The organism is Candidatus Nanopelagicales bacterium (genome assembly GCA_030700225.1).
Classification (GTDB): domain Bacteria; phylum Actinomycetota; class Actinomycetes; order S36-B12.
Genome location: JAUYJT010000052.1, coordinates 1 through 57,671 on the forward strand (window position 1 = coordinate 1; position 57,671 = coordinate 57,671).

The following is a 57,671-nucleotide window of genomic DNA, read 5'->3' on the forward strand; positions in this document are numbered from 1 at the left end:
GTCGGCATCAACGTGATCTTCTACTACTCAAACACGATCTGGTCATCCGTCGGCCTGGGTGAGAGCGAGGCGTTCCTGATCACGCTCATCACCAACACGACGAATGTGGTGGTCACCTTCGTCGCGATAGCTCTCGTTGACAAGATCGGCCGCAAGCCATTGCTGTTGATCGGCTCGGTGGGGATGGCGGTGAGTCTCGCGGCGATGGCCGTTATCTTCGCAACTGGTCCCACATGCACCCAGGCGATTCTTGGGACTGTGTCGGGGTGCGATGAAGCCTCAGAAATCGGTGAGATCTATCTGCCAGGTATCGCTGGACCGGCGGCCGTGGTCTTCGCGAACCTGTATGTGGTGTTCTTCGGCGTCGCCTGGGGCCCGGTCGTCTGGGTCCTGCTGGGCGAGATGTTCCCCAACCGGCTGAGGGCAGCGGCTCTCGGAGTGGCGGCAGCCGCCCAGTGGATTGCCAACTTCATCGTGAGCGAGACGTTCCCGACGTTGGCTGAGCGCGGGCTGGGGTTCGCGTATGGCATCTACACTGTGATGGCGGTCTTGTCCTTCTTCTTCGTGGTGAAGTTCATCAAGGAGACGAAGGGCAAGTCCCTGGAGTCGATGACAGGCTGAAGCGAGGTGCCCGCAGCCACCTCCGGGGTTCCCGGCGGTGGCTGTGGTGTTGTGTCAAACGCGGCATAGACCCCCGGCTCCACCGGGTCGCGTAGGCTCGCGCCATGAGCGTTCACCGCGTCATGGGGATTGAGACTGAGTACGGCATCTCGGTTCCAGGGCAGCCCCACGCGAACGCCATGCTTTCGTCCTCGCAGATCGTCAACGCGTACGCGGCCAGTGCCCTGGGGGATCTGCGATGCCGTCCAAGGTGGGACTACGACGAGGAGAGTCCGTTGCGGGACGCGCGCGGTTTCGACCTGACTCGGGCTGAGGCGGATCCTGGCCAACTGACCGACGAGGACATGGGCCTTGCCAACGTCATCCTGACGAATGGCGCGCGTCTGTATGTGGATCACGCGCATCCTGAGTACTCCACGCCGGAAGTGACAAATCCCCGGGACGCGGTTGTCTGGGACAAGGCGGGGGAGCGGATCATGGAACGCGCCGCCAAACTGGCCTCCGCGATTCCCCACGTGGCGCCTATCCAGTTGTACAAGAACAACACCGACAACAAGGGCGTCTCCTACGGGTGCCACGAGAACTACCTGATGTCGCGGCGGACGCCGTTCGCTGACGTCGTCACAGTCCTGATCCCATTCTTCGTCTCAAGGCAAGTCATCGCGGGAAGCGGCCGGGTTGGCTTGGGCCAGGACGGGCGCGGCGACGGGTTCCAGCTCAGCCAGCGGGCCGACTTCTTTGAGGTTGAAGTGGGCCTGGAGACGACAGTCAAGCGCCCGATAATCAATACCCGGGACGAACCGCACGCGGACCCCGAAGAGTACCGCCGCCTGCACGTGATAGTCGGCGACGCGAATCTCTCCGAAACCGTCACGTATCTGAAGCTTGGCACCACTGCCCTTGTGCTGTCGATGCTCGAAGCTGGCGAAGTCGATGCGGGACTCATGCCGGTGGATCCGGTCGCTGAGATGCACGCGGTATCGCACGACCCGGGATTGGCACATCGGATTCAGCTCAGGGACGGTCGCGGCGTGACAGCGCTGGAACTGCAGATGGAGTTCCACGATCGCGCGGCCAAGCATGTCGCTGAGAGGCTTGGCAGTTCGGTCGACCAGATGACCAGCGACGTGTTGGACAGATGGATCAGCGTCCTTGACCAGTTACGCTCTGACACGTTGGGCCTGGCCGACACGCTGGACTGGGTCGCGAAGAAGAAGCTGCTCGACGGTTACCGAGCCCGCGATGGTCTGGACTGGTCAGCTGACGTGCTTCAGCTTGTGGATCTGCAGTACTCGGACGTGCGATCCGACCGGGGCCTGGCGAACCGGCTCGCTTCCCGTGGGCGCCTGACCCGGTTGACCACCGATGAGGAAGTCACACGCGCGATCACCAGTCCGCCGGAGGACACCCGGGCGTGGTTCCGTGGGGAATGTGTACGTAGATTTGGCGCTGAAGTCTCGGCCGCGTCGTGGGATTCGGTCATCTTCGACATCGCCGGTCGGCAATCGTTGCAAAGAGTTCCCACTCTCGATCCTCTGCGGGGAACGAAGGCCCACGTGGCTTCGCTGATCGACCGCGCTCGGTCGGCGGATGAGCTCGTGGCACTGCTCGCGTCGGATCACTGAACCCGGCGGGAAATGCAGATTCAGGACCTCGCACGGTACTAGGGTCCGAACAAGAGCATGCGCGCGGTTGGAGGAGCGAGTGGCCACTCATGAACGGCCCCAGTCCGGCAAGTCATCCCGGGCAGAAGACGAGGATGTCCCCGCCGTGGCCCCCTCGCCGGATGCCGCTGAGCGCAAGGAAGCCATCGACAGCGACATCGACGCGATCCTGGACGAGATCGATGAGGTCCTAGAAGTCAACGCCGAGGAGTTCGTCAGGGGATTCGTCCAGAAGGGTGGTCAGTAGCAAGTGATCGGACCAACGCGTGGTGGGCTGCCCGCCTCCTTCATGGCCCAGGACTCGGCGTCATTCGCCGATTTCGTCACGAAGGTGAGCCAGCGGGCTGAATCGCCAGCCGTCGCTTCGGTGGCGACAGGTGAGCTCGCGCCGACTGCCACGACCATAGTCGCGTTGACGCACGATTCGGGGGCGGTGATGGCTGGCGATCGGCGCGCGACTATGGGCAACGTGATCGCGCAGCGGGACATCGAGAAGGTGTTCCCGGCCGATGACCACCTCGCGGTTGGCGTAGCTGGAAGCGCCGGAATTGCCGTGGAGCTAGTGCGGCTGTTCCAGGTCGAATTGGAGCACTACGAGAAGATCGAGGGCGCTCAGCTGTCGGTCGACGGCAAGGCCACGAGGCTGGCGACGCTGTTGCGGGGCAACCTGGGGCTGGCGATGCAGGGCCTGGCAGCGGTTCCGCTGCTCGCGGGGTTCGACAAGATCGCGGGAAGGGGCCGGATCTTCTCCTATGACGTCACAGGGGGCAGGTACGAGGAGCACGAGTACCACGCCATCGGCTCCGGGGCCTTCTTCGCTCGCGGATCACTGAAGAAGCTTCACCGGCGCGGCCTGACGGAAGACCAAGCGGTCTCCGTCGTCCTACAGGCGATGTATGACGCGGCCGACGACGACTCGGCGACGGGTGGACCGGACCTGTCAAGGCGCATCTTCCCCGCAGTGGCTGTGATCGATGAGCAGGGCTTCCGGCGGGTTGACGAATCCCGCCTATCCGATGCGGTCAATGCGATTGTGGCGGGGCGCATGGAGCGGCCTGATGGCCCGCTGGCGATGTCGGAGGGTGAATGATGTCCATTCCCTTTTATGTATCGCCCGAACAGATCATCAAGGACAAGGCGGACTTCGCGCGCAAGGGGATCGCTCGGGGCCGCAGCGTCGTTGTCATGCAGTACATCGACGGGATCGTGATGGTCGCCGAGAACCCCTCGAAGGCGCTGCACAAGATCTCGGAAATCTACGATCGAATCGGTTTCGCCGCGGTCGGCAAGTACAACGAGTTCGAGAGCCTGCGCGTGGCTGGCATCCGCCTGGCAGATCTACGCGGGTACTCGTATGACCGCAGCGACGTCACGTGCCGAAGCCTGGCGAACGCCTACGCCACGACGCTGGGAACGATCTTCACCGAGGCGCAGAAGCCGTACGAGGTCGAGATCGTTGTGGCAGAAGTTGGTGATGAGGTCTCGGGCGATGAGATGTACAGATTGACGTTTGACGGATCCGTCGCCGATGAGCACGGAGTTGTGGCGATGGGCGGTTCCGCTGAGCAAATCGGCTCCGCGCTGCATGAGGCTTGGCGCGATGGCCTGTCCCTCGCTGAGGCTGTGAAGATGTGCGTGTCGAACCTCGCCATCGGTGAGGAGAAGCTGACTCCCGCTCAGCTAGAAGTCGCGGTGCTGGATCGGAACCGCCCGCGAAGGAAGTTCCGGCGTGTTACTCCCGACGAACTGTCGCGTTTGCTGGGCGACGGCAGGAAGTGACTCGGCATGGACCGGCGAATCTTCGGTCTGGAAACCGAATTCGGGGTCACGTGCGTGTTCAATGGGCAGCGTCGCCTGAGCCCCGATGAAGTAGCGCGCTACCTGTTTCGGCGGGTCGTTTCCTGGGGCCGAAGCAGCAATGTGTTCTTGCGCAACGGTTCGAGGCTGTATCTGGACGTGGGCAGCCACCCGGAGTACGCGACTGCCGAATGCGATGACATTCGCGATGCTGTCGTGCATGACCGAGCGGGGGAGCGGATACTCGAAGGACTGGTTGTCGACGCCGAACGACGGCTGCGGGAGGAAGGCGTTGCAGGAGACATCTTCCTGTTCAAGAACAACACAGATTCCGCCGGAAACTCATACGGGTGCCACGAGAACTACCTGGTCTCCCGCGTGGGGGAGTTTGGCCGGTTGGCGGACGCGTTGCTGCCGTTCCTGATCTCCCGGCAGATCGTGGTCGGCGCCGGGAAGGTGCTTCAGACTCCTCGCGGAGCCGTGTATTGCGTCAGCCAGCGGGCCGAACACATCTGGGAAGGTGTGTCGAGCGCGACGACGAGATCCCGTCCCATCATCAACACCCGCGACGAACCGCACGCTGATGCCGAACGGTTCAGGCGCCTCCACGTGATCGTCGGAGACTCCAACATGAGCGAGACGACGACCATGCTCAAGCTCGGGGCCGTGGACTTGGTGCTTCGGATGCTGGAGTCGGGCGGATCCGTGCGCGACATGACCCTGGAGAATCCGATCCGGGCGATCCGGGAAATCAGCCACGACGTCACCGGCAAGCGCACTGTGCGACTGGCTAATGGTCACCAGATGTCCGCTGTTGACATCCAGTGGGAGTACTACGGGCGTGTTCAGTCCTTCGCGGAGCGGTCCGGACTGGACGATGACGTGGTTCATCGGCGCGTGCTGGACCTGTGGCGTCGGACCCTCACGGCGGTCGAGACGCAGGACTACCAGATGGTCGCTGGAGAGATCGACTGGATGATCAAGTGGAATCTGCTGGAGAGATACATGGCGAAACACGGATTGGGCCTGAGTAGCCCTCGTGTCGCCCAGATCGACTTGGCGTACCACGACATCTGCCGCGACCGGGGGCTGCACTACTTGCTCACACGGCGCGGTGTCGCCGCGACCATCGCGACGGACGCCCAGGTGTTCGAGGCGAAATCTATCCCTCCTCAAACCACTCGGGCGAAGCTGCGCGGTGACTTCATCCGCGCCGCGCAGGAGCGGCGGCGCGATTACACCGTCGACTGGGTTCACTTGAAGTTGAACGACCAGGCGCAGCGAACCGTCCTGTGCAAGGACCCGTTCAGGTCGGTTGACGAGCGGGTGGAACGGCTCATCGAAAGCATGTGAGTCGGCGGACTCAACCCAGCGGTTGAGGTCGCGGCTCTTCCCGGTATGTTGCGACAATGCGAATTCGAAGTCTGGTCATTCCCTTCGCGGCAGCCGCTCTGGTGCTCGCGGCCTGCTCTTCTCAGGGCGAACCCTCCGCGCCGTCGCCCAATGCGGAGCCGCCAAGCGCTCAGGGGTTCAACTGTTCATTCAATGAGACCAAGGACGGAGTCACAGCTGTTCAGGAGCCCGGACAGGCGCCGGAGCTTACCGTCAGCAGCGACGCGAAGGTCCCGAAAGACCTAGTCGTAGTGCCGCTTTGCGAGGGCGAAGGCACGGCGTCCAAACCTAGCGACATGGTCACCGTCGACTACATCGGCGTGGGGTACAAGACGCAACAGGTTTTCGACTCCTCGTTGGAGCGCGGTGAGCCAGCGACCTTCCCTCTTCAGGGCGTCATCGAGGGGTGGACCCGTGGGGTGTCGGGAGTCAAGCCCGGGGGAGCGGTGCTACTGCTCGTCCCCTCAGAGCTGGCATATCGGGAACGGGGCAACCCACCCGTGATTCTTCAGAACGAGGCTCTGGCATTCATCGTTGAGGTCCTCGCGGTAAACCCGTCTGAGTAGCCCGGCGGAAGATCACAACGCCACTACCGGGCGTGTTAGTGCGCCTACGTAGGGCAATTGTGGGCACTCTGGACACGTCAATTCATGTCCGGTTCAGGTCGCTTTGCACGGATGTGTCCGCCCCGACTAGTACGAAGCGGACTTCTCTCGCCGTGCATCAGTGCGCGATGAGCGCGATGCTTGCCATGTGCGACAAGTTGTTAGTCAGCGACGTGGTTAGCGAGGTGGCCGCTATGACAACTATCAAGGCCACGTGTCCGTCCTGTGGCGATATTGACCTGAAGCCGCGAGACATTCACGTAACAGTTGCCCAGGCGGCCGGATGGGCCACCTACAGCTTCCGCTGTCCGGCGTGCGATGACCAGATCAGCAAGAGCGCTGACGACGAGGTAGTGGCGCTCCTGAAGGGTGCCGGTGTGGTCGTCGAGAGGATCCACGTTCCCTCAGAGGCACTCGAAGCGCACTACGGGGCCCCGATCGGTCCCGATGACCTCATCGATTTCGCACTCACCATGGGAATGACGGACCAACTCGTCCAGGTGCTCCGGCAGGAAGCCTCGGCGGGTCGCTGACTCCCTGGCGAAGCCGGTCGCCTGGCCGCCGTGAGCCTGAGTCCGGTGGCCGCGACTTGTGGTCTAGGCTCTGCGGTTATGGGCCGAGCGGTAGGTGTGATCATCAATCCGGAATCGGGCAGAGGGAAGGGGGGCAGGACCGCGCCTGAGCTTGGGGCTGAACTGCATCGCAGGGGGATCGATGCCGCGCTTCTGGTGGCAGGAAGCGCAACGGAGGCTCTGGTGATGGCCAGGAAGGCCGTGGCGGATGGCGTTGACGCGATCGTGGCGGCGGGCGGCGACGGAACTGTCAACCTTGGGTTGCAGGCGGTCGCCGGTACCGACACGCCACTTGGGATCATCCCACTGGGGACTGGTAACGATAACGCGCGCCTTCTGGGGATTCCCCTAGACGATCTGAAGGCGGCCATCGACATCATCGCCGACTTCAAGGTCGCTTCCGTAGATGTGGCCCACCTGAGCACCGACTCCGGCGAGGAAAGATGGTTCTTGGGAGTCATGTCCAGCGGCTTCGACTCGTGCGTCAACGAGCGCGCCAACGAGATGACTTGGCCCAAAGGCGAGGCCCGCTACCTGCGTGGGATCTTGGCCGAGCTGAGAACCTTCAAGCCCGTGCCGTACCACGTGGTGCTGGACGGTGAGGAGCTCAACGACAAGGGAATGCTCGTGGCCGTCGGCAACGGCGAGTCGTACGGTGGCGGAATGAAGGTGTGCGCGGGGGCGCGGATCGATGACGGACTCCTCACCGTGACGTGGCTTCATCGGCTGCGCAAGCTGGAGTTCCTGACGGTCTTCCCACGTGTCTACAAGGGAACCCACATCACGCATCCGAGCGTCACTCAGCACCTGGCGCGGAAGGTGCGCCTGGAAGCGCCCAACCAGATCGCCTACGCCGACGGGGAGCGGGTGGGCCCGCTGCCGGTTGACGTCGAGGTGCATCCGAACGGGCTGCGCGTTATTACGCCGCAGGGTTTGGTTCACGCGCCCTAGACTTCGGTAGTGCCAACCCCCGCGGATCGCCACGCGGCTGCCAAACGGCGGCAGCAGCGCGCGCGGCTCGGCTGGGAATCATTCGAGCGGCTCTACGACTTCCCGCTGGATCCGTTTCAGGTGGGCGCCTGTGACGTGTTGTCGGCGGGGCGCAGTGTGCTGGTGGCGGCCCCGACGGGCTCAGGCAAGACCGTCGTCGGAGAGTACGCGGTGCATCTGGCGCTCGAGTGCGGCAGGCGGTGCTTCTACACAACTCCGATCAAGGCCTTGTCGAACCAGAAGTATGGTGATCTGACGCGTCGCTACGGCGCGGAACGCGTGGGCTTGCTGACTGGGGACAACAGCATCAACGGCGATGCCGCCGTAGTCGTCATGACGACCGAAGTACTGCGGAACATGATCTACTCAAGCCCCGAGTCGCTGGATGACTTGGCTCATGTGGTGTTGGACGAGGTTCACTACCTCGCCGATCGATCCAGGGGAGCCGTCTGGGAGGAAGTGCTCATCCATCTGCCCGAGCGCATCCTGGTGACCGCGCTGTCGGCAACCGTGAGCAACGCCGAGGAGTTTGGGCACTGGCTGGGTACGGTGCGCGGCGCAACAGACGTAATCGTCGAGGAACATCGACCGGTGCCGCTGTGGCAGCACGTTCTCGTCGGCCAACACCTCCATGACCTGTTCGTCGAAGACGCCCAGAAGGTCAACCCGGAACTTCTCGAGCGCGCGCGCGCGGACATCCGCCGACAGCCGCGTGACCGTAGGCATCGTGCGGGCTCGCGGGGGTACAGGGCTGGGGGGCGGCCGTCTCGCGCTGGTGTCGTCAGGCGGCTCGATGCCGCGAGCCTTCTGCCCGCTATCTACTTCATCTTTAGTCGCAAGGGCTGCGATGCGGCCGTGGACCAGTGCCTGGCGGCGGGCGTCGCGCTCACGAACCAGCGAGAGCGGAGCGAGATCCTGGCAGAGGCGGAAGGAAGCTGCGCGTACCTACCCGACGAGGATCGAGTCGCGCTGGACTACGACCATTGGCTGCGGGCGTTGGAACGAGGCGTGGCGGCACACCATGCGGGGCTTGTGCCGGTGTTCAAGGAAGTCGTTGAGCGGCTGTTCCAAAGAGGTCTGGTCAGGTGCGTGTTCGCGACCGAAACGTTGGCGCTCGGCATCAACATGCCAGCGCGCTCGGTCGTCCTTGAGCACCTAGTCAAGTGGAACGGTGAAGCTCACGTCGAGCTAACTCCCGGTGAATACACACAGCTGACCGGTCGTGCGGGCAGGCGTGGCATCGACGTCGAGGGGCATGCGACGGTGGTCTGGCACGACGGGCTCGACCCCGTCGGCCTTTCGGGCCTCGCGAGCACACGGACCTATCCGTTGAGGTCGAGCTTCCGTCCGTCGTACAACATGGCCGTGAACCTAGTAGCGGCCACTGGAAGGGAGCGCGCCGCAGGGCTGCTGTGCAGTTCCTTCGCCCAGTATCAGGCGGACGCTTCCGTCGTGGGCCTCAGCGCGGAGATTCGTCGCAACGAGGACGCGATGGCCGGCTTCGCCGAAGCGATGCGGTGCGACCTCGGGAGCTTCGACGAATACGCGGCGTTGCGCGAACAAGTCCGCGCCATCGAACGTGACAGCGCTCGGCGGGGCCGGGCCCGCAGACGTCTCGACGTCGTGGAAGCTCTTGGCAAGCTCAGGGTTGGGGACGTCGTCATCATCGGTAGGGGCCGCCGGTCCGGTCCAGCGGCTGTGGTCGCGCCTTCACACGACACCGCCGAGAGCCCGCAGCCGCTGGTGGTCGACCTGGGTCGCCGGGCCCGCCGAATCTCGGAGGCCGACTTTCCCGCAGGGCTAACGGTGGTCGGGCGGATCAAGGTGCCGAAGGACTTCTCGAGTCGGTCAGCGACAAGTCGCAAGCAGGTGGCCGAAGAGCTGAAGGACTTGCCTCGGGATGTTGCCCATGCGAAGCCGATCGTGGTTCACGAAGCGGAGTCGGAGGTAGCTGAGCTGCGAAGTCGCCTTCGTGCTCACGCTTGCCACAAGTGCCCTGACCGGGAGGCCCACGCGCGCTGGGGGGAGCGTTACCACCGCATGGCCAAGCGCACCGACGGGCTCAGGCGGCAGGTGGCTGGCCGAACGGGGACCATCGCGAAGCAGTTCGAACGGATCTGCGACATCCTCGGCTCGCTGGGATACCTCGCTGAAGTGAATGGGCAAACAGTCACGACTGCTAGCGGGCAGCAGTTGGGGCGGATCTACGCGGACACCGATCTGGTGATCGCTGAATGTCTGCGTAGCGGCGCTTGGGAGGATCTGGCCGCGGCTGACCTCGCGGCCGTGTGCGCGGCTCTGCTGTATGAGGGCCGGGGGCGCGAGAATCAACCGCGATTGCCCTCCGGTGCGGTCCGCGCCGCGATTGAGGATCTCCTGCGAACCTGGGACCGCGTACGGGAACTGGAGGCAGCACACGGTTTGTCGACGCTGCCGGAACCTGACCTCGGACTGTGCTGGGCGATGCGAAGCTGGGCAAGCGGAATGACCCTGGAACGGGTTCTGTGGGAGTCGGAACTGGCGGCAGGGGACTTCGTCAGATGGGCTAAGCAAGTGATCGACCTGCTACGCCAGGTCTGCCTCGCCGCGCCTGAATCCAAAGTCGGCGCCACTGCGGGAAGCGCGGCCGCGCTGGTAGACCGCGGCGTCGTGTCGTATACCGGCGTCTACGGCTGAGGCTCGCCCTCCTCGTCGACCAGCGGCACGAACCGGACGTCGAGCAGCGGCCGTTCGGAGTATCCCCGCTCCACCCGTTCGGTCAGGATCAAGGTCTGGCGCCACTGGCCGACCGGGGCGATTAGCCGACCACCCCGCCGGGGTGGATCGGGTTCGGCCAATTGCGCTACAAGTGCGGGGGGAAGGGTGGCGCAGGCCGCCGTCACGATGATGGCGTCATAGGGTGCTGACTCCGGCCAGCCGAGCGATCCATCTCCTACGCGCAAGTGAACGTTGTCCAGTCCCAGCTCAGCTAGTACACGGCCCGCGCGTTCGGACAGTTCTGGCCTGATCTCGACCGACCACACTTCTCGCGCGACGTTCGCGAGAATCGCGCACTGATACCCCGATCCGGTCCCGACTTCCAATACACGCGAGTCTGGGGTCAGTTGTAGCTCCTGAGTCATGTAGGCGACTACGTACGGCTGCGAAATTGTCTGCCCGGATCCGATTGGCAGAGGCGAGTCGGCCCAGGCGTGCCGTCGCAGATCCTCTGGCACGAATCTGTCGCGCGGAACGGCCTCGACAGCAGCGAGCACGCGCGGATCGTTGATCCCAGCGCTGCGAAGACTCTCTACGAGGGCGTTTCTATCCATACTTCATCATGACCCCGCCCGCGGCGGGTTCGCGCGGCGATACGCGGTGACGATGCTGGTCGGCACTAGCGTGATCGCGTGGACTTCGACTTCGTTGGCCGATTGGCCCGGGTGGCGGCAGAGGCGCGCGAGCAGGGCCGCGACGCGGTGCTTGTCGCGCCTGGATCGGACTTGCGCTACCTATCCGGGTACGAGCTTGAGCAGATGGAACGGCTCACTTGCCTAGCTGTCAGGGCTGTCGGTGATCCGTTCTTGGTTGTGCCCGACCTGGAGGAGTCGGCGGCAAGGGCGGCCCTGACGGGCGAACTGGACATTGACGTTATCCCGTTTGGCGAGACAGACGACCCGTACTCGATCGTCGCCAGTCACCTGGGTCAAGCCTCCGCCGTCGCGCTGGACAATCAGATGTGGGCGGAGAAGGTGCTCAGGTTCAGGGAGGCGATGCCGGGAACCCAGCAGGTGCTCGCCGGATCCATCATGGGACCTTTGCGCGCGGCCAAGAGTGAAGCGGAGATCGCAGCGCTCATGGAGGCCGGCGCGGCGATTGACTCGGTACATGCCAGGACGGCGGGATTCTTGCGTCCCGGGCGGACCGAGCGCGAAGTCGGCGCCGACATCGCGGCGGCCATCATCGACGCGGGGCACGTCCATGTGGACTTCGTCATTGTCGGCTCCGGCCCGAACGGCGCCAGCCCGCATCATGAGGTCAGCGACAGGGTTATCGGGCGCCACGAGCCAGTAGTAGTCGACATCGGCGGGATGATGCGTTCGGGATATCGCAGCGACTCGACTCGGATGTACTGCATTGGTTATCCGCCAGCCGAATTCGTGGACTACTACGACGTGCTCAAGCATGCCCAAGCGACCGCTGTCGCCGCAGTGAGACCTGGGATGACGTGCGAGTCACTCGACGCGGTTGCCCGCGACCTGATATCCGGGGCGGGATTCGGTAAGTATTTCATCCACCGCACTGGTCACGGGATCGGACTCGACACTCACGAGGACCCCTACATCGTCGCCAGCAACACGCATCGGTTGGTGCAGGGCAACGCGTTCTCCATAGAGCCCGGCATCTACCTAGCAGGCCGCCACGGCGCGCGGATAGAGGACATCGTCGTGTGCGGAACAGAGCGTGCGATCCTGGTCAACAACATTCCAAGGGACCTAGTGGTAATCGACTAGCACGCACGTCCGGAGCAACCATGAACAGTGTCCGTCGCCAATTTCCTACCGCGGAGGCAGAAGCACTGCTCGACCTGACGCGGGAGATAGCCAACTCAGAGCTTCGAACCGTCGCGGACGAATACGAAGAGGCGGGCCGGTTTCCCCGGGACGCGTTTCGCCTGCTGGGCAAGTCGGGACTGCTGTCCTTGCCCTACCCGGAAGAGCATGGCGGCGGTGGGCAGCCGTTCGAGGTCTACCTACAGGTGCTGGAGGAGTTGGCGGCGGCGTGGTTGACCATCGGAGTTGGCGTCAGCGTCCATGTCCTGTCGTGCCATCCGGTGGCCATGTTCGGCACTCACGAGCAGCGGGATCGCTGGCTTGGCGAAATGCTCGGCGGCGACCTGCTTGGCGCGTATTGCCTCAGTGAGCGCCAGTCTGGATCCGACGCGGCCGCGCTGGAGACCAGAGCAGTCCGGGAGGACGCGGGCTACCGCGTCAACGGTGCGAAGGCTTGGATCACGCATGGGGGAGTTGCCGACTACTACAACCTGATGGTCCGCACCGGTGGTCCGGGACCAGGGGGAATCTCCTGTCTCCTCGCGGATTCGGGCACGCTCGGCCTGTCGGCGGCCGCGCCGGAGCGGAAGATGGGGATGAACGGTTCCCCGACCGCCGAGATCCTGCTGGACGATGCCCTAGTGCCAGCCGATCGGCTAATCGGTGATGAGGGTGAGGGTTTCCGCATCGCCATGGCCGCCCTCGACAGTGGACGGCTTGGGATCGCGGCGTGCGCGGTCGGCCTAGCCCAGGCCGCCTTGGACTCGGCTGTGGATTACGCGAAGCAGAGGCGCCAGTTCGGCAAGTCGATCGCTGCGTTCCAGGGTCTTGCGTTCCTGATGGCGGACATGGCGGCCAAGGTCGCCAGCGGCCGCGCCCTGTACCTGGATGCGGCGCGCCGTAAGGATGCCGGACTGCCGTTCGGGTCGCAGGCCGCCATCGCGAAGCTCGTGGCCACAGACGCGGCGATGTCGGTAACAACCGATGCTGTCCAGATCCTCGGCGGGGCCGGATACTGCAGAGACTTCCCGGTGGAGCGGTACATGCGCGAGGCCAAGGTCCTGCAGATAGTCGAAGGAACGAATCAGGTCCAGCGCATCGTCATAGCGCGCGAACTGCTGGCGTGACATCGTGGATCCTCATGTGAGCCTGCGATGGCTCGCGGCCGTCGGGGCCGGGGTGGCCATGGCGTTGGCGTTCCCGCCGATCGGGCTGTGGCCCATGGCCCCGATCGGCGTGGCTGCCTTGACATGGGCGGTGGCGGGACGAAGGGGGCTGGTCGGATTCGGCCTCGGATTCGCATCTGGGTTGACGTTCTTCCTTGTGCTGATCCGCTGGATCACCGTCATAGGCGTGGACGCGTGGATACTGCTGGCCGCCTACTCCGCGCTGTGGTTGGGCCTGGTGGCGTGGGCAACCGCCATTGTTGTGCGACTGCCCGGGTGGCCTTTGTTCGTTGCGGCGATCTGGGTCGCGGAGGAGGCCCTCAGGGACCGGATTCCCCTTGGCGGCTGGCCGTGGGGGCGCCTGGCCCACAGTCAGGCCGATTCGCCGCTACTGCCCCTGGCCTGGCTCGGAGGCTCACCCTTGCTGACCGCGGCGGTGGCCGGGATCGGCGCATGCCTGGCAGGTATCTGGTTCGCCATGCGCCGCGGAGTCCCACTGCACGTACTTGGTGCGGCTGCGGTGATCGCCGTGCTGCTATTCGGTGGCCTTCTGCTTCCGGTGCCAATCAGCGGGGAGAGTGATGGGGGACCGGACGACGCCACGATCGCTGTGATTCAGGGCAACGTTCCACGAACCGGACTGAGCTCCGACGGACAACGGCGCGCGGTCCTGGAAAACCACGTACGGCAGACGCAGCGACTGGCTGACGATGTGGCAGCTGGCCTTGTGCCCGCGCCGGAGGCGGTGATCTGGCCGGAGAACGCCGCTGATTCTGATCCGCTCGCCGATGGGGAAGCCCGCGCGGCCATCGACGGTGCCGTAGACGTGATCGCAGCGCCCGTGCTGGTGGGAGCGGTGATCGCCAATCCGCGCGAGCCATCCACGGTCCTGAACGTCGGTATCGTGTGGAGCCCAAGTACCGGTCCTGGGCAAATGTATGTCAAGCAGCATCCGGTGCCGTTCGGAGAGTACATCCCGTTCCGGGCCGCTCTGGCGTCGCTGATCTCGCGGTTCGACCAGATTCCACGTGACTTCGCAGCTGGAACCGAGTCCGGGGTTCTGGACGTTGGTCCTGTCCGCCTGGGAGACGTGATCTGCTTCGAGATCGCCTACGACGATCTGGTGCGCGAAACGGTTATGGATGGGGCACGGATGATCGCGGTCCAGACCAACAACGCGACCTACACTGGCACCGGCCAAACTGAGCAGCAGTTGGCCATGGCTCGCATCCAATCGGTGTCGCACGGCCGCACAGTGGCAGTGGCGGCGACGAACGGTATCTCCGCTGTGTTTCTTCCGGACGGAACACGCGTCGGTCAGATCCCAGAGGATGTTGCCTGGCAGATCGTCGCCCGTGTGCCCTTGCGCGATAGCTTGACACCTGGTGACGTGTTGGGGCTTTGGCCCGAGGGGATCGCGCTCGTTGTGAGCGTTCTCACCGTCGCGCTGGGTCTGCGCCGACCGCGCGGAGTTTGGCCAGCGGCGGGCTCGGGCATCACGCCACAAGGTACGGGGCAGAGTCGACGTGAGGATTCCTGACGTGAGCGAGAACGCTAAGTTCGAGGATCTGGGCCGAATACTGGTTGTGATTCCGACTTACGATGAGAAAGAGAACCTCGAGCGAATCACAGGCCGGGTGCGTGTGGCGGTGCCTGAGGCGGACATCCTCGTGGCTGACGACAATTCGCCCGATGGCACTGGAGCGATCGCGGATCTACTCGCGAGTTCCGATGAGCATCTGCACGTCATGCACAGGCTCGGCAAGGAGGGGCTGGGGGCGGCCTACCTGGCTGGGTTCGAGTGGGCGCTGGATCGCGGATACGAAGTTGTCGTGGAGATGGATGCCGACGGGTCGCACAAGCCTGAGGAGTTGCCGCTGCTACTAGACCGCCTGCGCACAGCCGATCTTGTCCTGGGGTCGCGGTGGGTACGTGGGGGACAGGTCGTGAACTGGCCGAAGAGCAGGGAGATCCTGTCCCGGGGGGGCAACACATACACACGCTTGGCTCTAAAACTGCCCCTGCGCGACTCCACTGGGGGTTATCGCGCGTTCCGCGCGGGGACACTGCGCACCTTGGACCTCAGTTCCGTTGGCTCCGCGGGCTACATCTTCCAGGTCGACCTCGCCTACCGCGCGGTAGCCGCGGGCATGACTGTGGCGGAGGTCCCGATCACCTTCGAGGAACGCGAACTCGGCACGAGCAAGATGAATCAGCGCATTGTCACGGAGGCGCTGTGGCGAGTGACCGTGTGGGGATTCCGCAAGCGCACCGAGCGGTTCCGGCGTTGGCGGCAACGCCGTCGTACTGCGGCGTTGGAACGCTCGTGACATGCGTCGGCTGAGAGGGCTGGCGTTCTTCGTCATCTACCCGATCCTTGAGGTCATAGCCATCGTCTGGGTAGGCGGCGCTATCGGGTGGGGCTGGACGTTTCTGATACTGCTCGCTGGATTCGTCGCCGGGCTGCTGATCATCCGGAGCGCGGGCACGGCGGCCTTCGGCGCCTTGACTGGAACTGACCCAGTCACCTCCAAGAAGGCTGGGCTGGAGCTGAGGGGCTCCGGGATACTGTTCGCGGGCGGGGCATTGATAGCCGCGCCCGGGTTCCTCAACGACTTGGCGGGGCTCATCCTGGTCCTGCCGCCAGTCAGGGTGTTTCTCGCGCGCCGGTTCGACTGGGCTGGCCCGAGGCGTGGGACCGTGATCGTCGGTGAAGTGATCGTCATGGACGACGACGAGTTCCGGCCCACCTGGGAATCAACGCCGGATCCAGATGTCATCCAGGGACAGATTCTGCCGCCGGATAGAGGAGAGGCTGGTCCCATCGTGTGAATTCGGTCGGCCGAGTTTCGTCAGCCGAGCCGGTGATGGTTTACAGTGCGGGAACCCCGGGAACACAGTCAGCGTCCGAACTGTTGAGAAGTGTCTGGGGTGTTCGGCCTACTTGGCCGGGGAAGAGGCGTCAAATGGCTGAAGGTGCGCTGCGCGGGACGAGGCTGGGGGCGTTGAGCTACGAGTCCGACGAGGGAGTGCGTCTGGCTGATCGCCAGATGATCGTGTATGACTGCACGTGTGGCGCGACGATCGAGCTTCCGTTCTCCGTCGAGGCTGAGATCCCCAGTGTCTGGGAGTGCCGTTGCGGCGCGGAGGCGTTGCTGCGCGGGGGTGTTCTGCCAGAGGTCAAGCCGCAAAGACATCAGCGGACTCACTGGGACATGTTGCTTGAGAGGCGCTCGATCGGGGAGCTGGAAGATCTTCTCGCGGAGTCCCTCGCGACTCTCAGGTCGGGGGTCGACGACTTTCACGGGTCGCGCTGACTCTTCCCCCCGGGAGTTAGCGGCCGTTCCCGACAAACGCACCTTTTTGGGTACAGACGCGCCCGTTGCAACGGGAGTTTCTTTCGGTAACGGGTGTTTCTCGCGTTAGCGGCCGTTTCTTCCCCCGGCCGAGGGGGTTCCCGCGTGAGGAGCTTCGGGGCGCGGTCCTGGTGATTCTCCAGACATTCGGCTCGCCCGCCGCTAGGTTGCCAACATGAGCAATGCACGCAGAAAGGCGCGGGCTGTCGTCGTCGCGCTCGCGCTGATTCCCGCAGCCACTCTCGTTGGAACCGGGGCGCCGGCTGTCGCCGACGCGCCGAATTGCGTGAAGTGGACCGGAAACGTGACCCGCATCATCGCGGACGCGAACCAGCGCATCGCGAAGGTCTCCCAGAAGAAGTTCCGGCAGTGGTTCGACCTTCCAAAGCGGGGCGGGAAGTTGGAGTACTACGACGCGTGGGTTGACGCGGATCCGACTGTCAATCGCCCGCGCAGGGGGAAGCAGCTCGGCGACGTGCAAGTCGTGTATGGCGTTTCCAACAACAAGTTCTCCGTGTCGGTCGTGTACCGCTACCTCAAGGGGTGCAGGAATGGTATCCGCAAGGTCGACGACACGCCTATGGGGAGCTTCGGCTTTCCGAACAGGCCGAAAGTCGGCTTGAACCAGGCCATTCGCCTGACGAAGCAGTGGCGGAAGGAGAACCCTGACCTCGACGGCTACCGACTCGGCGGCGCCCAGCTCCAGAAGGCGGACGCGGCGCCGCCCTGGACCGGGAGGAAGAGGTGGGTCGTCACCTTTGAGAATCCGGGGTTCTTCGACGAGCAACTTCTGGTCTACATGAACGGGAAAGTCAAGAAAGCTCAACCATAAGGTTTGGCGTCCCAGCGATCCTAGAGCTGTCCCTAGCGCAGGCAGGGCCGAAGTGGCGGCCCTGCGCTTCAGCGGCGAGCGCTCTTACCTCGGTTGAGACGGGCCATCGCCTCGGTCAATCCGTCAACTGTCATCGGGAACATGTCGAACACCTCCGCGACGTCCTGGATCGTGGTCCCGGTCCAGCGTGACAGCGGTTCTGGATTGAGCCAGACGCTTTGTCGAAAGTGATCTCTGAGCGTGCTCAGCCATTCCAGCCCGGAAACCGAGACGTCATCGTCCACCGAGAGCCGCCCGCTCTGAAGGAGCTCGTAAGGAGCCATGAACGCATCACCGACCATGATCAGCTTGTAGTGACTCCCGCATTCGCGTAGCAGGTCATGCACCCACTTGGGATCGGTGAAGCGGTCTGTCTCGTAGACCTTCCCGTACACGCAGTTGTGGAAGTAGTAGGTCCGCAGTTCTTTGAAGTGCGTGGACTTCTTGGTGGCGCTGAACAGCTGTGACATCAGTTGCGAGTACGGGTACATGGAGCCGCCGACGTCGATCAGCAAGATGACGTGCGTGTTGGGACGGATCGGGGGTCGGGTAACGATCTCGATCTCTCCGGCGTTGCGAGCCGTCTCGTCTATCGTGCGCTCGATGTCCAGCTCGACATCTGCTCCTTCCCGGACGAAAGCCCGGAGCCTGCGTAGTGCCACCTGCATCTGACGGATGTCGAGGTTCACGTCCGACCTGTAGGGACGGTAGTTCCGCGCGTCAGCGACGCGGATGGCGGACCGGCCACCGCCTGAAGTGCCGGTGCTGAGGCCCGCCTGCGACGTGCCCGCCTGGCCTAATGGGGAGCTGCCGCGCGTGCCGATCCAGTAGTTGCCTCCGTCGTGGCGTTCGGTCTGTTCCCTCATGCGTTCTTCGAACATCTGTAGCAGAGCTTCGATGTCGATCGGCTCCAGACGGTCGGTTTCAGCGAAGCCTCGCTCATCCATTTCCGCCGCTGCGGCGTCGAGCCATTCGCGTAGATCCTCCGACAACCGCGGAGACGGCATGTCCACGCCCTTGAACTCGGCCAGGAAAGCCCTGTCGAAAGCGTCCAGATGCCCTTCGTGGTGAATCAGAACGGCGCGGGCCGCGTAGTAGAAACCGTCCAGAGAACTGTCGTGCAGGCCGGCCATGAGCGCCTGCGCCAGCGCCAGCGCCTCCTGGGTTCCGACGGGGACACCCAGGTCGCGCAAGCGATACAGGAAACCGATGAACACCGGCCGGTCTTGGGTCATCGCTTAGTAGCGAGCGCGAGCGCGCCCGGAGAAGTAGTCAGAGTAGACGGCCAAGTCCTGCTCCTTCTTGAGCAAAGTCCCCAGGAAGGGCAGGTTCGTCCTCGGCGCGATGTCGTCGACTCCGGTGGTCTTCAACATGGCGATCCAGTCCACAAGCTCACTCGTGCTCGGCCTCTTTCGGAGTCGTTCCATCTTGCGAATGGCGTAGAACGTTTCGAGCGCTTGGCTGAGCAGCGACTGATTCAGGTTCGGGTGGTGAACTTCCACGATTCGGCTCATCAAGTCGGCTTCCGGGAAGTCGATGAAGTGGAACACGCACCGACGCAGGAAGGCATCGGGAAGCTCCTTCTCGGCGTTGCTCGTGATCACGACGACCGGCCTGTGGGCGGCGACGACTTCGTCACCTGTCTCGGGCACCGTGAACCGCATGCGGTCCAGTTCGTGCAACAGGTCGTTCGGGAATTCCAGGTCAGCCTTGTCGATCTCGTCGATCAGGAGTACGACCCTGGCTGGCGACTGAAAGGCCCGGCCGAGTGCGCCCATGTGGATGTACTCGCGGATATCGCGCACGTCGTGATCGCCGAATCTGCTGTCATACAACCTTTGGACCGTGTCGTAGTGGTACAGGCCCTCCTGCGCACGCGTCGTGCTCTTGACATTCCACGTGATCAGATCCAGGCCCTGCGATTCCGCGACCGCCTCGGCCAGTAGCGTCTTGCCCGTTCCTGGCTCGCCGCGAACCAGCAGGGGCTTCTGCAGGACCAGGGCGCACCGGACCGCTGTCTCGAGCGCCGGATTGGTCAGGTACGAGCGTGTTCCGGTGAATTCAGGTGTTGTCGTCACAGCGTCGAGGGTACGGCCTCGCCGACTAGGCCGCTTGGGTCCACTGCCCCCTGGCGATGAGTACGTCGCGCAAGAGGGTCGGACGATCCGTCATGATCGCGTCCACGCCCATGTCCAGAAGCCGGTTCATGGTCTCGCGATCATCCACGGTCCACACGTGCACTTGCCAGCCGTGTTCGTGGGCGGCGCTAATCAGTCGCGGCTCAGCGAGAAGCCGGCCGGCCACATGCTCCGGGATTTGCACGCAACTCACCGGTGGAGGTGACCAGCGGCGCAGTCGGCCCCGCATATGCATCCGGAAGGCCAGTACTTCCTGCGGCGACATCGACGACGAAAGACGCGGGCCCGCCATCCGTCTGACTCGCCGCAACCGCTCATGAGCGAAGGCGGCCACATTGATCCGGTTCCAGGCGTTGTGCGTTCGGATCACGTCCAGGAACGGGTCTATGGCGTTGGATTCCTTGATATCGAGGTTGAACCTGGTCGCGGGGAACTCGGACAACAGTTCCGTCAACCGCAAGATGGGGGAGCGGCCGTGGATTCGGGCCTGGCTGACCTGTCCCCAAGTCAGATCTCGGATGCGGCCTTCGACGTCAGTCGCCCGATCAAGGACGGCGTCGTGAAACACCACTGCCACGCCGTCGCGAGTGGCTCGCACGTCGGTTTCCAGGAATGAGTACCCCAAGTCCACAGCACGCCGGAAGGCGAGCGAGCTGTTCTGGGGTTGCTCCCAGGCGCCGCCACGATGGGCGATAGCCAGCGGCGGCCCCGCCAGCACCGGGTAGGATTTGGTCACATGCTCATTATCTTGTTTTGCCTGTGGCGTGAACGCCTGTCACAGTGATTGGTATGCGAGCCGATCCGCTACTGCCAGACGTCACTACTGACGAGACGCAGATTATCGATCCGCTGGCGGACGACTGGTACCTGACGGAATGTCCTCCGCATCACGGCTGATGTGAACTAGCCCTGCACCGCCGCCTCCCGAGCAGCCTCACGCCAACGAGCCGCGTGCTCGCGGCCCGCGACTCCGGCGTTGCCTCCCTGGGCCCAGATCGCTTCGTAGATCTGGAATTGGTCCCGCTCACCGGTCTCGGGATTCTGGGGATCTGCGGTTCGCGCGCCGAACGTCTCCGCGCGCGCTTTGATTCCCTTGAGCTGCTGAACAGCCATGATCGAATCCACGACCTCGAACCCGAGGGTGATGAAGGCGGCACCCGCACCTTCGGCAGTGCCGGATATCCGGATGACTAGCCGAGTGCCACTTGCCTTCGGATCCAATCTGATGTCCGTCACCATCCGGACAGTGGCACCGAGCATGTCGTCGCCGGGAACCCACCAGGTAGCGCCTCGGCCGGGTTCCAGGTCGCGCAGCCATCCGATCGCCGCCGCGTCACCGACCCGAGGTTCTGGGATCCACGAAACGATGTGCCGTGCCGACGCGATCCCGCCGTTGTCCAGACGGTCGTAGCTGTACCAGCCCGCACCTCGTCCCATTTGAGCCACCCACGGCCAAACCGTCTCCGGATCCGCTGCGATTGAGATCGCGCGCGTCATCCGCGTGCTGGCCTGCGTCCCGTGTGGGAAATAGGCGTCACCGGGCAAGGCCATGGCCTGTTCGTGCTCCGTGGCGCCCCAGCGTGTTCCGCGCCTGACCAAGATGGCGGCACCAAGGCCCGCACCGGCGAGAACCCCGCCCGAGAGCATCGCGATCTTCACGAGTAGCTCACCTTCATCGAGGGATCGCCGATCGAGCCGCTTCACGGATGTCAGCGACCCAACGGTCCGACATCAGCGCCGAAGGTCGCATTGCCAGGCTGCCTATCGCGAACCGGTCAGCACCGGCAGCCGCGAACTCCTCCACATCCTGCGGGGATCTGATTCCGCCGCCTCCGATGATCATGGCTTCCAGCCCTAACTCACTGCGGAGCCATCGCACACAAGCGATCGACAGCGGGAGCAGCGGCGCTCCGCTCATGCCACCGCGGGGGACCGGCAGAGTGTTGCAGGCATGGAACCACGTGACGCCGGACGCAGCGGCGTCGCCAGCCAGCTTCTCGAACCGGATGGGTGGCAGCTTGACGATGACTGGGACCCCGGTGGCCAGAGCATCGTCGAAGAGCGTGCTTGGCCAGGACATCTCCCCGACGTTTGGGCAGCTGATGTTCAGCTCGACCGCTAGGGGAGTGATCTTGGCGATTCGCCGCAGCAAGTAGGTCCAGTCGGCAGGTTCGAAGCCGTGGATGGACACGATCGACTGCTGGATACGTGGGCCATCGCCCAGCCGGTCGATACCTGGGTTCCGCAGACCGATCCGGTTGACCCAAGCGCCGAGGCGACGGTAGTAGCGCACGGTCAGCAACGCCCGCCCGAACGCGGCTGGACGGCCACCTCGGCGCGCGGCCGTGTAGGTGCCGAGAGTCGGCGTCGTCCCCGGAGGGTGAACGTAGTTCCCGAACGGAGCCGAGATGACTAGCGGCTGCACATCCGGGCCTGGCTTCACCAAAGCACGTCCTGATGCTCCACGACACCGGGCAGCGCGTCGATCTGGAGACGCTCGCCGTCGAACTCGACGGTCCCGCTGAAATGTCCGCTTGGCTGGATGAACTGGCTGCGCAGGATGCCCAGGTTCAGAGCCTCGGCGTGCACGGTGGCTGGCTGGAACACCAGATCGACGCTGCCGTCCAGTGTTCTGACCGTCCAGGGATGATCCGGTCGCGCCGGGTCGAATTCGATCCGGGCCGCCGGGTCCAGTGCCCGTAGCTGGCCGTCAAGCCAGATCCCGTTCTCTAGCGCGTTGTCACCGATTCCGGTGAACCCGCTGACCAGATTCAGCCCGATCGTGCGACCCTCGTCGCTACGGCCCGTAGTGAAGGCCCAGCGCCAGTTTGTGTGCCGGGGGAGGTAGCCGTTCGTGTAGTCGTAGCCGCCGAGCCCTCCCGTCAAGGGCAGGGTCGTGGTTCTACCGTCCGCGCGGATGGTGAGTTGCCCGGTGGTTGGCAGGGCGGCGTTCTTCACCGTGGTCGATACCAGCGGCCTGCCGTCATTGATCTCGGACACCGCGGTCAGTCCCGGGTGAACGTCTGTGCTTAGCCGCAGATCAAGTTCAACCCACGGCTCGCTCGCCATTGGCACGAACGGGAATCTGTGGATCGTCGCCGTCACCGTTAGCTCATGCTTGTCGCCGGATATCGCCATGCTCGTTCCGGGCATCGTGTAGCGCGAGCGATGCCCGGCTATCGGCCGGTCGTTGACTGAAACCATGGGACGCATACCGCCGGGCCGACTCGTGTCGGCGAGGACCTCGCCGGTTGCCCGGTCCGTGGCCATGAGGAAAGCCGTGCCGGTGGGTCCCGCGTCGACGATCGCGGCGATCAGGACCACTTCGTCGGTCGCGGCGAATACGTACATCCACTTCTTGTGGCGCAGGAATCGACCGACCGGGTTCCTGGAATGACGACCAGTCAGCCCCGAGAAGTCGGTCGCTTCCGGAGCTCCGGTGAACATGCCGAAATTCGGCTTGCCTTCGGCGTCGAGGACCGAGTTGGGAGAGGCGGGGATGGCGTCAGGCTGCTGCTTCCCGCGAGTCTGGGTCACACGACCAAAGTAGCCCACGAGCCTTGGAACCGTCTGATCAGATCAGTTCCTTTGCGAGGTCGGGGTCCACTTCGGTCTTCCAGGAGGGCTTGCGGAAGATCCAGAACACGAACGGCATCGCTACGAAGGCGGCCGTGCCAAAGAACAGAACCGCGATGTACAGGCCAGCTGGCATCCCCTCAGCCTCCGCGCTCGGGGAGAACGAGATAAGGAGCCCAAGAACACACACCAGGATGCCTATGATGGCGACCGCCCAAAGTCCGACTTTCTTGCCGGGGATTGTGTACGGGCGCTCGACGTCCGGGTGGGTGTACCGAAGCTTGACTACCGCGGCCATCATCAAGATGTACATGATCAACGTCATGTTGGTCTGGATCAGCGCGAACATGAACCACGCGTTCTGCACAGTCCCGAGGAACGCGTATCCCAGGGACAGTACCGAACTTATCGACGCCTGCGCGATGATTATCGCTACGGGCATCTTGGATGCGTTCATCTTCTGGAGCAGTGGCGGCAGGTTCCCGCCCTGACGCCCGGCGACCATCAGGCCGCGCGATGGGCCGTTGATGATCTGGACCAGGGCCGCGATGAGACCAGTGACCACCATGAATGCGAACACCGGAGCCAGCCAGCCGAAGTTGAACTGGTTGAAGATCACGCTGGCGGATTCAACGAGACCGACAACAATGTCTATTTTGTCCGACGGGATGATAATGGCGATGGCGAGCGTCAGAGGCGCGAACAGAATGAAACACAGAGCGACGGCGATCAGGTTCGCCCTCGGTATCGTCTTGGCGGGATCGCGCACGTCGCTACCGTGAATCGCCGCGATCTCGATGCCCGAGAACATCAGCAGGGCACCGGATATGAAGGCGATGTTGCTCCACTGGATGTCTGGGATCAGAGCCGCTGGGCTTACTTCCATCGCCGGTGCGTTGCCTTGCGCTAGGAACGCTGCCGCGAACACAACCAACAGGACTGCCGGGATCACCGTCCCGGCTATGACTGAGTACCACGCGAAGGCGCTGGCGACCCTCAAGCCGCGCAGCGCCATCGCGGCGGCGAGCCAGGTGACCATGATGATGACGAGGATCAAGAGGATGGGCCGACCAGGGTGGTCCGGGTTGGTCAGCTCCGGGTTGATGGCGAACGCGGTCTGCAGCGTGATCGTGCCCATGATCCCAGGCCATGCCACCACGAAGTTGGCCCACTCCAGCCAGATGATCATGAATCCGGCGCCTTCGCCGAACGCGAGCCTGGTCCACACGTAGATACCGCCGGTTCTCGGCCAACCGGCGCCCATCTCGGCTGATGCCATGGCAGTGGGCCCAAGGAACAAGACAATGGCCGCTACGAAGAGCAGGATCGCCCCGAGGCCGAACTTGGCCAGTTGGGGCGTCGTGTTCACGTTGGCGAGGAAGGCGAACGTGAAGATTCCCAGACCTACGACACCAAATACCTTGGCGGGTTTGGGTGCGCCCGGACGAGGCTTGTCGGCTTCGGAATCGCCTAGCTCGGTCGCGTCGTCAGCCATCTCGCCTTCGCGCGTCATTGCAACACCCTAGGGCCTAGTGAGACGATCTTGACGCTTTTCATACACTGGGCGCGGACATTGGAGGTCAGCTATGAGACTCGATCGTCCTGAAGCCCCCCACCCGCACGACGCGTTGCCGGTCGTTCCATCGTTCAGTGTCGAGAGCGACTCACTGGAGCATGGCGAGCCACAGGGCCTCGCGCATGCCCATGAAGGCGCCGGTGGACAAAACGTCTCGCCGCACCTGAGATGGTGGGGATTCCCGGCCGAGACGCGCTCCTTCGCGGTAACCTGCTTCGATCCGGACGCCCCAACCGGGTCGGGTTGGTGGCACTGGCTCGTGATCGACATTCCCGCGACGGTGACCGAATTGGAGCCAGGAGCGGGGGATCCGGACAAGGATGCGCTGCCCCCGGGTGCGGTACAGATCCGAAACGACTACGGCGAGCCTAGTTACGGTGGGTCCTCTCCGCCGCCTGGAGACCGGCCGCACCGGTACGTCTACACGGTTCACGCTCTGGATGTGCCCAAGCTGGGTATTGGCCCTGACGTCACCGCTGCGATCTGTGGGTTCAATCTGACGGCGCACACGCTCGCTCGAGCCAGTGTGACTACGACGTTTCAGGTGAAGTCGATCTGAAATTGGACCACCGTGCGTTTGCCCCGGCACTCTTGCGTCCGTACCGTTGTTATTGACTGAAAGGGGTAGCAATGTCCGTTTTCCGTACGCGTCTGGTCATCTTGCTAGCTTCACTCGCCGTTCTAGGCTCCGCTCTGGTGGCGGGGACGTCCGCTGGGGCTGCCAGCCCGCCAACCACGGCTCAGCAACCTGATAGGTCCGTTTCGACCTACCGCAACAACTTTGGTGCGATCTCGCTGGCGTTCAAGGGTGGCGCGGTCGGATGGTCCTACGACTACTCGACGCGCAAGAAGGCCGTGAAGCGGGCGCATCGGCAGTGCAGGTCTCGTTCAAGTACGAAGTGCACAAAGATCGCTTGGGTCCGTAACGGATGCCTGGCGGTGGCGGTTCGCTGGAGTGGAAGCAACGTCACTTACTACGGCTGGGCCGTTCGTGGCAGCAAGAAGAAGGCCTACAGGGCGGCTAAGAGAGAGTGCGGCGGTAAGTGTGTCCGCCGCGCCTTCACGTGCACCACGCGCTAGATAGTTCCTGGGTGTCGAGCCGTCCAGACGGTGGTCGATCTCGGGATTCTGCGGATCGCCGATAAGTTACATTATGTAAAGTCGGGCGTGGATCGTTCAGCCCAACAGGTCTAGCGGTATCCCCCGGCCTTTCCGCGTTTGTTGTAACCCGGCCCGAGTCCATACTTGCCCCGCTTCTTCCAGGGCACCTTCGCCATGCGGAGAAGACCCCGCTTCTTCCCCATGAACACATTCAGATCGGAGATGCGATTCGCGCTGCCGTCCTGGGCGATGCCAACGCTGCCGCCGCCTTGGACGCGTCCGACACTGCTGAACTGCCAGAACTTCGCCTCGCGCATGCCAGGCTGAGGCGTCGGCGTCGAGTGGCCGCGCGTCCATTGCGCTTGCCAGAACGGGTACTTGCCGAGTCCGGCGTCCGGCTGTAACCGCGTGTTGATGAAGTAGTTGTAGCTGTAGATGATTGGCTTGCGGTGCGTGAGCCGATGGGCGGTTGAAAGCCAAGTGAGCGCCCAGCTCGTCAGCTGTTCCTTGCTCAGAGACCAGGGCGCGAGCTCTAGGTCCAGCACCAGCGGCAGATCTCCTCGCCGCAGCCGCCCGACCCGGGCGGCGGCAGCGGTGGCCTGTTCGATCGCGTCGGTTTCAAGGTTGGCGACCTTCTTCGTGGGAACGGCGTACTGGTACCCGCCGACCAAGATCCCTTGCGCCTTCGCGGCGGCCCTGTCCACCGACCACCAGTGGGCAAGGTCTTGATCGGCATCGACAGACGGTCGTCCGTCGGAAGCCTTCATGAAGATGAACCGCACGCCCGCGCGCTTCAGCTTCTTGATGTTGAGCGGATATGGGCCGAGATGGTTCCAGTAGGAGATGTCGACGCCGCGGATCATCTTGTATTTGCCGCGGATGACGCGCTTGAAGCCCTGCTGATTCCAGCGTGTGGCTTCTGTTGAGTCCGACGCGACGGGGCGCGTTTCCGGGGATGTGTCGGGCACGCCAGCGTACAGAGCCGAGCCGAGCAGCCCTGCCGCAGTTATCAACGCGACAGCGCTAGCAGTTGGCTTGGACATTCAAACCTCCAGATGCTTGGCTGACACGTTCGATGCTAACTCGGGGTTGCGGGGCGAGCTGACAATGCGCCCCGGCGCGGCGCACTGGGACGGGAATGCTGCTGCAGACGGGTGCTACTCCCCCGCTCGGGTTGGATCGGTCGCCCACCGAGCCCATACTGAGGCAAGACTCCAGGGCGAGGCGGAAGATGGCTGACATCAGGCGGTCCGCGGTGGCTATGTTGACGGGCGCGCTGATCCTTTCGCTCGGCGTGGCTGCTCCGGGCGTGGCGCTCGCGGACGAGGGAATCACCGTCCGATGGACCGTCGTCTCCGATTCTGGCGCGGAGTTCACGGTGTCTGGAGATGTCCGGAATGGGACATCTGCGGCAATTGTCGATCCGGCAGTGGTGATCCCGTTCGCGCATACGGTTTCCCAGGTGACAGGGATGCTGAGCGTTCAGGACGGTTCATCTCTAACGCTTCAGGCCACTCCCGGTACTGCTCTTCAGCCTGGAGAGGGCATCGGGTTCACGTTGTCGGTCGCTAGCGGCGCACCGGTGAGCCGGGTGCCGAGCACATGCTCGTCCGAGGACGTGGAATGCGAACTAGTCATCATCGAAGCGACGCCGGACGCAGAGGAGTCTGGGTCAGAGGAAGGCCCAACCGAGCCACCCAGTGAAGAGCCGCAAGAGCCGATACCTGGCACTGATGACGATGATCCCCCGGCCGACGAGCAGCCTGAACCGCTCCCAAGCGAGGACGACGCGCCGCCTGGCCCGAGCGAGGCGTCTGTGCCCGAAGGTCCTTCCACAGAATCCGGCCAGAATCACGCGGCTCACTTGCGAGTGACGGTTGAGAGATCCAGTGACTGGGGCGCCGGTCAGGTCGCTGCCGTGACTGTACGCAACGAGGGGCCATCGCCGATTCGCGAGTGGGCTGTTGAGTTCGACTGGCGGGTCCAAGTCGTGCAGATGTGGAACGCGGCCTCAACGTCAGGCGGCGGCGTCGTTCGATCCTCAAGCATGTCGTGGAACGGTTCGCTGGCGCCGGGCGAGGCCGCGCAAGTCGGGTTGATCGCGTCGCCGGGGGGCGTCGCACCAGTCGGGGATTCTTGCAGTGCAACCAGCGACGCCGGTCGCACAACTTGCACTCTGGTGTTGGACTGACAGAGCTGACTGGGCTGGAGCCCGACCCGGCCCATCGCGGAAACGGCCGCTCCGCACAAAGGCGAATGTTTGGGTACAGACGCGCCCGTTGCAACGGTCGTTTCTGTAGTTAGCGGCCGCTTCTGGCGGTAGGGGGGCGGGACGTGAAGCTCAGGCGGGGTGGGCCTTGGGTCGGATCGGTTTGAGCGTCCAGACCACAGTCATCTCGCCGGTTCGTGTGCCGTCTTCCGCCGCGATGTCGATGTCGACACGAAACTCGGGTCGCTTCCCCTCCGCGAGTTCGGCCAGGACATCCTCGGCGTCCCGGGACATTCGGGCGGTCGCCGTCACTGGGCCGAGTGCAAGCTTCAGATACCGGATTCGCGCTTCCACAGCGAGCGGAACCACCTCCCCGAGGTGCTCACCGAAGTTCGCCAGAACCAGCGCCCCCGAAGCCGACTCCCCCAGAGTGAACATCGCGCCCGCGTGTGGACCGCCGACGTGGTTGCGATAGGCCGAGTTGTCCGGCATCCGCATCACCGCTGTCGTAGGCGTCAGGTCCACGAACTCCAATCCCAGCGTCGCGACCATGGGCACTTGGGCAGGAAGGCCTGCTTTGACTGCTTCGAGATCCATGCCGAGACCCTAGTCCCGCACCGGTGGAAGCGCGCACACGAGGTTCCTGTCGCCGAAAGCCTGGTTGATACGCGCGACAGGCGGCCAGTACTTGTCGTGTGATAACCCCTCAACTGGGAAGACAGCGACTTGCCGAGAGTACGGGCGATCCCACGTGCCCACAAGCGACGCGGCAGTGTGAGGGGCTCGGCGCAACGGCGATTCCTGGGCGGTCCACTCCCCCGCTTCGATCTGGTCGATCTCACGCCTGATCGACAGCATCGCGTCGCAGAAGCGATCCAGCTCGGCCAACGACTCGCTCTCAGTCGGTTCGATCATCAACGTCCCAGAAACCGGGAACGACAACGTTGGCGCGTGGAACCCGTAGTCGATCAGCCGCTTCGCGATGTCCTCAGCGGTGATGCCAGTGGCACGAGTGATCGGCCGCACGTCCACGATGCACTCGTGGGCGACAAGGCCTGATCGTCCGGTGAACAGAACCGGGTACTCCTTCGAGATCCGGCGGGCCACGTAGTTGGCGTTCAGGATGGCCGCCTCGGTGGCTCGGCGCAGCCCGTCGGCGCCCATCATCCTTATGTACGCCCACGGGATCGGCAGAATCCCGGCGCTCCCCCACGGCGCTCCGGAAACCGGTCCGATTCCCCCATCCGTGTACCCCCTGCCGACGGGCCCTGCTTCGGGGCGCACGGGGTGCGATGGAAGATAGGGGGCCAAGTGAGCCTTCACTCCGATCGGCCCTACGCCGGGCCCCCCTCCACCGTGCGGGATCGCGAAGGTCTTGTGGAGGTTGAGGTGACCGGCGTCGGCGCCGAGTGAGCCAGGCTTGGCGATTCCGACAAGAGCGTTGAGATTAGCGCCGTCCATGTACACCTGGCCGCCAGCTTCGTGCACAAGGTCGCACAAGGTCCTGATGTCGTCTTCGAAGACTCCATGGGTCGACGGATACGTGATCATCAGCGCGGCGATCCGGTTACCCGAGTCCTTCAGGTGGCGGCGCAGGTCGTCGGCGTCCACGTCGCCGCTGTCGCCGCAGGCCACCGTCTGAACCCGCAGCCCAGCCATCGCGGCGCTGGCCGCGTTCGTGCCATGGGCGCTGCTGGGAATCAAACAGATGTCCCGATCAGCATCTCCCCGGTCCCGATGAAACGCCCGAATAGCCAAGAGCCCGGCGAACTCGCCCTGCGCACCCGCGTTCGGCTGCACCGACACCGCGTCGTATCCGCTGATTTCCGCCAGCCACGCCTCGAGCTGCGCGATCAGATCCCGGTAGCCGGTGACTTCATGCGAGGGCGCGAAGGGATGAATGTCCGCGAAACCTGGCCACGAGATCGGTTCCATCGCGGCAGCCGCGTTTAGCTTCATGGTGCACGAACCCAGCGGGATCATGCAGCGGTCAAGGGCTATGTCACGTTCAGCGAGGCGTCGCAGGTAGCGCGACATCTCAGTCTCGGAGGCGTAGTCGTGGAATACGCGTTGGGTCAGGTACGCGGACTCACGCCGCAACTCCAGCGGGATCGCCTCTGAGTCGTCAGTCTCCGGGTGTGGTACCGAGTCAGCCAAAGCTCGGCCGAACTCGGGCACAGCGGCTGCTATTCCGTGCCACACACCCATGACGTGATCCATCGTGGTGAGTTCATCGGATGTGACGCTGGCGGTGTCGCGGTCCATCACGCGAATGCCAATCCCAAGGCGCTGGATCTCGCGGGCGACTGCTTGGGCACGGCCTGGGACACCGAACGCGACGGTGTCGAAGAAGTGTTCATGCAGCAGTTCGATGCCGCCTGCCCGCAGTCCCTGAGCGAGGGCGTAGGCGTGGGAGTGGGCACGTTCGGCGATGGCTCTGAGCCCGTCGGGTCCGTGGTAGACCGCGAATGAGCCGGCCATGACGGCCAGAAGTACCTGAGATGTGCAGATGTTGCTCGTGGCATTCTCGCGCCGGATGTGCTGCTCGCGGGTTTGTAGGGCCAGGCGCAACGCGGACCGGCCTTCCTCGTCGACGCTCACCCCGACGAGTCGTCCCGGTATTAGTCGCTCAAGACCGGCGCGCACACTCATGAATCCAGCGTGAGGACCACCGAATCCCATTGGGACGCCGAATCTCTGGGCGGAGCCCACGGCTATGTCCACCCCAAGCTCCCCCGGCGGCCGCAGCAACGTCAGTGCCAGCAGGTCCGTAGCCATGCACACAGTCATCTTGGCGCTCTTGGCCGAGGCCACGACTTCGGACACGTCGTTGATCAGTCCGCTGCTCGTGGGGTAGGAGATCAGCATCCCGAAGCCGCTGCCGATCCCATCGCGGCGCAGGTCGCGCACATCAAGCTGGATGCTCATGGGCTCGGCCCGCGTGCGCAGGACCGCGATTGTTTGCGGGTGAGTGTCGGCGTCGACAACGAATGTCGCGGAATCCGGACCTGTCACGCGACGCGCCAGTGCCATCGCTTCGGCAGCGGCGGTGGGCTCGTCGAGCAGAGATGCGTTGGAGATCGGCAGAGCCGTTAGCTCGGCGATCATCGTCTGGAAGTTCAGCATGGCTTCCAGGCGCCCTTGGGAGATTTCGGGCTGGTAGGGGGTGTATGAGGTGTACCACGCGGGGTTCCTTAGGACTCCCCGGCGGATGACCGCGGGTGTCTCGGTTCGGTGATAGCCGAGCCCGATAAGTGGAACCGTGACTTTGTTGCGAGACGCGAGTCCCCGCAGTTCGGCGAGGACGTCTGGTTCGCTGCACGCATCTGGGAGCCGTAGGCGCGTGTCGAGGATTCCCGGGGGGACCGCGGAGTTGAGCAGGTCCTCTACCGACCCAAATCCCATCAGATCGAGCATCTTGCGGGCGTCAGCCGATGACGGCCCTATGTGCCGCTGCGAGAAGGCCCACCTTGTTGGACCTAAGTCATCCACCAGGCCCCCAGACTCGCGTTAGCCAGTGCGCAACGATCTTCGCGCGGCCAACTCATCTACTATTCCGTCGGGTGCTACGACGTCCCCTCCCGGTGACACCCCCGGAAGCAACGCGAGCGACCCCTCAACCTCGCGCCACACACTACCCACCGCGATTCCGAACACGCCTTGCCCCCCGTGGACAAGGTCAATCACTTCATGCTCGCTCGTGCACTCGTATACGGTCGCCCCGTCGCTCATCAGCGTGATCTGAGTGAGGTCCGCGTCGCGGTTCGCGGATAGATGTTTGACCGCCGCTCGGATGTTTGGCAGGGAGACACCCGCGTCGATCAAGCGCTTGACTATGCGCAGAACGAGGATGTCGCGAAAGGAGTAGAGGCGCTGCGAGCCCGAGCCTGATGCTGGTCTGATCGATGGCTCCAGCAAGCCCGTGCGAGCCCAGTAGTCGAGTTGACGGTAGGTGATGCTGGCCGCGCTGCAGGCGATGGGCCCTCGGTAGCCGACGTCATCGGCGAGGGGTCGCAGTTCCCGGTCGTCGAACAGGGCCGCTTGCGCGCCCTCGCCCTGCTGCTCGCCCACGTGGTTCCCCTCTGCGCTCATTCGCTCAACCATCCCACATCTTGTCTGTATTCGGGGTGTGCCGACACGGACATTGCGGACGTAAATGCGAGTTCAGCTACCCGAAGGCGCATCGGTGCCACCGCCAGTCTGAAAGTCCTCTGGCGTTATCTGGTCGAGGAACTCGCGGAACCGTTCGACTTCCTGTTCTTGCTCGGCTTCGTCTCCAGGCTCGGCCTGTTCCTCGATAGCGACCCCCGCGCTGTCCAAGAGCTCCTCGCTGGCCTCTACGGGTGTCCCGGTTCTTAGAGCGATAGCGATCGCGTCGGACGGCCGCGCGCTGACCTCGAGGCCGGACTTGAACACCATCGTCGCGAAGAAGACGCCATCCTCCAAATGCGTAATCTGGATTACCTTCAGTGGCTCCTTCAGGGCCTCCAACATGTCCCGTATCAAGTCGTGTGTCATTGGTCTTGGCGGAGTGACGCCCTCTTGGGCGAAGGCGATGGCTGTAGCCTCGACGGTCCCGATCCAGATGGGCAGGTAGCGTGAAGTGCCGGTCTCCCTCAACAGAACGACGGGCTGGTTCGACGGCATCTCCAGACGAACTCCGACGACATCAACTGGCCGCACTCCGCCACTGTAGTGCGTGAAGGGTTCGTTCACACTCCCAATGCTCCTGGTGCGGGAGCGACGCGTCACCGAAGGGATGCCAGCCCAGCCGCGAGCAAACAGCGATGCATCTCGGTGAACGCCTCTACCATCGCGGTCGCGGCATCTCGCGTGCGCGCCCGGTCGCCGGTGAAGGGGGCGACGGCGTTGACTACGAGGCCGGCCTCCCTCGCGGCCGCGGCCTTCATCGACCTGATGTGCCTATCATCGAAGCCCAGCGCGCTGAGAGTCTTCGACGCGCGACACACGTGAACTGTCGTCGGGTCGAATCGCCCCGAACGATCCGGTGCGACGATGTGCGCCTTCTCCAGGATCTCCAGATCGTTAGAGCTCAAGCCGCTCAGCCGTTGGACGTCCCACCTGTTCAGCGGGCCAGCTGGGATTGAGTCGAAAACGCGATCTGGGCCAGGATTTGACGGGTCGGCGCGTTTGGCGGTTTCCGCCGGTGGGCTCGCCTGGACGGGCGCGGGTTGATTGAGAGCTTCGGCGAGGGTTCCGTCGGAGAGCTTGTCCTTGATTACCCTCAGCGGCAAGTAGTGGTCCCGCTGCGCTGTCAGGATAAGCCGCAGGCGAGCGACGTCAGCGGACGTGAACCGTCTGTACCCGTTACGAGCGCGGTTCGGGGCCACTAGCCCCTCGGACTCCAGGAAGCGGATCTTGGAGATGGAGACGTCGGGGAAGTCCCTCATCAGCTCAGCGAGCACGGCTCCTATCGAGCCGGTCCCCGTTGAGCCAGTGGCGACCGAGATCGGACTCGCGCTCATCAAGCGGGAGCTTGGTAGAAGACGAAACGGTACTTGCCTATCTGGACCTCGTCTCCGGAGCGCAGCAACGCAGATTCTGTCCGGGTCCGGTTCACATACGATCCGTTCAGGCTCGCTACGTCACTGAGCATCCAGCCGTCCTCGGTGCGCGTGATCTCAGCGTGACGACGACTCACGGTCACGTCGTCGAGGAACACCGAGGCATCAGCTGCCCGACCCACGCTGACCTCCGACTGGTTCAACGGGAAGCGCGCCCCTTCGTCGGCTCCACGGATAACCACGAGCACGCCGTCGCCGGGAGCGATCCCGGTTAGGACTTCAGGATCGATGACAGGCACTGGATCACCGAACTGAGTCGATGACGAAGCCACGGTTTCGCCTGACCGGTCGAGTTCGGCACCGCAGGAGCTGCAGAATCGGCTGCCTGGTTCGATGACGCGGTGACAGCTTGAACAGCGGGTGATCTCGATGTTGGCGGTGCGTTCCGCCTCTGACTCTGGCTGGTTGCTCATGTGCCCCCTCGAAGGATCACGACGCCCCACCCGTCGAACCTAGAACCGACCGGGGTCGAGGTCAAGCATAAGGGTCAAGTTGAGGTTCAGACAGCGCTGGTCAGGGCCTCGTACTCACCAGGCTCCAGCAGGCCGGTGGCTGGGGTGGTCAGCTCCGCGACCAGTAGCCAGCCAGAGCCGTATGGGTCGGAGTTGACTAGCTCAGGTTTGTCCTCGAGCCGGTCGTTCCGCTCGGTGACAACTCCCTCAATGGGACTGAATACTTCGCTGACGCTCTTGGTCGACTCAACTTCGCCACAAGACTTTCCTGGCTCCAGGGCTTGACCAACGTCCGGCAGGCTGATGAACACGATGTCGCCCAACGACTCCTGGGCGAAGTCCGTGATCCCGACCCTGACGGTCTTGGAGTCTGGGTTGATACGCACCCACTCGTGGTCCGGTGTGTACAGCAAGTCTTGAGGTACCAAGGCGTCCTCCCGCGGAGATGATCGTGACACTCGCTCGATTGGAAGCCTACGTCAAAGCCTGTTTGACTACGTTCACCCATTGACCCAGCAGACCCTCGGCGTCAGCTAGAGACTCACCCTCTGCCCAAAGATGAGTCACTGCTTCGGCGGAGTCTGGTCGCACAAACACCCAGCGCCTCGCGTCGTGGTCAACAAGCACTCCGCCGACTGGTTTCTGCGGCTGGGCACCAGCGTGTTCGCGGACCGTGCCCATCACTAGCGCCTTGCGAGCCCAAGGCGTGACGACATCCGCGTGGACAACGTGGGACACCGGAATGCGCGAATCGATCGTCGACAGCGTGAGCTTCGCGCGCGCGACGAGTCCGAGCACCATCACGAAGGCCGCGAACGGATCAAGATGCGGGCCCACCCCTGGCACGATGAAGCCGCCCTTGCCGTCGGCGCCGAGAATGACCTCCGAGCTCGCTACCACTCGCGACAAGTCAGACTCGTCCGCCGGGGTCCGCAGAACGGATGAGCCATGGAACCTAGCGACCTCGTCGGCCACCCGGGTGGCGATGATCGGCAGCGCGACTTTGCCCTGTCGTTCCGCCAGCGCCAGATCTGACACGATGAGCGCCGCCCGATCGTCGTCGATGACATGGCCTAGGTCGTCGACGATGCTGAGCCTCTCCCCCGATGGATCGAAGTGAACGCCGAAGGCGGATTGGGAGCTCGACACCAGCCTGGCAAGCGACTGGAGAGCTTCCCTCCTTTCGGCGGCCGACTCCGTGGGTCTGGATTCGTCCAACCTGTTGTTGACCGTGAGCACGGAGACTCCCAAGCGACCCAGCAAGGCTGGCAGTACAAGTGCCGCTGTTCCCCCGGCTGTGTCGACGACGATCCGCAGATCAGCCTCCGTGACGCCGACGACGTTCACCGACTCGAGTAGGTCGTTCGCGTAGTCCTCCGCTACTCGGTGCGGCACCCGGACATCACCGAAATCACGCGGATACGGCCGACGGAATTCGGCGCGGGTGAACGCGCGCTCGATCGCTCGCTGTTTGCCGACATCAGCTTCTGTTCCGTCCTTGCCCAGAACGAGCAAGTCAAGGCTGTCGGGCTGGCCAGGTGTTGTCCGCAGGAGGATTCCGCCAGCCGAGTTGTTGGCGGTGTCCGCACGGACAATCGGGACGGACGCAGTTCGTAGGTCTCTGACGAACAGCCCTCCGGCCGTCAGAGCTCCGATGACCGCTCGGTTGAAGGAGCGTGCCGCGCGCGAATGATCGCGGCCGACCGTGACGACCGAACCCTTGGGCAGAGTGGAGGCGAAGGCGGCCGCCAGCCGCACGGCCTTGTCAACGGTGAGCTCGACATTGACCAGTCCCGAGACGCCGTGAGGTCCGAAGAGTTGCTTGCGGCTGGTTGATTCCCACACGACCGAGTCCTGTACTACGGCGCCGGCGTCAACAGTCTTGCCCGGGTAGATCAGAACGTCCCTTGTGACTACCGACTCCTCTTCGAGCGTGCATCCGTCCGCGATGACGGCGCCCTCGTCGACACGGCACCCGCGCATCAGCTGGGAGTCGCGGCCGATGATGGCTCCGCGCAGTTCGACCCCGATGTCGATGCGGCAACCGTCGAACAGCACGGATCGCTGCACGTGGGCCGTCCGACGCACGATGGCGTTCGACTCTACGACGGTGTCGGGGCCTGCCACCGCGTCCTTCTCTATCTTGCTGAAGGGTCCGACGAAGACAGGGGCAACGAGCTTGGCCTCCGGATCGACCTCGGCTCCTTCGGCCAGCCACACTCCTGGCCGGACCTGGAATCCAGGCGGCTCAGCGCCGACGAGGCGGCCCAGTACGTCGCTTTGGACAGTTAGGTACGAAGCCAGCGAGCCGACGTCCTCCCAGTAGCCAGAGGTCACGTGCCCGGCGACTTTGGCCCCGGACCTCAGCAGATCGGGAATGACATCGCGAGCCCAGTCGGATTCGCGATCGCTGGGGATCAGGTCGAGCACGTGAGGTTCGACTAGGTAGATGCCGGTGTTTACGGTGTCGCTGAGGACTTCCCCCCACCCAGGCTTCTCCAGCAGTCTCTCGATCCGCTCGGCGTCATCGAGCAGCGCCACGCCAAACTCGCGAGGGTCCCCGCGATGGGCCAGAAGCAGCGACATGTCCGCGCCCTGCCTGTCATGGAACTCCCTGAACGCGGTCAGATCCACTCCGGTGAGCGCGTCACCGGAGATGACCAGGAATGTGCCATCGGAGAGCGCCTGGCCCGACGCCTTGACGCTGCCAGCCGTGCCTAGCGGGCGCGTCTCGTTGCTATAGCGAATGCTGACGTCGAAATCGTGGCCGTCCTCGAAGTAGTCGCGTATCTGCGCGGCGTGGTAGTAGACCGCGACAATGAGATCCGTGATCTGGTGACGCCGCAGCAGGTCGATTGTGTGAGCCATCAGTGGCCGACCGACCACCGGGAGCATCGGCTTTGGCAAAGTGGTTGTCAGCGGCCGCATCCGGACGCCTTCCCCCCCTGCCATCAGAACGGCCTTCATCAGGACATGCCAACCGGGCGGGTCCTGATCACTCGACTTGCTTGTTCCATGTACAGAACAGCGGCGTACAGGTAGAGCCCCGTGCCCCAGAGCACGGACGCCCAGCCCACGACCTTGGCGATTTCCCCAACCGTCCCACCTATCGCGCCGAGCAGAATCAGCGGGAAGGCATACAGAAGGCAGAACGTGGCGGCCTTGCCGAGGAAGTGCACTGGCAGGCCGAGGACTCCCCGCCGCTTGAGCGCAGGCAGGAGCGCGGCCAGCACTAGGTCCCTGCCGAGAAGAACCAGGACAAGCCACCACGGCACAAGACCCCGAAGGGCCAGCGCGATGAGTGTCGCCGCGATGTAGGCGCGATCCGCTACTGGATCCAGAATCTGGCCGAGTCGAGAGATCTGCCCGGTCGCCCTGGCGATCTTGCCGTCAGCCCAGTCCGTGATCCCCGAGACCGCTAGAAGCGCGAACGCCCAACCGTCCGCCTTGGGGACCAGGATCAGCCACAGCAAGACGGGGATGCCGAGCAACCGCAGGAAGCTCAGGATGTTGGGGATCGTGAAGACGCGGTCGGTCTGGACTCGCGTTTCTTGGATCTTCACTGTCCGGGTCCGTCGGTCGGTGGCGGTGGAAGATCGGGCCATCCATCGTTCGCCCGACGTCGGCGGCTGCGGTATGCGACGGTGGCGCCGCTGGCGGCCGCCGCAGCGCCCAGAACTATCGCTGCCACAGACAGAGGAAACACAGTCGACGACGTGTATCCAACGACGAAACTGGCGGAAACTCCTGTGCGGCCGTCGGGGTTCATCACCACGACCGCGGCCGATCCGCCGGTGGGCGGCACATACTCAAATGACGGGTCGGAACCGACGGCCTGTCGCGTCCAGAATGTCTCATCCCGCGGAGGCGCTGGAGTGGATGTCCCAGGCACGGGCAGCGTCTTCCACTGCCCGTTCTCCTGGCCCACAACGTCGTACCGCGCTCCCCGCAGATACTGGTCAACAGTCGACGTCTGAGCCAGACCAAGGAACAGGCGCTCACCGGACTGGCTGCGCGCTCCGATCGTCGCCTTGCCCAGGAGGTCACCCCCGGGCAGGCCTGTGGTTACGGCGACGACATTGGCGACTAGCGCGTGCGCATCTGGACCGGAGGAGATCTCCTGTGTCGCCAGCGTCACCGTGCCTGAGGTCCCAAAGGTGTAGACCCCGACACCCCCCAGCGTCACCAGGGCGGTGCCGCAGACAATCAGAACGACCGCGATGGCTAGCTTCAACGCCCGCATTGCCCGTCCTCCACCCGCCTGGCACCGTGCCAGGAACCTGGTCAGCGTACCGTGAGCCAGCGTGGTTCCATCGGCCGTTGGCGATCCTTCACGCGCGCGGCGCGGTATACCCGAAGTGGGTCCGTGACTCCTCTACAGTCGGCATCATGGACGATCCATACGCAGACGAAGAGATCGCAGCTGGGGATCCGCGGGATTCAGACGAAACGCTGCCTCCCCCGGCGCCACGCGACGTGGCCACCGTCACGACGGAGGGCCTCGGCGTTCGCAGGTTCGATCAGTGGCTCGTGCGGAACCTGTCACTGAACGTGGCACCCGGATCCGTCGTGACCGTCGAGGGACCGGCTGGGGCCGGACACAGCAAGGTGCTGCTCGCCCTGTCCGGCAGGGTGGCGCCGGACGAAGGATCCGTCTGTGTGCTCGGCGGCGCCGGAGCCGTCGGCTGGATTCCTGAGCTGGGGATGCTCGACGAACAGCTCACGGTTGCCGAGACGATGACGGAATGCGCCGGAGCGATTGGCGCCCCTGAGGACGCGATAGCCGATGCGTTGGAGCTCACGGACCTGAGGGGCTGGGAGGACGTGCTGTGCGCGTATCTGACAACGCCCCAGCGCGTGAGGCTTGGAATGGCATGGGCGCTGCTTTCGCGTCCGGTGGCGCTGGCTGTTGACGCCACCGTTGGCGGGCCCGACGACAGTCTGTTCGCGCTCGCGTTTCACATCGCCAAGAGCGGCTGCGTCGTGCTGCTCGGGACCGCGGTTCCGGACGCACCATCTGACATGACCATCAGACTTCAGCCCAGCGAGGTGACCTCATGACCGGCCCTGTCAAGAACTCGCTTGTACGTTGGAACCGGCTGACGGCCTTGAGGCTTGCCATGATCGCCGTGCTGGTCGTTCCGCTGGTCTTCGGCGGTTTGATGGTTTGGTCCCACTGGAACCCCACCGGGAACATGAACAACGTGCCCGCCGCCATTGTGAACGAGGATGTCCCGGCGACTCTGCCGGGCAAGACGCTCAACGCAGGCAGCCAACTCGCCAACACGCTTGTGTCAGAGAACCGCCTTGCCTGGACCCAGACCACGATGGAGGAAGCGCAAAAGGGTTTGGACTCGGGCGCGTACTACATCGCCTTGCTGATTCCGTCGGACTTCTCGGCGGATCTGGCCAGCATCGACACAGCCTCCCCCACGCAATCGCAGTTGCGAGTTATCACCAACGACGCCACCAACTACGTGATCGACGAGATGGCTGATCGTGTGGTCGAACGTGTGCGCGTGGAAGCTAGCGAAGAGGTGCAGTTCGACTTCATGGATGCGGTCTACACGGCCATCGAAGAAGTGCAGGCCGAAGGCGGCAAGGCCTTCGACAATTCGACCACGCTTCTTCAAGAGGCGAAGAAGTACGCCAAGCGCGCCACGAAGCTGGCCGGGCAGGCGGCGGCGGACGTCAAGATCGATGAGCAGACGGCCGCACTCATGAAGCAGATCGAAGCCGCGTCGGCGGCGATTCCTTCATCCGCGAGCCAGATGGCAACGCAGTCAGCCTCCACCGCGAAATCTGCCAGCGCGGTTCGCAAGTCCGGACAGGACGTTGACGCGCAGCTTGTGAAGATCCAGAAGGAACTCCAAAGCCAAGGACTCGCGGCCCTGGCCAAGCAGGTCGGCGACGCGAAAACCGATCTGGACAAGAACGTGCTGTCGCAGACGGATTCCATCGCGCAGGCGACTGCGAAGGAAGCCGCCCAGGCCAAGGAGATATCAACCAAGACGTCTCAGGTAGCGACGCAGGCGAAGACGGCATCGACACAGCTGGCGCAAGAGGCGAAGAACTCCAAACAGGTGTCGAAGGCAGCAAGCCTGCTGGCTGATGAGTTGACCGGGAAGTTCGTTCCGGAGGTCGAGGAGATGGATCTCGCGTTGAAGCGTGCGGCGGCGCAGATCCCTCCAGTGACGGAGGCTGAGCGGCGTGCATTCAGCCAGGTCCTGTCCCAGCCCGTCAAAGTCGAGAACGACCGTCAGAATCCAGTCGCCGCCCCCGGTGACGGATACGCCTCCAACTTCCTGCCGGTGGCGATGTTCGTAGGCGCGATCTTGCTCCTGGTGCTCGTTCTCCCGTTGAACCCCAGGTTGCTGCATCTAGGCCGAAACCCGGTCCAGACCGTCTGGAACTCCTACGCGCCGTTGCTGATCTTCGGGTCTGCCGCCGCGTTCACGATGTTCATCGGGACCGTCGCACTCGTTGGCGTGCGGGCCGCCGCCTACATACCCCTACTCCTGGTGTGCCTGGTGACGATGGCGTGTTTCGCGGCGATCGTCCAGTTCCTGAAGGCAGCCATTGGCATGGCGGGAACATACGTAGCACTACTCCTGCTTGCTCTCCAGATGGCCGCTTCGGGCAGCGTCTTCCCGATCCAGTCGCTGAACAGTCTGTTCGGGCTCCTTCACCCGATCCTGCCCATGAGCTACAGCGTCGATGGAGTGCGCAGGACGATCGCTGGCGGGCCGCTGATGCCATACGTGGCGGTGGATCTACTGGTGCTGATCGGCATCGGCGCGCTATTCCTCGCCGGTACCGTCTGGATCGCGCATCGTCGACGGATCAGGACCGAGCCAACGTTGAAACCGGAGTTGGACATAGCCTGACGGGGCTGGTCCGCGGATCGTGCCAACACCAGCCCGGGTGAGAAGCCGTGGCCCTCTGGCCGTTGCCGCCATCGGAATCGTGTTCGGGGACATCGGCACGAGCCCGCTCTACTCGGTGCAGCAGATCTTCAGCGGGGCCCACACGATAGCTCCGGATCCGCCTCGTGTACTCGGGGCCATGTCCCTGATCTTCTGGACCGTGACCTTGATCGTCTCGGTGAAATACGTACTCGTCGTCATGCGGGCTGACAATGACGGCGAAGGCGGGATCATGGCCTTGGCATCCCTGACGGTCCTGCACCCGTTCAAGACCGCCAGGCGCAGGATGGTGCTTCTCGGGCTCGGTGTTTTCGGTGCGGCGCTCTTCTACGGCGACAGCATGATCACGCCAGCGGTCTCGGTGCTTAGCGCCGTGGAGGGCCTGGCGGTGTTCGACTCGGGCCTGCAACCGGTAGTCGTGCCGCTGGCTGTAGTCGTGCTGGTCACGCTCTTCGCGGTACAGCGATTCGGCACTGCTCGGGTTGGGGCGATCTTCGGGCCGATCATGATCGTCTGGTTCGTCGTGATCGGGGCGCTCGGGGTGGTGAGCATCATTGGGACTCCCTCTGTCCTTTCGAGCATCGCCCCGTCGAACGCTGTGTCGTTGTTCGTCAACGAGCCGCTCGTGGGGTTCTTGGCGCTCAGTTCGGTCATCCTCTGCGTCACCGGGGTTGAGGCGTTGTACGCGGACATGGGTCACTTCGGTACAGGGCCCATCAGGATCTCGTGGTTTGGCTTGGTGTCTTGGGCCCTGTATCTGAATTACATGGGGCAGGGGGCTCTTCTCCTCCGGGATCCTGGCGCCGCCGCGAACCCGTTCTACGAACTCGCTCCGGATGTGCTGCAGATTCCTCTCGTGGTTCTCGCCACGGTCGCCACCGTGATCGCGTCACAGGCCGTTATTTCCGGGGCGTTCTCCATGACCGACCAAGCGATCAAGCTTGGCTTCCTTCCGCGGATGACGGTCGTGCACACGTCAGCTCAGACGCGCGGCCAGATCTTCGTCCCGTTCATCAACGGGCTGTTGCTGATCTCCATCCTGGCTCTGGTTGTGGGCTTCCGAAGCTCATCGAACCTGGCCTCCGCCTATGGCCTAGCGGTCTCAGGTACTTTCGTGATCACGACGGTGCTGATCTGCGTTGTAGCGCGGACCCGGTGGCGCGTTCCCTGGGCGCTACTCGTGCCCGTGACGGCATTCTTCCTGGCCATTGAACTCGCGTTTGTAGCTTCGAACCTCACCAAGTTCAGCCACGGCGCCTGGGTTCCGGTATTCGTGGCGATCCTGATCGCGGCTGTGCTCACGACCTGGGCGCGTGGACGGACCCTTCTGCGCGATCAGATGAACAAGTACTCGATGTCAAACGCGGAGCTTGCCGCCGCTTTTGCTGAGCCTGACACCGCGCGCACCCAGGGAACAGCGGTCTACCTGACGATGGATCAACGGCCGCCTCTGGCGCTGACCGAGCACTTCCATCTGGGAAGGACCACCAGGAATCTGACGGTGCAGGTTGCCATCGAGACTGCCCGCGTTCCCGTCGTCGCTGAGGACGCTCGGGTCGATGTGGAGATGGTGTGCCCGGGCTTCGCGCGGGTCGTGTCAAGACACGGATTCATGGAGAAGATCGACATCGGTCGGGATTTGCGGGCAGCCCAGGCCAAGGGACTTCAGGTCGAAGATCCCGTGATCTACGTCGTGCACACGTCACGAGTCGAACCCCATGGCCGACAGGGAATGGCGCTGTGGCGCAAGCACCTGTTCGCATTCATGTCGCGCAATGCGGCCGATCCGGCTTCTGCCTTCCGACTTGAGGACGAAGACGTGGTCGAGTACGCCAGCGTTGTGCCGATCTGACCCTGAACCGACGCGAATTGTCGGTCCGCTTCATTCGATGTGCTGCCCTAGGATGCTGAGATGCGGATAGCTGTCTTCGGGACAAAGCCATATGACGTCGACTCACTGACCGTCGCGAACGAGGCCTACTCCTTTGAGCTCAGGTTCATTGAGGCCAGGCTGACCTCACAAACCGCTGAGCTTGCGCGCGGGTGCGATGCGGTGTGTGTATTCGTCAACGATCACGGCAACGAGCGAGTTCTCAAGGCGCTGTCTGACGTGGGGGTCAAGTACATCGCGTTGCGCTGCGCCGGCTTCGATCGACTGAATGTCGAGGAGGCGCATCGCTTGGGATTGAAGATCGTCAGGGTGCCGTCCTATTCGCCGCACGCCATCGCCGAACACACCGTGGCGCTGCTGCTGTGCCTGGATCGCAAGATCCATCGCGCGTATAACCGCGTACGCGAAGGCAACTTCGCCCTTAACGGACTGCTTGGCTGGGATCTCTACGGCAAGACTGTCGGTCTGATCGGTACGGGCAACATCGGCTACTGGACAGCCAAGGCGTTCAAGGGGTTCGGGTGCGACGTGCTCGCGTATGACCTCTACCCAACCGACCAGGTCAGGGAACTCGGCGTCGAGTTCGTGTCGCATGAGGAGCTACTGGCCAGAAGCGACGCTGTGAGCCTGCATGTGCCTTTGCTGCCGAGCACGATTCACCTGATGGACGCCGAACGTATCGCGATGATGAAGCGTGGAGCGATTCTGGTGAACACAAGTCGCGGCGGCCTGATCAACACCCAGGCGGCAATCGATGCGCTGATGTCGGGGCAACTATCCGGCTTGGCGATCGATGTCTATGAGGGCGAGGGAGACCTGTTCTTCGAGGATCGAAGTTCGTCAGTGCACATCGATCCGAAGCTGAGCATCCTCGTCTCGCTTCCGAATGTTCTCGTGACCGCTCACCAAGCCTTCTTCACCCGCGAGGCCCTGGCGAACATCGCGGAGGTCACGATGGAGAACCTGGCCATCCTGGACCGCGGTGAGAACTGCCCGAACGAGGTACTTCCGCCCAAGCCCTGACACCCGCGGATTCAAACGCCCGGCAGATCCAAATCCGAGGCCCATCCGCGCATGCCCGACTCGTCGTGAGGATGCGGGGCGTTTGGATCACGGTTGGGATGTGACGGGTGGTGGCCCTCTTCGATGTGCGCTACCGGGTCGGACAGATCGTGTATTTCAGCGTCGTCCGCGAGAATGTCAAGACCCAGATCGAAATGCCTGAATCCTGGGTCGTCTCCCGATAGACCGGGAACACCATGCGACTTCATCAGTTGCCTCCCTTGGCTCGCCAAGTCCAGTGTCCCTCCCGCTTGGCCCGGACGGAAGCGGACGGGCGGGTCAGTTCAGCTGGCGGCGGGCGGATGGTCACCAGGACGTAGCCTTGTCAGATGCGCTGGCCGACCGTACCCCACATCGGTGAGCAGAATCTGGCCTTCGAGTGGCTGTTGGGGCGCTTGGCCATGATCGCGACTCTGGCGGTCTTCGTCAGCCGCGAGGCGCCCGGCTTCCGCCTACTGGACAATCCCTCCAAGGTCCGGCTCGGGTTGGCGATCGTGGTGTTCATCGTGACCTGGGCCTGGTTCTGGCTGAAGCTGGCGGCCGGGCCGGAGACCGCGTGGCATGCGACGGCGGTGGTGTTGATGGTGGCCTCGGCGACGGTCCTGGTGTTGGACAGGCCGATTGGATTGTTCCCCTTCTACTATGCGGTGATCGTCGCCGGAGCCGCGTTCCGGTGGCGGATCGGAGCCGCGCTCGCGGCCGGCACCCTCGCGCTGGCTACGTGTGTGTGGTGGTTCTCGGGGATGGCGGCCGCATGGTCGCTCCAGTCCGTCGCGGTGACCGCATTGCTCGGTGGGGCCGCTGTCGTGGTGCGCCGCTACGTTGGCGTGCGGCTGGAGCTTCAGCAAACCAAGGAGGAACTCCAGCGCCTCGCCGCAGCAGATGCCCGCGCGAAGCTCGGCCGCGATTTGCACGATCAGCTTGGCCAGAACTTGACGACTACGGTGATGCAAGGCGAGCTCCTCCTGATGGATCTGCCACCGGGCTGTGACGAGAATGTGGTCCAACGAGCGCAACTCCTGGTGTCGACGGCTCGCGAGGGACTCGTGCTGATGCGGGAGATGGTTACCGAACTGCGAGCCCGTGGCGCGAACGTCGAGGCCGCACTGGGAAGGCAACTGCTCGAGTCCTGCGGAATCGTCTGCTCCTTCCAGTTGCCAACCGATCCCCTGCCTGGCGAAACGGACGCCGCGTTCGGCTGGGTCCTGCGAGAGGCCGTCACCAATGTCGTGCGGCACAGTGGTGCTACCGAATGCACTGTCACGATCCGCAAGGACGGCGGCGGATGCGACCTCAGGGTCAGCGACAACGGGCGTGGAGCGGTGTCCGCCGCGCAGGGAAACGGGTTGACCCACATGCGCGAACGCCTCGAGCTCGCAGGCGGCACGCTGTCGGTTATCACGAGTACGACGGGTGGCTATGCGCTCACCGCGAGCGTGCCAGCCGCAGCGGCCGCTGGCGTTGAGGTGGCGCCTTGATATCAGTAGTAGTTGCCGAAGATCAGGCCCTGCTGCGGGGGGCTTTGTGTGAGATCCTGTCCCGAACTGACGACATCCAGGTCGTCGGCCAATGCGCGCGCGGCGACGAGGTTCCAGCGGAGGTCGTGCGGCTACGACCAGACGTAGCCGTGCTGGACATTGAGATGCCCGGCTTGGACGGGTTGGAAGTCGCCCGGCAACTCACATCCGTGGCTCCGGTGACACGTGTGCTGATGCTGACAGTTTTCGGCAAGCCTGGGTATCTGAGGCGGGCGATGAACAACGGGGCCTTGGGCTTCGTGCTCAAGGACAGCCCTCCCGATCAGTTGGTCGACGCCATACGGCGAACGGCGAATGGGGAGCGCGTGGTTGACCCGGAGCTTGCCATCACCGCGCTGCGCCGGGGCGACTCACCATTAACACCGCGAGAAACCGAAGTCCTGGCTGCCAGCCGCCGGTTCCCGGGGACAGCTGATCTGGCGCGGCATTTGCACCTGAGCGCCGGGACTGTGCGCAACACGATTTCCACCGCGATTCAGAAACTGGCCGCGACGGGGCGAGCCGATGCCGCTCGCATCGCGGATGACAACGGATGGCTGTGAGCGTGCGCTCGCAGCCCTGACATTTGTAATGGCACAACCGTGATTGATGTGTCTGGTGCTCCGGGTCGGACGCTCCTAGTTTTCGTTGCGTGACATATTCGAAGCCCGCGCCGCCGTTGGATCCCAGTACTCCACCTCAACTACTACCCCCGCCATGGCAGCCCCCGCCTCCATCTGAGACCTGGATAGCCCGCCGCTTCCGAAGTCTGCTCCCCTCAGCGGTGGCCCCGCTATCGGGGCTGCTGCTAGTCGGCGCCGTCGCGCTGGTCTTCGACCTGAGTGCGAATGGCGGCCTGGGCGGTTTCGGCTTCTTCACCTTCGTCTGCGTACTGGTCGCTGCCCTCTACGCGGGTGGGACGCGCAACGCATCGCAGGTGACCGCCCTGGCGTGCGCTGTCCTGCTATCGGCGATCTGGGTCTTCCGTGAGAGCGGCTGGATGAGACTTTCCTCGTCGCTGTTGGTCGTCGCTTGCCTGTTGGCCGCCCTGACTGTCGCACGGGATCGGCCGGTGTTCGATGTCCGGTGGGTCGACACCATGGTTGCGGCGTACGACGCGATCGTTTCCTTCCTTCTCATGCCTGCGTGGCTGATCCGGGGTTCCCGACGTGCGTGCCCTCCAGTCACGCGTCGCGGCGCGGATATCACCGTGCGACTCGTGTGTCTGGGACTTCCGCTGCTTCTCACGATCGCGGCCCTGCTCGCCTGGTCGGACGCCGCGTTCGCAAGCCTGTTCAGCATCAGCATGACCGCGGTCATGACTCACGGTGTCCTGTTCTTCATCGGGCTCGCGATTGCCGGCTGGTTCATGCGCTGCGCGGTCGTCCGTGACGCGCGTGTCCCCACCCGGGCCAGCGCGCTGAGAGCGTCCTTCGCGGAAACTGTCGCGATCCTTGGCGGGATCGCGCTGCTCCTGGGGGCGTTCGCGAGCGTCCAGATCGCCACCGCACTGGATGACAGCGGCCCTGTGGGCAAGGGGTCGGCGGCCGCCTACTCTGCCCATGCGAGATCTGGCTACTTCCAGCTGCTGGCGGTCGTCGCCATCGTCGTGATGACTCTCGTTGTGTTTGACAGGTTGGCCCAGCACGAGCACCGGTGGCAGCGGCTCACTCAGATAGCTCTCTCGCTGGCGATCGTCGGCCTGAGCATCGCTATCGCGGGTGTTGCGTTGCGTCGGCTCGCGCAGTACTCGGAGGCCTTCGGGCTGACCATGCTGCGACTCGTCGCGATCCCAGCGGCGGCTTGGATGGTGATCTTGCTCGTGCTGGTGGCGGTGTCGGTGTGCGGCGGGCGCCGGCGCAGCTGGCTGCCAGGAGTCGCCGGTATCGCACTGGTGGCGATTTGGTTGGGCTTCGCGGCGATCAATCCTCAGCAGGTCATGGTCGACTACGACTTCGCCCATGCCGACGAGGCGCGACTGGACCTGCGCTACCTCACATCGCTGTCGAGCGACGCCACACCCGCACTCGCCGCGCATGTCGCGGACCTGCCGCTGGAAGAGCAGGCGCTGGTGCGCAGGCGTATGTGCTGGCGCGGGGACCGGCCTGTCGGGCTTGCGCAGCTCAGCGTGTCTCAGATCAAGGCCCAGGAAGCCCTCGAGGCGATGTGTCCGTGACCACCGCGACTGGGTCGGCACGTGGCGGTCTGAAGATCCTGCCGTCCGGATGGCCGGGCTGGGTGGTTGGCGTTGCCGTTGCGGGGGTCGCCGACATTACCGCCTTTCGCTACCTCGGAGTCGAGACGGGGGTACTGGCCTTCGCTATCGCCTTCACGCCATTCGTGTGCTTGGCCTCGGTGCTTCTGCTGCCGCTGGCGCTGCTGTCACGATCGGTGGCGGTAGCGGCAGTCGCCGTGGCTGCGGCCGCCATTCAGCTCTGGTGGCTTGTGCCTGGCTTCGTGGGCGCCGGCGTGCCGTCGGACTCCCCCGCCACATTGACGGTCATGACGTCCAATCTGCAGGTCGGACGAGCCGACGCTGACCGGATCACCGGGCTGGTCAGCGCGAATCGCGTCGATCTGCTCGGCGTCCAGGAGATGACCGCCCCGGCCCGCGAACGGCTACGCGAAGCTGGCATCGATTCGCTGTTGCCATTCGGCCGCTTCGACAACTCCGGCAACGGGATCTGGTCCCGATATCCGATCGGGGGACCTGACGCAGGCGGCGTCGCTCTGGAATGGCCGACCCTGGGTGCTCGAGTGGAGGGCCCGCGCGGAGACTTCACCTTCGTCACCGTTCATCCGTCGGCACCGCTGACACCTGGCCACGCCAGGTGGACCGCCGACCAGCCACTGCTGCTGGCGAACCTGAACTCGACTCGCGGACCGGTAGTTGTCGCTGGCGACTTCAACGCAACTCTTGACCACCGAATCATGCGGGATCTCCAAGCCGCAGGATTCTCAGATGCTGCCGAGGCCTCGGGGGCAGGCCTGAATCCGACCTGGCCCGCGGGTCGGCGGCTGCCATTCCCAGCAGTGAGCATTGACCATGTCATCTACCGCGACATCGATCTGGCTCCGGTCAACACCTTCACTGAGACCGTCGGCGGGTCGGACCACTTGGCTGTGATCGTCCGTTTCGCTGAGGCGTCAGCTGAGGTCCGGTCGTAATGCGCAGCTGTGCCGAAGGCCTGCCAGAGCCGGAGTTGGGCTACGGTTGCGTAAGTTCACTGGCATGTCCGTTGGGAGCGACCTTGTTGGGCAGCGAGAAGAAGTCCGCGGCTGTGGACGCGTGCGCTGCCATCGCGGAAGTTTCCACAGTTGTCGAAGAGATCCACAAGATCATGATCGGCAGGACCTACAGGGCGATTGGGCTTGGCGGCGCTCTCCCCGAGCGGGGACACCGCGCCCGCGTCAGTGGCATCTACAAGGCTCTCCGGGCAGCTGTGAAGGTAGCGGGATTCGTTACCGGAACCACACTTGAAGCCACCTCGTCGCCCGACTCGAAGCCGCTGGCTGATACCCCCCGAGGTGCCGCGTTCGTGGCCGGACTGACATGCGCTTTTGGCGACTCTCTTCGTGGCGTCGGCAGTGCTCTGGCCACCGAGATGTCAGTCCGCATCGCGGGCCGGGCGATCGCGGCGGACACAGCCAGCTTGCGTAGGGCCTACCCCGTCGCCCGTCCCCGGATCGTCGTGTTCCTGCACGGATTCGGCGGCACGGAGTTCAATTGGGGCAGGCAGTTCTCATACGCGGACCACCTTCGGCGCGACCTGGACATCTCACCTGTGCAGATCCGCTATAACTCCGGAGTGCGCGTGTGCGACAGCGGATTGGACCTTGATCGTCTGCTTGATGTTCTGGTCCGCGAATGGCCAGTTGAAGTCGAGTCCATCGACATTGTCGCCCACTCGTTCGGCGGGCTAGTCGCGCGAAGCGCCTGCGCGATCGCGGAGCGGCGAGGAGCGTGCGAAGGCCAGTCGCGATGGCTGCGACTCCTGGACAACGTGTGCTATCTGGCGGTTCCAAACCACGGCGTGCCAACGGAACGCGTGGCCGCCACCGCCATCTCAACACTTGGCGCGTCCCGGGTGGGCGCGCCCATCGCCCGCCTCGCGAATCGGCGCAGTGCGGCCATCAAGGATCTGCGTCACGGGTCAATCAGCGAAGCCGACACGGCGCATGGCGACGCTAACCGACGTGAACTGCTGGACCATCAGCACTTGCCGTTGGCTGACAATGTGCGGCACCACTTCGTATGCGCGACCGCCCTGCCTCCCCACTTCGGAAAACTGTCGCACGCAGTTGGCGACTACCTCGTGCAGCCAACCAGCGCGCTCGCCAGTCGCGCCTCCGGCGCTCGCGAACCGTTCACTCCTACCAGCGTGCACCCACTCACAGGGAAGCATCACAACAACCTCCTCCAAGATGACGATGTGTTCCAGATCCTTCGGGACACGTTGGCCAGATGACGGCCGGGCCAGGGCGCTAGTCGCTACTTGTCGTGGCTCGGGGCGGCGTTCTCGGCAGCGGATTCATCGGCCTCCTCGGCCTCAGCCAGGCGCTTGGCCGCGCTTCGGGTTGCCTTTCCTACTTGATCGACCGCTATTGAGGCGACCTTGCCAGCGCCCGCGGCGGCGCCCACAGCCGCTTCGGCCGCGGCCCCCGCTGCTGCTCCGGCCGCTGACTGTACTGGGCCGACTTCCTCGGTCTCGTTCTCGGAAGGCTCGGGTGGGCGGACGCGCTTGCGCTTCGTCAAGAAGTCGGCTGGCGTTTCGCCGTAGCGGCCAGATCCCTCCAGATGCAGCGTGCTCAGCCATTCCAGCGCCAGGTCGTACGCTGCGGACGCCATCTCGTCACTATCCCCGAACTCGTCGGGTCGGGATGTAATGGGCCATGGCCCGGGCAAGTACAGGACCGTCTTGTCCGCCACCTTCTCAAGGTCCCTACGGACCTGCTGAGCCGCCATGATCGCCGCCGTGCGCATGAGTAGCCCGACATAGGTGTCATCACGCTCTGGCGCTACAACCGTGAAGCCGCAGTCAAGCACGACCATGGTTTCGGCTCCCTGCGTCGCCGCGGCGGCGATCGGAACATTGGCGACGAGTCCTCCGTCGACGAGGTTCCTGCCGTCTCGGGGAACTTGAGGGAAGACCAGCGGAATCGCGGCGCTGGCCAGGAGCGCCGAGACCAGGTCGCCGTCGTTGATCAAGACCGCATCGCCGGTGTCGAAGTCAGTGGCTATAGCTGTATGCGGCAGCGTCAGGTCAGAGAAGTCGCGGGAGGTAAGCGATTTCTCAATCAGCGCGCGGAGTCCGTCGTTGCGAGTGGCGGATGGCTGGCCGGAGACCATGCTCACCGCCATGCCGACGGTGTTGCCGAACACGTCTCCCCTCACGATGGAGGACCAGAGCTCGCTGAGCTTGGCTGGAGCTTCTTTTGGATCTTCAGCTACGAGGGCGCCGTTGAGCGCTCCTACGGAAGTGCCTACAACCAGATCTGGTTCGATGTCGGTCTCGGCCAGCGCCCTGAGGTGCCCGACTTGGACCGCGCCGTAGGACGCGCCGCCCGCCAGCACGAAGGCCACGGGCTTAGGAAGAAACCGGGCCAGTTCGATCGTTGGCATTGAACTCCATTTCGCCCGCTGTGCGAGTTTGACTGGCGTTACCCAAAGCGCAACACGGACACAGTGTTGGGGTAGATGCCGCCGAAACCAGTGTTGGTGACGAACAGCTTCCGTCCGCTCTTCCTGAACGCGACGTCCGTCGGCGCGAACCCAGTGGCACGCGTCTTCGTCTTCCCCGTACGCAGGTTCACGATCGCCACTTTCCCAGTGGTCGAATTCGCGACCGCGAGTCTGGTCTTCCACCGCTTCACCGAGAAAGCCATGCCCTGAGGGCCGAGTTCGACGTTCGTGTCTCCGAAACCAACGTCGTACTCCTTACCCTCGGACAGGTCACTGGACCGATACCGCTGAACGGTGTGCCCGCTGACACCGGTCCAGCCGTCGTTGATGCATTGCTTCGACACGTAGAGCCACTTGGACTTCGGCCCCAGCAGCAGGTCGCCAGCGAACATCCAGAGCGTCTCCTCGGTGATGTCCACCTGCTTCACGACGCGCCCCGACTCAGCTCGGATCTTCATGAGCTGGGGGTGCGCCGTGTTATCAGGCTGGATGTTCGCGGTCCACGCGAACAGGAACTTCCCATGCGGGGAGATCGTCTGGGCCGAGAATCCCTCGCTGCCAGGAACGTCGCGTACGCGACGGTTGCGAAGATTCGTCCGCTGAATCGGCCCTCCGCCGGGCGAGGCATACAAGTACTTCCCGTCGGGCGACAGCACCAGGCTTCCGCCAGAGCTCTTGTACTTGCGCACTTTGCCGGTAGTTGTGTTGATGGCCCTGACCCCGAAGTCGGAGCTCACCGAGACGAATACGGTCTTGCCGTCGGGGGTCGCGATCACGTTCTCCGCGTCCGGGAAGCCGGTATAGCGGGCGACCACCTTGTTCGACCTGATGTCGATCGCGGCTACGGAGTCGGTCCCCAGGACGGCCACATACATCCTGCCTCGCGCCCGAGCGATACCTGTTGGGCTGCCGCCGACCTTGATTTGCTTGGCCTGAGACACGCGGGCCGCCGGGTCGAAGCCCGGGTCCTGAGTTGGCGCGCTTGGCCGCGCCGTGCCCAACCCCGGCGCGAGAATCCCGATGCCGATTACGCCAGCAGCCATCCCCGCAGTTGCCCAGTTCATGCTCGCCCTCTCGATCGTCTTCACCCTGCCACAAGTGTGGCGTGTCGGTAGGTTTGTCGTCGTGCCATTTCGAGATCGGTCTATGCGACTGGCGCCCGCTTGTGTAAGCGACTACCGGGAGTTCGCGCGCCGAAGGCTCCCCCGCCAACTCTTCGACTACATCGACGGCGGTTCCTACGCCGAGACAACGATGAAGTCGAACATCGAAGACCTCGCCTCCGTCAAGCTCAGGCAACGCGTGCTTCGGGATGTCTCGCACATCCAGTTGGGCACGCGAGTCTTGGGCGACGACTTGGCGATCCCAATGGTCCTGGGCCCGGTTGGCTTGGCGGGGATGTTCGCCAAGCGAGCCGAGGTGCAGGCCGCCCGAGCAGCTGAACGATGCGGGGTGAGCTTCTGCGAGTCGACGGTTTCGATCTGCGGGATCGATGAGGTGCGAGCGGCCACGACCCGGCCGTTCTGGTTTCAGCTCTACGTGATCCGGGACCGGGGCTATGCCGAACACCTGATGCACCGCGCGCACGATGCCGGATCCCCCGTCCTGGTGCTCACCGCCGACCTATCCGTGGTCGGGGCTCGCTACAGGGATACGCGCAACGGCCTCACTGATCCGATCTGGCCACCCAAGCATGTCTTCCGTGGCATCGATCTAGGACGGCACGTTCGTTGGGTCATGAACGTGGGGCTGGGAGGCCACCCGCTCGTGTTCGGCAATCTCGAAGAAATCGTGCCTGGGGCGCACACACCAAACGCCTTCCGCGACTGGGTGGACAGCCAGTTTGACCCGAGCGTTACCTGGGCCGACTTGGATTGGGTTCGCGATCACTGGCCCGGGAAGCTGGTCATCAAGGGAATCCTTGACCCAGATGACGCGGTACAGGCAGTCGCCCATGGAGTGGATGGGATCATCGTCTCCAATCACGGCGGGCGCCAGCTCGATGCGACCCCGTCGACGATCTCCGCGTTGCCGGGCATCGTCGAAGCTGTCGGGGACAAGACCGACGTTCTCGTCGACGGCGGGATCCGCAGCGGACTGGACGTTGTCAAGGCGCTCGCGCTCGGCGCGAAGGCGTGCCTCGTCGGCCGACCGTGGGCTTGGGCGGTGGCCGCTCGCGGTGAGGCCGGTGTGGCACACATGCTTGACGTCATCAAGGCGGAGATGCAGGTAGCGATGTCGCTGACCGGTGTAACCGACGTCGCTGACCTCGACCGGAGCGTCCTGCTGAACGCCTGAGTCTGCGAGGGCCGTCAGAACATCGCGGGGACCATAGCCTCGATAAGGTGCGGACCGGGCTTGGCGAAAGCCTTTCGCATCGAGTCGGCCAGCTCCTCGCAAGTCGCTGCCCGTGTCGCCGGGACGCCGAGTCCTTGCGAAATGGCCACGAAGTCCAACGCGGGGTCTTCCAAGCTCAGCATCCTCTTGGCCCTCTCGCGCGCGGCGTGCGCGCCGACCCGGCCCAGCTCCATGTTGAGGATCGAGTAGGAGCGGTTGTTGAAGATGATCGTGGTGACGTCCAGGCCCTCGCGCGCCTGAGTCCACAGTGACTGGATCGTGTACAGGCTGCTGCCATCACCGTCGAGGCAGATCACCGGGCGGTCCGGGCACGCCACCGCCGCTCCCGTGGCGACGGGCAGGCCTTGGCCGATCGAGCCACCGGTGAGGTTCAGCCAATCGTGACGGGGTGAGCCAGCGGTGTGCATGGGGACCAGGAGTCCCGAGGTGTTCGCCTCGTCGGACACGATCGCGTTCTCTGGCAGGAGCGCGCCCAGGACTTGCGCGAACGTCTCCACAGTCAGGTCGCCTGACGGGATCTCGGGTCGCGACAGTTCGGCACAGGCAACGACCGCGTCGGCGACGCCCAGAGCTTCGGCCAACTTGGTCAGACTGGCGAACGAGTCGTCAGTATCGGCGGCAAGCGTCTGCGGCTCGCACCCGTTCGGTACCAGATAGGAAGGCTTATCCGGGTAGGCGAAGAACGACACCGGCGCCTTGGCGTCGACGAGGATGAGGTGGCTGAGCCCAGCGAGCTGAACAGACGCCATCTCGGCCAGGTAGCCGAGCCGGTCGATCGGTGGTATGCCCGCGCCGCGTTCGAGCCGGGCAGGGAAGGTCTCGGCGAGCAACTTCGCGCCGGTCGCCTGGGCGATGCGCGCTGCCGCCATAAGCCCCGGTTCGAGCAGCGATGTGCCTCCCAGGAACAGTGCAGTCGGCTCACCGCTTCGCAACGCCGCCACGGCGCGCTCGATGGTCTGGTCGCTGGCGACCGGCGGCACCGTAGCCGGGCGGGGCGCGGCTGGCACTCCGCCTTCAAGCCAGCTGACATCCGCTGGGAGGATCAACGTGGCGACCTGTCCGGGAGGGCCGAGCGACGCGGCCACGGCGTCGGCGGCGTCGGCGGCGACATCGACTGTCCGCCGCGATGTCCGCACCCACGAAGAGGCGTTGCGGGCGACGGTCTCGATGTCGGATTGAAGCTGAGCGTCGTACTTGCGGTGGTAGGTGGCGTGGTCCCCCACGATGTTCACTACGGGGGTCTTGCCCTTTCGAGCGTTGTGCAGGTTCGCTAGGCCGTTACCGAGCCCTGGCCCCAGGTGAAGAAGCGTCGCCGCGGGGCGGCCGGTCATCCTTGCGTAGCCGTCCGCCGCACCTGTGGCCACGCCTTCGAACAGCACCAGGACGCCTCGCATCTCAGGCACGTCATCGAGAGCGACGACGAAGTGCATCTCGGATGTACCCGGATTCGAGAAGCACACCTCGACGCCGGAATCGACCAGCGTCCGGATCAGAGACTGTGCACCATTCATCGCGCAACCACTTCCTCTTGGTCGAAGATCTTGCCCGCGTTGAGGATCCCCTTGGGATCGAATGCCGCCTTGACCCGACGCATCAGGGCCACCTTGGCCGGGTCTTCGAGTTCCTCGAAGTACCGCTTCTTCTCAGTTCCCAAGGCGTGCTCTCCGGAGATCGCGCCCCCGAGGTCCATGGCCGCACCGAACAGTTCCAGCAGGACCTTATGCAGGATCTCAGGGTCCTTGCAGAACACAGCCAAGTGCACGTTGCCGTCTCCGGCGTGACCACAGCCAGCGATCCACGTCTGGTTGGCAGTAGCGACTTGTTGAGCCTTCGCCAGGAACACCGGGATCGCCGCGCGCGGTACGACCGTGTCCACGATCTCATCGGCGCCGGCGGCCTTGGCGACCCAGAACGCCTTCTCCCTGGCCGAGATCAGCTTCGCCGCAGACTCGGAGGGCAGGACGTACATGTCCATGGCGCCAAGCTCATCCAGCAGGCCGCAGGTGGTCTCGACGACTTGCTCGAGCCTGTCCTCGCCTAAGTCCTCCAAGCCAACCACCAGGTACGCCGCCGCCTTCTCCTTCACCGCAGGGGGAATGCCGAGATTCAGGTCAGCGCTATGGGCCGTCGCGGCCATAGTGACCATGTCGACGTACTCAAGCAGCGCCGGGCCGATCCCGCTGGCCACGATCCTCGGCACCGCCTTGGCGACTTCGCTGACTGTCGTGAACGGCGCCAGCACTGTAGCCCCGCATCTGGGCCTGGGAACAAGCTTCAGGGTTGCCCGCGTGACGATCGCCAGAGTGCCCTCCGACCCGACGATCAGCTGAGTCAGGTCATATCCGGTGGAGTTCTTGGCGACGGGTCCGCCTGTCTCGATGACTTCGCCTGTGGCGAGCACGGCTTGCAGGCCGAGGACGTTGTGCCGTGTGACTCCGTACTTGACCGCACGCATGCCGCCAGCGTTCGTAGCTACGTTGCCGCCGAGGCTCGCCGAGTACTCCCCCGGATAGACCGCGTAGGCAAGGCCCGACGGGGCCAGAGCTTCGTCGAGCTGGCTGAGCAGTACGCCGGGCTCCACCGTGGCGACGGAGTTGTCGGCGTCGATCTCGATGATCCTGTTCATGCGTTCGAACGAGATCAGGATTCCGTCGGCTGTCGGCACGCAGGCGCCAGACAGTCCGGTCCCGGCCCCGCGCGCGGTGACAGGCACGCCGTGCTCGTTCGCTATCGACAGCACCGACCGGACGTCTCCGACCGACTCGACGCGGACAAGGGCCGCTGGTGTCACCCAGGACGCCGTGAGTGACTCATCGTGGGTGTAGTCCTCGCCGATGTCCGATCCGACACTGACCTTCCCGGCGCCAAGCGCATCAGTGAGCAGCTCCGTCAGCTCGGCCACCTGATACCTCCACGCGGAGTTCGATTCCGATCGCGATGGGCCACCGGAAAGCGTTCAGGAGTCTACGCGGATCGGGCTGTCCAACGCCCATCAATGCGAGGGGCTTGACCCGTCGGCGCGACCGGGCGATAGCGGTCCAACGCGCGCTCGGTGCGCAGCAGTGCGCGCAGGCCGAAGCGGGCTAGACCGCCGAGTAGGGCTATCGCTCCCAGCGGCGGTCTCGCCCCGGGCTCCCAGTCGGCTAGCTTCGGCAGCATGCCGGAGTCGGCGCAGCCTTCCAGGGAGAACACATACAGCCGCTCGGTCCCGAAGGAGGCCGCCCAGTCGAGTTGTTGCTGGACCTGTCCCCAGTCGAGCACCCGGGGTCCGTCCTGGTCGGCGAAGACGCCGCCTCCGGTGACGCCGATGGCCGCAGCCCGGTTGCCCCGGAGGAACGCCAGCGCGAGCGCCCTGCCCAGGTACGTCGAGTACGCCATCGGCACGCGGTCGTCCGCTGGGGCGTCGACAATCCCGAGGACCCTGCGAAGCAGGGTGGAGCCAGCCCTCACCTCGTCCAAGATCAGCGGGATGCAGTACGTCTCGACGCTCCGGCCGGTTCGGCGGATCGCCTCACAAAGTTGGGCGTACGCGGATTCGGCGGCGTCGATCGTCGCGCGGCTCCTGCGCCGCCGGATCAGGCGGACGAGTGCTGGCAGGCCGTCGTGGATCAGCTCGTCCAGGTCCTTCCGTGGAGGCTCGATGTCCAGCCCGACTCTTGCTAGGCGAAGGTCATTCTCGTGGGCGAAGGCGTCCAGCTCGCGGAAGCGGCCCAACGCTTTCTCCGCGTTGTCGGCGTTGAGCCAGTAGCCGTCAGCCGGGTCGAGCAACAGCCAGGCCGTGACCTCAATGCCACGAGCCTCGAGCGCCCGAATGGCCTGCGCCCGCTCGGCGCTCAGATCCAGCATCGCCATCGAGATGCCGAACCGCCCCGTGCGCAGAGCAGCATCGACTTCTCCCCGCGCCAGAAGCTCGACGAGTTCCGGAGCCTCGAGTTCGGTGAACAGCGTGATCGGGACCCGCGAGCTGCGCTCCATGGGGGCAGCCTATGAGGCGAAGGTTGCCCGTGTCCTATCACCCGAGCCGCGAGGGG

The 57,671-nt window shown here is 64.1% G+C and carries 56 protein-coding genes (1 of these 56 running past the window's edge); 30 read left to right on the plus strand and 26 right to left on the minus strand.

Translation table 11 applies throughout. The features are described 5' to 3' along the window. From Q8P38_07600 to Q8P38_07645, 10 genes are all read left to right on the plus strand, one after another. The coding region (locus tag Q8P38_07600; GenBank protein MDP4014459.1) for an MFS transporter at positions 1-621 on the plus strand (621 nt) is incomplete at its 5' end. 104 nt (positions 622-725) lie between these two features. Then, on the plus strand, positions 726-2,246 hold the full coding sequence (gene dop / locus Q8P38_07605; GenBank protein ID MDP4014460.1) for a depupylase/deamidase Dop: 1,521 nt from the start codon (positions 726-728) through the stop codon (positions 2,244-2,246). A gap of 79 nt (positions 2,247-2,325) precedes the next feature. Then, entirely contained in the window at positions 2,326-2,532 is a 207-nt protein-coding gene (locus Q8P38_07610; GenBank protein ID MDP4014461.1) for a ubiquitin-like protein Pup, read from the plus strand. 3 nt (positions 2,533-2,535) lie between these two features. After that, complete coding sequence (gene prcB, locus Q8P38_07615; GenBank protein MDP4014462.1) at positions 2,536-3,375, plus strand: proteasome subunit beta; 840 nt, start codon at positions 2,536-2,538, stop codon at positions 3,373-3,375. After that, a complete protein-coding gene (gene prcA, locus Q8P38_07620; protein MDP4014463.1) occupies positions 3,372-4,064 on the plus strand; it encodes a proteasome subunit alpha in 693 nt (230 codons plus the stop codon). The genes prcB and prcA overlap by 4 nt, the downstream gene beginning before the upstream one ends. Before the next feature lie 6 nt (positions 4,065-4,070). Further along, positions 4,071-5,435 (plus strand): Pup--protein ligase, encoded by a 1,365-nt coding sequence (gene pafA / locus Q8P38_07625; protein MDP4014464.1) that lies wholly within the window; start codon positions 4,071-4,073, stop codon positions 5,433-5,435. 56 nt (positions 5,436-5,491) lie between these two features. Continuing rightward, positions 5,492-6,040 carry an FKBP-type peptidyl-prolyl cis-trans isomerase gene (locus tag Q8P38_07630; protein ID MDP4014465.1) on the plus strand — a complete coding sequence of 183 codons (549 nt, stop codon included), beginning with the start codon at positions 5,492-5,494 and terminating at the stop codon, positions 6,038-6,040. Positions 6,041-6,207: 167 nt separating this feature from the next. Beyond that, complete coding sequence (locus Q8P38_07635; protein ID MDP4014466.1) at positions 6,208-6,612, plus strand: hypothetical protein; 405 nt, start codon at positions 6,208-6,210, stop codon at positions 6,610-6,612. A gap of 78 nt (positions 6,613-6,690) precedes the next feature. After that, complete coding sequence (locus Q8P38_07640) at positions 6,691-7,602, plus strand: diacylglycerol kinase (GenBank protein MDP4014467.1); 912 nt, start codon at positions 6,691-6,693, stop codon at positions 7,600-7,602. Positions 7,603-7,611: 9 nt separating this feature from the next. Further along, entirely contained in the window at positions 7,612-10,317 is a 2,706-nt protein-coding gene (locus Q8P38_07645; GenBank protein ID MDP4014468.1) for a DEAD/DEAH box helicase, read from the plus strand. Here Q8P38_07645 and Q8P38_07650 read toward each other — a convergent pair. Continuing rightward, positions 10,308-10,952 carry a protein-L-isoaspartate(D-aspartate) O-methyltransferase gene (locus Q8P38_07650; GenBank protein MDP4014469.1) on the minus strand — a complete coding sequence of 215 codons (645 nt, stop codon included), beginning with the start codon at positions 10,950-10,952 and terminating at the stop codon, positions 10,308-10,310. The genes Q8P38_07645 and Q8P38_07650 overlap by 10 nt on opposite strands. A 78-nt stretch (positions 10,953-11,030) precedes the next feature. On the opposite strand from Q8P38_07650, the gene Q8P38_07655 reads away from it, so the two are divergent. The 7 genes from Q8P38_07655 (at position 11,031) to Q8P38_07685 (ending at position 17,527) form a co-directional block, all read left to right on the plus strand. Next, a complete protein-coding gene (locus Q8P38_07655) occupies positions 11,031-12,134 on the plus strand; it encodes a Xaa-Pro peptidase family protein (GenBank protein MDP4014470.1) in 1,104 nt (367 codons plus the stop codon). Between the two features lie 20 nt (positions 12,135-12,154). Then, positions 12,155-13,300 (plus strand): acyl-CoA dehydrogenase family protein, encoded by a 1,146-nt coding sequence (locus Q8P38_07660; protein ID MDP4014471.1) that lies wholly within the window; start codon positions 12,155-12,157, stop codon positions 13,298-13,300. Between the two features lie 4 nt (positions 13,301-13,304). Continuing rightward, positions 13,305-14,879, plus strand: coding sequence for an apolipoprotein N-acyltransferase (gene lnt / locus Q8P38_07665; GenBank protein ID MDP4014472.1), 1,575 nt, complete (start codon positions 13,305-13,307; stop codon positions 14,877-14,879). Position 14,880: 1 nt separating this feature from the next. Continuing rightward, positions 14,881-15,669, plus strand: coding sequence for a polyprenol monophosphomannose synthase (locus tag Q8P38_07670; GenBank protein ID MDP4014473.1), 789 nt, complete (start codon positions 14,881-14,883; stop codon positions 15,667-15,669). Between the two features lies 1 nt (position 15,670). Continuing rightward, positions 15,671-16,171, plus strand: coding sequence for an FxsA family protein (locus Q8P38_07675; protein MDP4014474.1), 501 nt, complete (start codon positions 15,671-15,673; stop codon positions 16,169-16,171). A gap of 134 nt (positions 16,172-16,305) precedes the next feature. Continuing rightward, entirely contained in the window at positions 16,306-16,656 is a 351-nt protein-coding gene (locus Q8P38_07680) for an RNA polymerase-binding protein RbpA (protein ID MDP4014475.1), read from the plus strand. Positions 16,657-16,870: 214 nt separating this feature from the next. After that, positions 16,871-17,527, plus strand: coding sequence for a hypothetical protein (locus Q8P38_07685; GenBank protein MDP4014476.1), 657 nt, complete (start codon positions 16,871-16,873; stop codon positions 17,525-17,527). Positions 17,528-17,595: 68 nt separating this feature from the next. Here Q8P38_07685 and Q8P38_07690 read toward each other — a convergent pair whose 3' ends face one another. From Q8P38_07690 to Q8P38_07720, 7 genes are all read right to left on the minus strand, one after another. Continuing rightward, complete coding sequence (locus tag Q8P38_07690) at positions 17,596-18,801, minus strand: VWA domain-containing protein (protein MDP4014477.1); 1,206 nt, start codon at positions 18,799-18,801, stop codon at positions 17,596-17,598. A 3-nt stretch (positions 18,802-18,804) separates the two neighbouring features. Further along, positions 18,805-19,644: a MoxR family ATPase gene (locus tag Q8P38_07695; GenBank protein ID MDP4014478.1), complete on the minus strand. Its 840-nt coding sequence runs from the start codon at positions 19,642-19,644 to the stop codon at positions 18,805-18,807. 25 nt (positions 19,645-19,669) lie between these two features. Beyond that, entirely contained in the window at positions 19,670-20,440 is a 771-nt protein-coding gene (locus tag Q8P38_07700) for a glycerophosphodiester phosphodiesterase (protein ID MDP4014479.1), read from the minus strand. A 167-nt stretch (positions 20,441-20,607) separates the two neighbouring features. After that, a complete protein-coding gene (locus Q8P38_07705; GenBank protein ID MDP4014480.1) occupies positions 20,608-21,408 on the minus strand; it encodes a hypothetical protein in 801 nt (266 codons plus the stop codon). Continuing rightward, positions 21,377-22,147 carry a hypothetical protein gene (locus Q8P38_07710; GenBank protein ID MDP4014481.1) on the minus strand — a complete coding sequence of 257 codons (771 nt, stop codon included), beginning with the start codon at positions 22,145-22,147 and terminating at the stop codon, positions 21,377-21,379. The genes Q8P38_07705 and Q8P38_07710 overlap by 32 nt, the downstream gene beginning before the upstream one ends. After that, positions 22,144-23,241 (minus strand): DUF2804 domain-containing protein, encoded by a 1,098-nt coding sequence (locus Q8P38_07715; GenBank protein ID MDP4014482.1) that lies wholly within the window; start codon positions 23,239-23,241, stop codon positions 22,144-22,146. The genes Q8P38_07710 and Q8P38_07715 overlap by 4 nt, the downstream gene beginning before the upstream one ends. Before the next feature lie 37 nt (positions 23,242-23,278). Then, positions 23,279-24,793: an APC family permease gene (locus tag Q8P38_07720; GenBank protein MDP4014483.1), complete on the minus strand. Its 1,515-nt coding sequence runs from the start codon at positions 24,791-24,793 to the stop codon at positions 23,279-23,281. 73 nt (positions 24,794-24,866) lie between these two features. Between Q8P38_07720 and Q8P38_07725 the strand changes: the two genes are divergently transcribed. Then, positions 24,867-25,415 carry a YbhB/YbcL family Raf kinase inhibitor-like protein gene (locus tag Q8P38_07725; protein ID MDP4014484.1) on the plus strand — a complete coding sequence of 183 codons (549 nt, stop codon included), beginning with the start codon at positions 24,867-24,869 and terminating at the stop codon, positions 25,413-25,415. Between the two features lie 71 nt (positions 25,416-25,486). Beyond that, positions 25,487-25,936 carry a DUF4189 domain-containing protein gene (locus Q8P38_07730; GenBank protein ID MDP4014485.1) on the plus strand — a complete coding sequence of 150 codons (450 nt, stop codon included), beginning with the start codon at positions 25,487-25,489 and terminating at the stop codon, positions 25,934-25,936. Positions 25,937-26,046: 110 nt separating this feature from the next. On the opposite strand, the gene Q8P38_07735 is transcribed toward Q8P38_07730, so the two are convergent. Then, positions 26,047-27,000, minus strand: a complete 954-nt coding sequence (locus tag Q8P38_07735) for a glycoside hydrolase family 25 protein (protein MDP4014486.1) — start codon at positions 26,998-27,000, stop codon at positions 26,047-26,049. Positions 27,001-27,188: 188 nt separating this feature from the next. Here Q8P38_07735 and Q8P38_07740 point away from each other — a divergent pair, with 188 nt between their 5' ends. Then, positions 27,189-28,148, plus strand: coding sequence for a cellulose binding domain-containing protein (locus Q8P38_07740; GenBank protein MDP4014487.1), 960 nt, complete (start codon positions 27,189-27,191; stop codon positions 28,146-28,148). A 150-nt stretch (positions 28,149-28,298) separates the two neighbouring features. On the opposite strand, the gene Q8P38_07745 is transcribed toward Q8P38_07740, so the two are convergent. The 10 genes from Q8P38_07745 to Q8P38_07790 all read right to left on the minus strand — a co-directional run bounded on the left by Q8P38_07745 (position 28,299) and on the right by Q8P38_07790 (position 38,446). Then, a complete protein-coding gene (locus Q8P38_07745) occupies positions 28,299-28,763 on the minus strand; it encodes a DUF4442 domain-containing protein (GenBank protein MDP4014488.1) in 465 nt (154 codons plus the stop codon). Between the two features lie 9 nt (positions 28,764-28,772). After that, the gene (gcvP, locus tag Q8P38_07750; protein ID MDP4014489.1) at positions 28,773-31,658 is read right to left on the minus strand and encodes an aminomethyl-transferring glycine dehydrogenase; all 2,886 of its coding nucleotides are present in this window, start codon (positions 31,656-31,658) and stop codon (positions 28,773-28,775) included. An 18-nt stretch (positions 31,659-31,676) separates the two neighbouring features. After that, positions 31,677-32,258 carry a MerR family transcriptional regulator gene (locus Q8P38_07755; protein MDP4014490.1) on the minus strand — a complete coding sequence of 194 codons (582 nt, stop codon included), beginning with the start codon at positions 32,256-32,258 and terminating at the stop codon, positions 31,677-31,679. A gap of 72 nt (positions 32,259-32,330) precedes the next feature. After that, positions 32,331-32,849, minus strand: a complete 519-nt coding sequence (locus Q8P38_07760) for a bifunctional nuclease family protein (protein ID MDP4014491.1) — start codon at positions 32,847-32,849, stop codon at positions 32,331-32,333. 65 nt (positions 32,850-32,914) lie between these two features. Beyond that, positions 32,915-33,652, minus strand: coding sequence for a MerR family transcriptional regulator (locus Q8P38_07765; GenBank protein ID MDP4014492.1), 738 nt, complete (start codon positions 33,650-33,652; stop codon positions 32,915-32,917). After that, positions 33,652-34,164 carry an FHA domain-containing protein gene (locus tag Q8P38_07770; protein MDP4014493.1) on the minus strand — a complete coding sequence of 171 codons (513 nt, stop codon included), beginning with the start codon at positions 34,162-34,164 and terminating at the stop codon, positions 33,652-33,654. The genes Q8P38_07765 and Q8P38_07770 overlap by 1 nt, the downstream gene beginning before the upstream one ends. An 86-nt stretch (positions 34,165-34,250) precedes the next feature. Then, positions 34,251-34,661, minus strand: a complete 411-nt coding sequence (gcvH, locus tag Q8P38_07775; GenBank protein MDP4014494.1) for a glycine cleavage system protein GcvH — start codon at positions 34,659-34,661, stop codon at positions 34,251-34,253. Positions 34,662-34,677: 16 nt separating this feature from the next. Continuing rightward, the gene (locus tag Q8P38_07780) at positions 34,678-37,170 is read right to left on the minus strand and encodes a sugar phosphate nucleotidyltransferase (GenBank protein MDP4014495.1); all 2,493 of its coding nucleotides are present in this window, start codon (positions 37,168-37,170) and stop codon (positions 34,678-34,680) included. After that, positions 37,170-37,766: a CDP-alcohol phosphatidyltransferase family protein gene (locus tag Q8P38_07785; protein MDP4014496.1), complete on the minus strand. Its 597-nt coding sequence runs from the start codon at positions 37,764-37,766 to the stop codon at positions 37,170-37,172. The genes Q8P38_07780 and Q8P38_07785 overlap by 1 nt, the downstream gene beginning before the upstream one ends. Beyond that, positions 37,763-38,446, minus strand: coding sequence for a hypothetical protein (locus Q8P38_07790; GenBank protein ID MDP4014497.1), 684 nt, complete (start codon positions 38,444-38,446; stop codon positions 37,763-37,765). Before Q8P38_07790 ends, Q8P38_07785 begins: the two co-directional genes overlap by 4 nt. Before the next feature lie 146 nt (positions 38,447-38,592). Here Q8P38_07790 and Q8P38_07795 point away from each other — a divergent pair, with 146 nt between their 5' ends. Genes Q8P38_07795 through Q8P38_07810 form a run of 4 tightly spaced genes read left to right on the plus strand, consistent with a single transcriptional unit; the run spans position 38,593 to position 44,043 of the window. Next, positions 38,593-39,264, plus strand: a complete 672-nt coding sequence (locus Q8P38_07795) for an ATP-binding cassette domain-containing protein (protein ID MDP4014498.1) — start codon at positions 38,593-38,595, stop codon at positions 39,262-39,264. Beyond that, positions 39,261-41,090 carry a YhgE/Pip family protein gene (locus Q8P38_07800; GenBank protein MDP4014499.1) on the plus strand — a complete coding sequence of 610 codons (1,830 nt, stop codon included), beginning with the start codon at positions 39,261-39,263 and terminating at the stop codon, positions 41,088-41,090. The genes Q8P38_07795 and Q8P38_07800 overlap by 4 nt, the downstream gene beginning before the upstream one ends. Positions 41,091-41,127: 37 nt before the next feature. Beyond that, positions 41,128-42,981, plus strand: coding sequence for a KUP/HAK/KT family potassium transporter (locus Q8P38_07805; GenBank protein ID MDP4014500.1), 1,854 nt, complete (start codon positions 41,128-41,130; stop codon positions 42,979-42,981). Between the two features lie 60 nt (positions 42,982-43,041). Beyond that, positions 43,042-44,043 (plus strand): 2-hydroxyacid dehydrogenase, encoded by a 1,002-nt coding sequence (locus Q8P38_07810; protein ID MDP4014501.1) that lies wholly within the window; start codon positions 43,042-43,044, stop codon positions 44,041-44,043. Positions 44,044-44,054: 11 nt separating this feature from the next. Here Q8P38_07810 and Q8P38_07815 read toward each other — a convergent pair whose 3' ends face one another. Then, positions 44,055-44,291 carry a hypothetical protein gene (locus Q8P38_07815; GenBank protein ID MDP4014502.1) on the minus strand — a complete coding sequence of 79 codons (237 nt, stop codon included), beginning with the start codon at positions 44,289-44,291 and terminating at the stop codon, positions 44,055-44,057. 120 nt (positions 44,292-44,411) lie between these two features. Between Q8P38_07815 and Q8P38_07820 the strand changes: the two genes are divergently transcribed. From Q8P38_07820 to Q8P38_07840, 5 genes are all read left to right on the plus strand, one after another. After that, positions 44,412-45,560: a histidine kinase gene (locus tag Q8P38_07820; protein ID MDP4014503.1), complete on the plus strand. Its 1,149-nt coding sequence runs from the start codon at positions 44,412-44,414 to the stop codon at positions 45,558-45,560. Beyond that, a complete protein-coding gene (locus Q8P38_07825) occupies positions 45,557-46,162 on the plus strand; it encodes a response regulator transcription factor (protein MDP4014504.1) in 606 nt (201 codons plus the stop codon). Before Q8P38_07820 ends, Q8P38_07825 begins: the two co-directional genes overlap by 4 nt. A 221-nt stretch (positions 46,163-46,383) precedes the next feature. Continuing rightward, on the plus strand, positions 46,384-47,775 hold the full coding sequence (locus Q8P38_07830; GenBank protein ID MDP4014505.1) for a DUF4173 domain-containing protein: 1,392 nt from the start codon (positions 46,384-46,386) through the stop codon (positions 47,773-47,775). Continuing rightward, on the plus strand, positions 47,772-48,767 hold the full coding sequence (locus Q8P38_07835) for an endonuclease/exonuclease/phosphatase family protein (GenBank protein ID MDP4014506.1): 996 nt from the start codon (positions 47,772-47,774) through the stop codon (positions 48,765-48,767). Before Q8P38_07830 ends, Q8P38_07835 begins: the two co-directional genes overlap by 4 nt. Continuing rightward, complete coding sequence (locus Q8P38_07840; GenBank protein MDP4014507.1) at positions 48,767-50,068, plus strand: alpha/beta hydrolase; 1,302 nt, start codon at positions 48,767-48,769, stop codon at positions 50,066-50,068. The genes Q8P38_07835 and Q8P38_07840 overlap by 1 nt, the downstream gene beginning before the upstream one ends. A 23-nt stretch (positions 50,069-50,091) precedes the next feature. On the opposite strand, the gene Q8P38_07845 is transcribed toward Q8P38_07840, so the two are convergent. Next, entirely contained in the window at positions 50,092-51,222 is a 1,131-nt protein-coding gene (locus tag Q8P38_07845; protein MDP4014508.1) for a patatin-like phospholipase family protein, read from the minus strand. Between the two features lie 38 nt (positions 51,223-51,260). Further along, positions 51,261-52,346 (minus strand): hypothetical protein, encoded by a 1,086-nt coding sequence (locus Q8P38_07850; protein MDP4014509.1) that lies wholly within the window; start codon positions 52,344-52,346, stop codon positions 51,261-51,263. Between the two features lie 61 nt (positions 52,347-52,407). Here Q8P38_07850 and Q8P38_07855 point away from each other — a divergent pair, with 61 nt between their 5' ends. Next, a complete protein-coding gene (locus tag Q8P38_07855) occupies positions 52,408-53,580 on the plus strand; it encodes an L-lactate dehydrogenase (GenBank protein MDP4014510.1) in 1,173 nt (390 codons plus the stop codon). Positions 53,581-53,594: 14 nt separating this feature from the next. Here Q8P38_07855 and Q8P38_07860 read toward each other — a convergent pair whose 3' ends face one another. From Q8P38_07860 to Q8P38_07875, 4 genes are all read right to left on the minus strand, one after another. Beyond that, positions 53,595-55,151: an acetolactate synthase large subunit gene (locus Q8P38_07860; protein ID MDP4014511.1), complete on the minus strand. Its 1,557-nt coding sequence runs from the start codon at positions 55,149-55,151 to the stop codon at positions 53,595-53,597. Continuing rightward, a complete protein-coding gene (locus Q8P38_07865; GenBank protein ID MDP4014512.1) occupies positions 55,148-56,542 on the minus strand; it encodes an FAD-binding oxidoreductase in 1,395 nt (464 codons plus the stop codon). The genes Q8P38_07860 and Q8P38_07865 overlap by 4 nt, the downstream gene beginning before the upstream one ends. 62 nt (positions 56,543-56,604) lie before the next feature. Then, the gene (locus Q8P38_07870; protein MDP4014513.1) at positions 56,605-57,615 is read right to left on the minus strand and encodes a hypothetical protein; all 1,011 of its coding nucleotides are present in this window, start codon (positions 57,613-57,615) and stop codon (positions 56,605-56,607) included. A gap of 37 nt (positions 57,616-57,652) precedes the next feature. Further along, positions 57,653-57,671: the 3' portion of a hypothetical protein gene (locus Q8P38_07875; protein MDP4014514.1), read on the minus strand. The gene runs 236 nt beyond the window's last position; the window shows 19 of its 255 coding nt (coding positions 237-255); its start codon lies beyond the right edge, outside the window; it ends in the stop codon at positions 57,653-57,655.

Coding starts and splice junctions, on each gene's coding strand:
- Q8P38_07690 (MDP4014477.1), bottom strand. CDS start 18,801: ATGACCCAAGACCGGCCGGTGTTCATCGGTTTCCTGTATCGCTTGCGC.
- Q8P38_07675 (MDP4014474.1), top strand. CDS start 15,671: ATGCGTCGGCTGAGAGGGCTGGCGTTCTTCGTCATCTACCCGATCCTT.
- dop (MDP4014460.1), top strand. CDS start 726: ATGAGCGTTCACCGCGTCATGGGGATTGAGACTGAGTACGGCATCTCG.
- Q8P38_07800 (MDP4014499.1), top strand. CDS start 39,261: ATGACCGGCCCTGTCAAGAACTCGCTTGTACGTTGGAACCGGCTGACG.
- Q8P38_07810 (MDP4014501.1), top strand. CDS start 43,042: ATGCGGATAGCTGTCTTCGGGACAAAGCCATATGACGTCGACTCACTG.
- Q8P38_07745 (MDP4014488.1), bottom strand. CDS start 28,763: ATGGATCTCGAAGCAGTCAAAGCAGGCCTTCCTGCCCAAGTGCCCATG.
- Q8P38_07720 (MDP4014483.1), bottom strand. CDS start 24,793: ATGACGCGCGAAGGCGAGATGGCTGACGACGCGACCGAGCTAGGCGAT.
- Q8P38_07780 (MDP4014495.1), bottom strand. CDS start 37,170: ATGAAGGCCGTTCTGATGGCAGGGGGGGAAGGCGTCCGGATGCGGCCG.
- Q8P38_07635 (MDP4014466.1), top strand. CDS start 6,208: ATGAGCGCGATGCTTGCCATGTGCGACAAGTTGTTAGTCAGCGACGTG.
- Q8P38_07685 (MDP4014476.1), top strand. CDS start 16,871: ATGAGCAATGCACGCAGAAAGGCGCGGGCTGTCGTCGTCGCGCTCGCG.
- Q8P38_07840 (MDP4014507.1), top strand. CDS start 48,767: ATGCGCAGCTGTGCCGAAGGCCTGCCAGAGCCGGAGTTGGGCTACGGT.
- Q8P38_07660 (MDP4014471.1), top strand. CDS start 12,155: ATGAACAGTGTCCGTCGCCAATTTCCTACCGCGGAGGCAGAAGCACTG.
- Q8P38_07790 (MDP4014497.1), bottom strand. CDS start 38,446: ATGCGGGCGTTGAAGCTAGCCATCGCGGTCGTTCTGATTGTCTGCGGC.
- Q8P38_07850 (MDP4014509.1), bottom strand. CDS start 52,346: ATGAACTGGGCAACTGCGGGGATGGCTGCTGGCGTAATCGGCATCGGG.
- Q8P38_07730 (MDP4014485.1), top strand. CDS start 25,487: ATGTCCGTTTTCCGTACGCGTCTGGTCATCTTGCTAGCTTCACTCGCC.
- Q8P38_07735 (MDP4014486.1), bottom strand. CDS start 27,000: ATGTCCAAGCCAACTGCTAGCGCTGTCGCGTTGATAACTGCGGCAGGG.
- Q8P38_07765 (MDP4014492.1), bottom strand. CDS start 33,652: ATGAGCGCGAGTCCGATCTCGGTCGCCACTGGCTCAACGGGGACCGGC.
- Q8P38_07640 (MDP4014467.1), top strand. CDS start 6,691: ATGGGCCGAGCGGTAGGTGTGATCATCAATCCGGAATCGGGCAGAGGG.
- Q8P38_07630 (MDP4014465.1), top strand. CDS start 5,492: ATGCGAATTCGAAGTCTGGTCATTCCCTTCGCGGCAGCCGCTCTGGTG.
- Q8P38_07650 (MDP4014469.1), bottom strand. CDS start 10,952: ATGGATAGAAACGCCCTCGTAGAGAGTCTTCGCAGCGCTGGGATCAAC.
- Q8P38_07725 (MDP4014484.1), top strand. CDS start 24,867: ATGAGACTCGATCGTCCTGAAGCCCCCCACCCGCACGACGCGTTGCCG.
- prcA (MDP4014463.1), top strand. CDS start 3,372: ATGATGTCCATTCCCTTTTATGTATCGCCCGAACAGATCATCAAGGAC.
- Q8P38_07860 (MDP4014511.1), bottom strand. CDS start 55,151: ATGAATGGTGCACAGTCTCTGATCCGGACGCTGGTCGATTCCGGCGTC.
- pafA (MDP4014464.1), top strand. CDS start 4,071: ATGGACCGGCGAATCTTCGGTCTGGAAACCGAATTCGGGGTCACGTGC.
- Q8P38_07770 (MDP4014493.1), bottom strand. CDS start 34,164: ATGAGCAACCAGCCAGAGTCAGAGGCGGAACGCACCGCCAACATCGAG.
- Q8P38_07740 (MDP4014487.1), top strand. CDS start 27,189: ATGGCTGACATCAGGCGGTCCGCGGTGGCTATGTTGACGGGCGCGCTG.
- Q8P38_07795 (MDP4014498.1), top strand. CDS start 38,593: ATGGACGATCCATACGCAGACGAAGAGATCGCAGCTGGGGATCCGCGG.
- Q8P38_07820 (MDP4014503.1), top strand. CDS start 44,412: ATGCGCTGGCCGACCGTACCCCACATCGGTGAGCAGAATCTGGCCTTC.
- Q8P38_07845 (MDP4014508.1), bottom strand. CDS start 51,222: ATGCCAACGATCGAACTGGCCCGGTTTCTTCCTAAGCCCGTGGCCTTC.
- Q8P38_07680 (MDP4014475.1), top strand. CDS start 16,306: ATGGCTGAAGGTGCGCTGCGCGGGACGAGGCTGGGGGCGTTGAGCTAC.
- Q8P38_07815 (MDP4014502.1), bottom strand. CDS start 44,291: ATGAAGTCGCATGGTGTTCCCGGTCTATCGGGAGACGACCCAGGATTC.
- Q8P38_07870 (MDP4014513.1), bottom strand. CDS start 57,615: ATGGAGCGCAGCTCGCGGGTCCCGATCACGCTGTTCACCGAACTCGAG.
- Q8P38_07755 (MDP4014490.1), bottom strand. CDS start 32,258: ATGAGCGCAGAGGGGAACCACGTGGGCGAGCAGCAGGGCGAGGGCGCG.